The sequence below is a fragment of the Nonomuraea sp. NPDC049758 genome, assembly GCF_040674635.1.
Taxonomy (GTDB): domain Bacteria; phylum Actinomycetota; class Actinomycetes; order Streptosporangiales; family Streptosporangiaceae; genus Nonomuraea.
Window position 1 is genome coordinate 331,518 of sequence record NZ_JBFAMZ010000009.1, and the last position, 53,949, is coordinate 385,466.

The window sequence follows — 53,949 nt, forward strand, 5'->3', positions numbered from 1 at the left end:
CGAGGCCAGGACGACCGGGGCGTCCGGGTCGAGCCCGATCTCGGCCCCGCCGTCCACGTCGCGGGCGTGCACGAAGCCGCGCACGCCCGCCGCCGCGAAGACCTTCCGCGCGTCCGGCTCAAACACGCGGGACCGCCCGGCCGTTGTGCAGGTGCGTGGCGACCCCGTCCCGCACGACGAACGTGACGGTCTCGTGCCTGCCCTCCTCGGGCTGCTCGGCGATGAAGGTGTCCTCGGCGAGGTGGACGTACCTGGCGGTGGTGCCCTGCTGGCCCATGCTGGCCATGAGCGCGCCGGGGATCAGGGTGACCTCGACGCCGCCGCCCGCCGCCGAGACCTCGTAGGCCAGCTGCGGCCCCTCGTACCGGCCGGTGTACGGCGCGGGGTCCACGGCGCGCGGCTGCTCCGGCGGGGCGGGCAGGTCGGGGGCCGCCAGCCCGCCCTCCCTGAGCAGCGGCAGCAGCAGGTCGTTCATGACGCCGATGAAGTTGCCGCCGTTGATGCTCATCGCGATCGCGTACGAGCCGTCGTCGGCCACCCGCCAGAACGTGCTCTGGCCCGGGGTCCCGCCGTCGTGGCCGTAGGCGCCCCAGGTGAACAGCTCGAAGCCGAGGCCCCAGTTGGCGGCCATCAGGCCGGGCACGCCCGGCACCGCGGTCTGCGGGGTGCGCATCGCGGCGACGCTCTCCGCCGACAGCACCCGGGTGCCGTCCTCGGCCAGGCCGTCCGCGGCGAACATGCGGCCGAACCGCACCAGCTCGCGCGGGGCCAGGCACAGGGTGGCCCCGGCGGGCGCGTTGGAGCGGGGCATCTGCCACTGGGCGTAGACGTCGTTGCCCGGCCCGATGTGCCCGGCCGCCGCGCGGAACAGCACGGCCTCCTCGGCCAGCAGCGCCGCGTGGGTGGCGCCGAGCGGCTTCAGCAGGTGCTCCCGCATGGCCTGCTCCCAGGTCGTGCCGCGCAGCCTGGCCACGATGGCGCCGAGCACGCAGTAGCCGGCGTTGCAGTACGAGAACAGCTCGCCCGGCTCGTGCACCTTGCCCGCGCCGTGCAGGTAGGCCACGAACTTGTCGAGGCTGTCGTCGCCGCGCCCGGTGTCCTCGAACAGGTCGCCGTCGAAGCCGCCGGTGTGCGTCAGCAACTGCCGGACGCTGATCACGGCGTCGTAGGACAGGGCGAACTCGGGCAGGTACGCCCCGATCTCCTCGTCCAGGTCGAGCAGGCCCTCCTCGACCAGCTGCATGATCAGCGCGGCCGTCCACACCTTGGTGGTGGAGCCGACCTGGAAGATGCTGTCGGGGGTGGTCTCCACGCCGGTGTCCCGGTTGATCACGCCCGTGGCGGCCTCGTGCAGCCGGCCGCCGGTCCACACCGCGATGGCGGCGCCGGGCACGTCGTGGGCCCTGGCCGCTTCGTCGAGGCGCTTCTGCAGATCCATGTGGTCTCCTCAGGCGATCTTGGGGGTGGCGCGGACGCCGAGGTGGAAGTAGGGAGAGCCGTCGTCGAGCTGGTAGAACACGCCCGAGACCCAGTCGGGGTCGCCCTCGCGGCGGCCGACGAAGGTGACGTCGTCGACGGCGACGAGGTCGAGGTCGAACGGCTCCTGCAGGGCGGCGAGCGCGCCCGTCGACTCGACGCGCAACCTGAGCGCGCCGTCGTGCACGCTCGCGGTCATGCGCGCGCCGACCCGCTCGTAGACGCCGGCGTACCGCTCGACGTCCACCTGCACGGGGGTCTCCGGCGGGCCGAGCACCGGCGGCACGGCCAGGCCGTCGAGCTCGGCGAACAGCTCGGTGGCCACGGCGTGGGTGAGGGCGCCGCTGTGGCCGCCGTTGGTGGTCACGCACACGACGGTGCCGGTGTCGGGCACGACCCAGAGCATGGCGTGCTGGCCGATGGTGTTGCCGCCGTGCGAGATGACGCGGTGGCCGGACCACTCGTCGAGGATCCAGCCGATGCCCCACTGCCTGCCCAGGGTGTGCGGGTTGGGGATGTCGACCTGCGGCTCCCACATCGCCCGCGGGTCGTCCAGCAGGCCGCCCCCCAGGTGGGCGCGGCCGAAGGCGACCACGTCACGCGGACGGGCGCAGATGAGGCCGGCCGGGCCGCACGAGCGCATGAGGCCCCACACCGGGGCCGCCTTGCCGTCCTCGACGTGGCCGTGCGCGGCGCGGAAGCGCAGCACGTCCTCCGGCAGCGTCCAGGTGTGGGTCAGGCCGAGCGGCTCGCAGATGTTCTCGCGCAGCACCTCGTCCCAGGTCTTGCCCTCCAGCACCTCCAGGATGCGCCCGGCGATGACGAAGCCGGAGTTGCAGTAGGACTGGGTGGCGCCGAGCGGGTGGTTCTGCGCCAGGTCGGCGCAGGCCTCGACGTACTTCTGGATGCAGTCGTCGCCGCGGCCGGTGTCGAGGAACAGGTCGCCGTCGATGCCGCTGGTGTGCGACAGCAGGTGCCGGACCGTGACGGTCTTGGTCACCTCGGCGTCGGCGACCCGGAAGCCGGGCAGCAGCTCGGCGACCGGGGTGTCCAGGGTCAGCCGGCCGCGCTCGACCTGCTGCATGAGCAGGGTCGCCGTCCAGACCTTGGAGACCGAGCCGATCTGGAACAGGGAGTCGGGGGTCGCCTCCACGCCGGTGTCGACGTTGAGCACGCCCGCGGCGAACTCGTGCAGTTCCCCGTTGTGCAGGTAGGCGAGCGCCGCGCCCGGGACCTCGTACTTCTCGATCAGTTCGGCGAGACGCTGACCCATTGATCCAGCCACGCGAGGATCCTTTCGTTGTAGTCGAAGCGGTGTGAAGGGCGTCCGTTGAGGATGAACAGGTGTGAACCACCGGGATACCGGACCAGACGGACCGGTACCCGGCGCTCGCGCAGCGCCTCGAACCACTGCTCGGCCTGGCCGATCGGGCAGCGGTCGTCCGACCCGCCGTGCAGGATCAGCGTCGGGGTGACGACGTCGCCGGCGTAGGTGAGCGGCGACTGCTCGACGAACTCGTCCCTGACCTCGTGCTTGGCCAGGAAGTAGCCGAGGTCGGCGGTGCCGAGCATGCTGCGCAGGTCGACCACGACCCCGCCGGGGACGGCCGCGGCGAAGCGCCCGGTCCTGCCGGTGAGCCAGCAGGTCATGTAGCCGCCGTAGCTGTAACCCGTGACCGCCAGCCGGGCGGGGTCTGCGACGCCCTCCTCGACCAGGACGTCGAGCGGGGTGAGGAAGTCGTCCTCGTCCGACAGGCCCCAGGCGCCGGCGGTGGCGGTGTAGAACGCCTCGCCGTACCCGTCGCTGGCCCGCGGGTTCACCAGCAGCACGGTCCAGCCCTGGGCGACGAGTGCCTGGTGGTAGAGGTGCACGCCGTCGAAGACGGGCGCCCAGGCGTTGTGCGGGCCGCCGTGGATGTCCAGCAGCAGCGGGCCCGGCTCGGTCAGTGTCTCGTCGCGCAGCACGAACGCCTCGACCGGCGTGCCGTCGGGGGCGGTGAAGGTGCGGCTGCGCGCCTGGAACAGCTCGACGCCCTCGGGGGCGTGGTCGGTGAGGGCCTCGCCGTCGAGGTAGACGTCACCGGAGCTGCGCGGCGTGGAGGCGACGTAGGCCACCCGTCCGGCGGCGACGCTGACGCCGGCCACGTTCCGGTCGGCGTCCACGATGCGCTCGGCGACGCCGCCGGGCGTCAGCCGGTACAGGTGGGTGAATCCGCGGTCGCGGACGCAGAACAGCAGGTCGTCGCCGTTCATCGTGGGCGTCGCCCCCGGGTAGCCGGGCGCGCCGATCATCACGTTGCGGTCGAGGCCGATCTCGATCTCGGCGAAGTCATCCCCTTCCAGGGCGAACAGGCGGGTGTGGCCCTCGGGCACTCCGCGGTAGCCGGCCACGACCCAGCGGCCGCCCAGCCACCAGACGCCCGCGCAGATCACGCCGTCGCCGCCCGCGCGTTCGAGCGCGCCGTCCTGCTTGGGCTCGACCAGGTAGAGGCCGCCGCAGATGTCCAGGTCGCGGTCGGGGTCCAGGCCGGCGGTGAAGGCCAGCAGGCCGCCGTCCGGGGCCCAGGCGGGCGCGCCGGCGTGGAAGTCGCCCGAGGTCACCTGCGCCGAGGCGCCGTCCTCGACGTCGACGACGAACACGTGCGTGGTCAGGCCGCACAGCAGCCCGGCGCCGTCGGCCTTGTACTCCAGCGTGTCGATGACGATCGGCGCGTTCGGGTCCACCTCGCCGGACGGCCCGGCGTAGGCGATGCGGGTGCCGTCGGGCGACCAGACGGGCACGCCGGCGCCCAGCGGCGCCGAGGTGAGGACGCGCGGCTCGCCGCCGTCCATGGGCAGCAGGTGGATCTGCGGCGGCCCGCCGGCCGGGCGCAGGAAGGCGAGGGTGCGGCCGTCGGGCGACCAGCGGGGGGCCGCGCCGGTCGCCAGCCTGCGGGGGGCGGCGCCCGGGGTGGCCAGCCAGATCTCGGTCACGTTGGCGTCGGACTCACGGTCCGCGGTCGTCAGGGTGTAGGCGACGGCGGAGCCGTCCGGACGCAGCTGTGGATCACCGGGTACGGCCAGGCCGTACAGGTCGTCGAGGGAGAGGCGGCGCATGACCGAACGCTAGGCCAGGCCGCCGCCGTCCTCTTCATCGTGGACGACGAATAGCGTCTGAGACCTTGTGCCCGGGGCCAAAGCGCCCGGGCCGCCGGATCGTGCGGGCCTTCTACCGGGTCGCGGCGCTCTCCCGCTCGGCCCGCTGCCTGACCAGCTCCTCGACCGCGCTCGGCAGCGTCGTCTCGAAGTCGATCAGCTTCACCCACGTCGGGGTGACGACGATCCGGACCATGCCGTCGTAGAGCGAGCGGACCTCGGCCTCCCACTCGACCCGCTGCTCGGCCGTCATCTCGTACGAGCCGTTCATCTGGAGGAACTCCTCCGGGATGCCGTCCACGACGTCCAGTTCTGCGCGGCCGCGGATCAGCAGGATCTTGGGCGGGTGCACCTCGGTGTCGATCGTCAGGGCGACCGTCGGGTTCGCGCGCAGGGCCGCCAGCTTGGGGGCGTTCTTCGTGGTGCACATGACGATCTCGGAACCGTTCCAGGTGAACGAGATCGGGATGTTGCGCGGCGTGCCGTCCTTGGCCACGTACGCCAGCCGGGTCAGGTCGCGGGCCAGCAGCTCCCGGCTGATCGGCCGGTCCAGGATCTCGGTGATCTCGTTCGTTCGCATGGTCGTCCCTTCAGGGTCGTCTTCGTGTTCCGCCCTGGGACGGAGCCGCCGGAGGGTTCTCGACATCCGCCGGCGAACATTTTTCCGGCCACCGGTGACCTACCCCTGACGCCCCGGACGGAGCACCCGGCGCACGGCGTCACGCAACCACCGGTGGGCCCCGTCGGCGGTGTGGCGCGGGTGCCAGGCCATGCCGATGGTCAGCGGCGGCAGCGCCAGCGGGATCTCCAGCAGGCGCAGGCCGAGCGCGCGCGCCGCGCCGCCGAGCGGCGAAGGCGGCTCCCCCGGCGGCTCGGCCGGCACCAGGCAGACGGCGTCACCGGCCGCGGCCAGCGCCATCGCCGCCAGATGTCCGGGCAGGACGGCGCTGACCCGCCGGCTGAGCCCCTGCTCGGCCAGGGCCGCGTCCAGCGGGCCGGTGAAACGTCCCCGCCGGCTGACCGCCACGTGCTCGGCGGCGGCCAGGTCGGCGGGGGTCAGGGGCCGCCCGGCGAGCGGGTGCCCGTCCCGCACCCCGGCCGCCATCCGCAGCGTGACCAGCTCCTCGACCCGGGTCTCCGGGTCGACGTGGTCGATCGCCCCGACCTCCAGGTCGACCCGGCCCTCACGCAGCGCGGGGCCCGCCTCCCACTCCTCGGCCAGCACCCGCAGCGAGACGCCCGGCGCCCCGCGCCGGGCCAGGTCGAGCAGGCCCGGCGCCAGCGCCGCGCCGACCAGGTCCGACGCCTGGACGGTGAAGGTGCGCCGCATCGCGGCCGGATCGACCCCGCCGCTCGGGGTGAGCAGCGCCGTCAGGCTGCGCACCACCGCGGCGGCCTCGTCCCGCAGCGCCTCGGCGCGGGGCGTGGGCACCATCGCCTGCCCCGCCCGCACCAGCAGCGGGTCCTGCAGCACCCGGCGCAGCCGGGCCAGGGTGCGGCTCATCGCCGCGGGCGACGTGCCCAGCCGGGCGGCGGCACGGGTGACGCTCTGCTCGGTCAGCAGGGCGTCGAGGGCGACGGCGAGGTTGGCGTCGAGGTTCGCGGCTGTGCTGGTCAACGGTGTCATTCCAGTTCCGGCAAGGATCGCATGCTGAAGTTCCCATTGTGGCAATACAGGGCGGATCTCCACGATGAAAGCGCTGTACCGATCCGACACGAACCGCGAGGTTTTTCATGATTGTCATCACCGCCCCCACCGGGAACATCGGCCGGCGGCTGCTGTCCCTGCTGGTCGAAACCGCGCCCGCCCGTGGAGAGGAGCTGCGCGTCGTGGTCCGCGACCCCGCCCGGCTCCCCGAGGCCGTCCGCGGGCGGGTCGAGGTGGTCGCCGGCTCGCACGGCGACGCCGCGACCGTCGAGCGCGCCTTCGCCGGGGCCGACGCCGTCTTCTGGCTGGTGCCGCCGGACGCCTCGGTCACGCCCGAGGAGGGGTTCAGCGGCTTCACCCGACCGGCCGCGCGGGCGTTCGCCGCCTGCGGCGTCGGCCATGTCGTCGGCGTCTCGGCGCTCGGCCGCGGCACCCCGCAGGCCGCCCGGGCCGGGCTGGTCACCGCCTCCCTGGCCATGGACGACCTGATCGCCGCCTCCGGCGTCGCCTACCGCGCCCTGGCCTGCCCGTCCTTCTACGAGAACCTGCTGGAGGAGGCCGGCTCGATCCGCGCGGACGGCGCCTTCACCGACACCGCCGCCGCCGACCGCCCGGCCCCGATGGTGGCCGTCGCCGACATCGCCGCGACGGCGGCCGGGCTGCTGCTGGACCGCTCCTGGACCGGCGTCGGCAGCGTTCCGGTGCTCGGCCCCCAGGACCTGTCGCCCGACGACCTGGCCCGCATCATGACCGAGGAGCTGGGGCGCCCGGTCCGCTACCGGCGTCAGCCGCTCGGCGAACTGCGGTCCGCCCTGCTCGGCCACGGCCTCGACGAGACGTTCGTCGAGGCCGTGGTCGCCATGAAGCGGGCCAAGGACGAGGGCCTGGACGCGGGCGTCCACCGCGCGCCGCAGGCTACGCCGGCCACCGGGTTCGCTCAGTGGTGCGCGCACACGCTCAGGCCCGCCGTCCTCGGCACGCCGGAGGCAGCCGATGCCCACTGACCGGACCGAACCCGCCGGGCGGCCTCCCTCGTCACCTGACCCCGGTCAGGCGGGGCCGCCGAACCAGCGGGACAGGTGGCCGTCCAGGTCCCGCTGGTCGTCGCCGGCCCAGGCGACGTGGCCGTCCGGACGCAGCAGGACGCACGGGACGTCGAGGGCCGCGGTGGGATCCGCGAGGTGGTCGACCCGGTCCGACCAGCCGCCGGGGGTCAGGCGTTCGGTGCGGTCCAGCAGCAGGCCGCGGCCGCGGCGCAGCAGGTCGTAGAGGCGGCCCTGTTTCACGTCGATGTCGCGCAGGCGGCGGCCGACCAGGTCGGGGCCCTCGCCGAAGTCGTAGCGGACGCCGATCGCGGTGATCTTCTCGATCAGGTGGCGGTTCACCTCGTCGAAGTCCATCAACTCGGTGAGCAGCCTGCGCACGGCCCGCGGGCCCGGTTCGGCGGACAGCAGCTCCGCCTGGGCGCGGGTGTTGTCCAGCACGTCGGCCGCGACCGGTCGGCGTTCGGCCTCGTAGGTGTCCAGGAGCGGGTCCGGCGCCCAGCCGCGGAGCTGCGCGGCCAGCTTCCAGCCCAGGTTGACGGCGTCCTGAACGCCCAGGTTCAGGCCCTGTCCGCCGATGGGCGGGTGGATGTGCGCCGCGTCGCCGGCCAGCAGCACCCGCCCGGCCCGGTACCGCTCGGCCAGGCGGGTGGCGTCCCCGAAACGGGACAACCAGCGCGGGGAGTGCACGCCGAAGTCGGTTCCGGCGACGGCGCGCAGCTGCCGCCGGAAGTCGTCGATGGTGGGCGGTTCCGCACGGTCGCCGGCCTCGGCCGCGGGCACGACGACGCTGTAGATCCCCTGGCCGAAGGGCCGGAGCCAGAACGGCTGGGGCTTCTCGCGCATCCCGGCCACCGTGGCGGCGATCTCCTCCTGCGGTACGCCCGCCTCCATCTCGCCCATCAGCGTCCCGTTCCGCGAGGGTTCGCCCGGGAAGCCGACACCGAGCAGTTTGCGCACCGTGCTGCGCCCGCCGTCGCAGCCGACGAGGTAGCGGGCGCGCACCCGTTCCCCGCCGGCCAGCTCGACGGTCACGCCCTCGTCGTCCTGGTCGAGACCGGTCACCTCGTGACCGCGCCGGACGTGCGCGCCCAGGTCGAGCGCGTGCTCTTCGAGCAGCCGCTCGATGACCGGCTGCGGGATGCCCACCATGTAGGCGTGCGCGGAATCCAGGCTCTTGGGCGCGGGCTTGTCGATGGCGGCGAAGAAACCGGCGGCCGGACGCCGTCGTCCGTGCTGGAGCACGCGCTCCAGCAGGCCGCGCATCGCCATCAGTTCGAGGCTGCGAATGTGCAGACCGACGATGCGGACGAACGACTTGGGCTCGGTCTCCTTCTCCAGGACGAGGACCCGTACGTCGTGCAGCCGCAGTTCGGCGGCGAGCATCGCGCCGGTCGGCCCGCACCCGGCGATGACCACGTCGTAGGCGAGGGGCGCTGCGGTGGGCTGCGGAGAATGCATGGTTGTTGCCTTTCGGGAGTGCCTGCTGGCGCGGCGCTCCCGGCGACACCTGCCTCAGTCGCCGACCGTGACCCCCAAGGGGAGCACCCATGTCGTTGCTGTGTCCACGGGTACCACCTCCTCGATCTCTCGCACGGCCACCGGCAAACTAGCAGCGGCCGCCGCGGCCCGCCAACAGGTTTTCACGCAGGCTCCTCGCGGCAGGCGGCCGGTTCCCGGGACGGCGCCCGGTAGCGGGTGGCGAGCGCGGTCGCGCGGGTGTGCAGGGAGTCGCGCAACCACTGCGGGGACAGGGCCTCGGCGTCCGTGCCGAGCTGCCACAACGCCCAGACGGCGTGCCTGTCGTCCTGGAACGTCACCTCCAGCCGCAGCAGGCCGTCGGCGTCGGCCTCCTCGGCGAGGACGGCCAGCGCGGTGCCCAGCAGCTCCTCCCGCCGCCTCGGGGCCATCCGCACCAGCACGGTGACCTGGTCGCCGCCGCTGCGGAACCGGGTGCTGCGCTCCTGCCAGGCCCGGTCCAGGTCGACCCGGTCGGGCCGCTGCGCGGGTTCGGGAAGCGCCCTGGCGGCCTGGACGCGCGACAGCCGGTAGGTGCGGTCGGCCCCGGACCTCGTGGCCAGCAGGTAGCCCCGGTCGCGGATGGTGACCAGGCCGATCGGGTCGACCGTCCGCCACTCAGGCGCCCCGCCGAAGGGCGCGTAGTGGATCTCCAGCTTGCGTCCGGCGAAGACCGCGCGCAGGACCTCGGCCGCCACGTCGTCGGGCACCTCCTCGGCGGCCAGCCGGCGCGACAGCAGGTCGGTCTCCGGGTCGATGAGCAGCCGCTCGGCCGCGCCGGCCGCGGTGTCCCGGTAGCTGTCGGGGAGCGCGTCGACCACCTTGAGCATCGCCGAGGCGAGCGCCGAGCCGAGGCCGAACGCCTGCGCGCCGCGCCGCGACCCGGCGACCAGCAGGGCGAGCGCCTCGTCGGGGTTGAGGCCGGTGAGCTCGGTCCGGAAGCCGGGCAGCAACGCGAACCCGCCGTGCCGGCCGCGTTCGGCATAGACCGGGACGCCCGCCGCGGACAGCGCCTCGATGTCGCGCAGCACCGTGCGGGTGGAAACCTCCAGCTCGCGGGCGAGGGTGGTCGCCGACAGCCGTCCGTGCTGCCGCAGCAGCAGCACCAGGGAGACCAGCCGGTCGGCACGCATGCGAAAACCCTATCGAGATACACGACACAGGATGTCGTGATTCGTTGGGAGGCTGATCACCATGACGTCGAAGAACGTGACATCGAACGGAGCTGACATGACACTGGAACGTACGGCGATCAACCCGGTCACCTGGTCGGTCGAGATGGGGTTCAACCAGGGCGAGCTGGTCTCCGGGCAGACCCGCACCCTGTACTGCTCGGGGCAGACCGCGATGGGCGACGACGGCACGCCCCGGCATGACGGTGACCTGGCGGCGCAGCTGGCGTTGAGCCTCGACAACCTGGAGGCCGTCCTCGGGAAGGCCGGCATGTCGTTGACGGACCTCGTCCGGCTCAACGTCTACACCACGGACGTGGATCTGCTCTTCCAGCACTACGGCGTGCTGGCGGCGCGGCTGGGGGCCGCCGGGGCGGCGCCGGCCACCACGATGCTCGGCGTGACGCGGCTGGCGATCCCCACCTTGATGGTCGAGCTGGAGGGCACCGCGGTCGCCTGACGCGCCCGCGCCGCGCTCCTCCGCCTCCCAGGCATGCTCGTGCGAACTGACCAACAGAACCAATTTGGTCAGTTCGTTCGCTAGCATGCTCATGGAAGCTCATGAAAGGAGTGCGCCATGACGAATGCGGGCAGGACGACCGGCCGGGCGCTGGTGGTCGGGCTGGGGATCGCCGGCATCGCCACCGCGTTGCGGCTGCGCCAGATCGGCTGGGAGCCGGTGGTGGTGGAACGGGCGCCCGCCCGCCGCTCCGGCGGTTACTTCATCATGCTGTTCGGCGCCGGCATCGCCTCGGCCGGGCGGCTGGGCGTGCTGGAGGCCATCGGCGACCGCAGCGGCCCCCATGTCGCCAGCTACGAGGTGGACCGGGCGGGGCGCCGGCGTCCCGGGATGAACCCGTCCCTCCTCCCCGGCGGGCCCCGGCCGCTGCTGCGCGGCGACGTGGAGCGCGGCCTGTTCGCGGCGCTGCCGGACGACGTGGAGATCCGCTACTCCACCGTCCCCGCCCGCATCACCCAGGACGACGCGGCGGCGGAGGTGACGCTGCGCGACACCGCGTCCGGCGCCACCGTGACCGAGCGCTTCGACCTGGTGATCGGCACGGACGGCCTGCGCTCGACGGTTCGCCGGCTCGTCTTCGGCCCCGACGAGGAGTACCTGCACCCGATGGGTTACATGGTCGGCGCCACCGTGCTCGACGGCCCGGTCGACGGCTTCGGCCTGCACGAGGGGCTGGTCCTGGCCGAGCCGGGCCGCTCGGTGTGGGCCTTCCCGTTCGCCGACCACGCCCCGAGCGTGCTGTTCTCCTACCGCACCGCCGACGCCGACGCCGAGTTCCGCCGCCCGCCGGTCGCCTCCATCCGCGCCGCCTTCGGCCCCGAACCCACCGGCCCCCTGCTGGAGGGGCTGCTGACCCGCTACGAGCAGGCCCCCGACGCGCTGTTCGACTCGGTGCAGCAGGTCAGGATGCCGCGCTGGCGCCGTGGCCGGGTCGTCCTGGTCGGCGACGCCGCCTGGTGCGTCACCCTGTACGCGGGCATGGGCGCCTCCAGCGGCATGGCCGGCGGCGAGCTGCTGGGCACCATGGTGCAACGCCACCCCGGCGACCTGCCCGGGGCGTTGCGGGCCTGGGAGGCGCGGATGCGGCCGTTCGTCCACCTGCAGCAGGAGAGCGCGCTGCCCGGACGGCGCATCTTCACCCCGCACGACCGTAAGGAGCAGTTGCTGAGAGCTGGGATGATGCGCCTGATGCGGATGCCGGGCGTCGGCAGGGCCATGGGCAGGAGAATGCTCAACAACAAGGACATGCGGGCCAAGAACCTCGACGTCGCCGCCCTCTGACGCAGAACCGAACATCCTGCCCCACGACCCGGAGGACAGCGCAGTGAGCCGCCTGATCGAACACCACTCGCACAAGGCCGCCCGCATTCTGGACAGCGCGCGCGAGCTGGTGGCCGACCACGGCGTGCGGAAGGTCACCGTCAGCGAGATCGCCGCGGCGGCCGGGGTCGGCAAGGGCACCGTCTACCTGTACTGGCCCACCAAGGAGGACCTCGTCCTCGGCCTGTTCGCCCGGGAACTGCTGGCCTTCCTGGAGGCGGTCATCGCCCGCATCACCGCCGACCCCGCCGCCGTGCTGCCGCGCCACCTGGCTCCGCTGCTGATCCGCACCGGGTTGAGCTCCCCGCTGGCCCGCCGCCTCGCCACCAAGGACGCCGACCTGGTGCGGCTGCTCACCGAGCAGACGGGCGACCGCGACCTGTTCGACCGCACCCGGCCCAGCGCGATGTGCCAGGCGGTCATGCCGGTCCTGCGCCGGCACGGGCTGCTCCGCCCGGACCGCCCGCTGGCCGACCAGTCCTACGCCATGCACGCCCTGCTCACCGGCTTCGGCACCGCCATGTCCGTCCCGGACTCCGCACCGCCCAGCGCCGGCGACCCCGCGGACGTCCTCGCCGACGCCGTGGCCCTGCTCCTCGAACCGGCGGTCGTCCCCGCAGGCGAGGCCGTCACCGCGGCCGCCGACGACACCGCCGCCGCCTTCCGCGAGACGAGGAACGCCGTCCTGGACATCATCGACCGCACCCAGACCGCCGACAACGCCCCCGGCCGGCGGTAGCGGGGGCGTTGGGTCGTGGCGGCAACGCCGACTCCTGGATGAGCACCGGGCCACTGCGCCGTGGTGTCCCAGGGCGCGGGACGGTCAGCCGGGAGCGGGCTGGGTGCGGCGGGCGTAGGCGCGGGCGGCGCGGGCGCGGTCGCCGCACCGCGTGGAGCACCAGTGGCGGCGGCCGTGCCGCAGCAGGAAACGGTTGCAGGGCGGAGATCCGCAGCCGGTGAGGCGTTCGGCGTCGGGGCCGGTGAGCAGGTCGGCCGTGTTGGCGGCCAGGGTGGCGAGGGCGCGGTCGAGGATCTCGTTGGTGGGGCACGGCGTCGCGCGGTAGGGGCCGTTCTTCTCGTCCCAGTACAGCAGGGCGGCGGTGGGGGCCTTGCTCAGCGCGTCGTTGACGGCGGACAGAGCGGTGGGCAGGACGGGCAGCCCCGCGACCCGCGCGCTGAACAACGCCCTGACGTGCTCGCGCAGCGAGCGCAGCTGCGTCGCGCACATCTCCTGCACCCCGGCGTCGGCCGGCGCGAGGCCGCGTTCGGTGAGCCAGCGATTCGTCGCCGCCGGGGTGCCGAGGAGGTCGATGAACTGCCCTCCGGGCAGCGCGATGGCGCTGTTGACGAAGTCGAGGGCGAGGTGGTCCTCCGCCCCCGGCGCGGGCGGCAGCACGGACTCGGCGGTCGGCGTCTCGCTCATATGTCTCATGGTACGGCTTGCGCTCGTCCGTGAGACACCGTTACCGTCATCACGGATAAACCACTTCCCATCCGTGAGGAATTCGCATGGCTACTTTCGGCGCGCCCATCGAGCAGATCCCCGTCCGCGTCCTGGGCGGTCCCACCGCCCTGTTCGAGTACGGCGGCCTGCGCTTCCTGACCGACCCGACCTTCGACGCCCCCGGCGACTACCACGTGCCGGGCGGCCGGCTGACCAAGACGGCTCCCCCGTCCGCCGCGCCCGCCGACCTCGGCCGCATCGACGTGGTCCTGCTCTCCCACGACGAGCACCCCGACAACCTGGACCACGCGGGCCGCGCGCTGCTGGCCGACGTCCCGCTCACGCTCACCACACCTGGGGGCGGGCAGCGCCTGGGCGGCACGGCCAGGGGTCTGGCGGACTGGGAGTCGATCGAGCTGGACCGCCGCGACGGCGGCCCGATCACCGTCACCGGCGTGCCCGCCGTGCACGGCCCCGGCCCCCGCGAGGAGGTCGAACCGATCACCGGCCAGGTCGTCGGGTTCGTCCTGACCGGGGAGGGCCTGCCCACTGTCTACGTCAGCGGCGACAACGCCTCGCTGGACGCGGTCCGGCAGATCGCCGACCGGTTCGGCCCGGTGGACACCGCCGTGCTCTTCGCCGGTGGGCCCCGGTTCTCCGTCCTGTTCGACGGGCGGCTGATCGTGCTCGACAGCGCGCAGGCCGTGGAGGCGGCCGGGATCCTCGGCGCCCGCCGCGTGGTGCCCGTGCACTACGACAGCTGGGCCCACTTCACCGAGGGTCGCGACGACCTGGTGGCCGCCTTCACCGCCGGCGGCCTGCTCGACCGCCTGGACCTGGGCGACCGAGCCTGACCCCGTCTGCGGGCCCGGGCCACGCCGTCTATGCAACCCCCTCTTCGAAAGAGCTCTCTCGTGACGACCAACGTGCCCGTCCGGGCAGACGACGTCCCGCGCGTCGAGGCGCAGCGCCGCTCCCTGATCGTCCTGGTCATCGCCCAGGTCCTCAGCGGCGTCGGGCTCGCGGCCGGCGTGACCGTCGGCGCCCTGCTCGCCCAGGACATGCTCGGCTCCACCGGCCTGGCCGGGCTGCCCAGCGCCGTGGGCACCGCCGGCTCCGCCCTGGCGGCCGTCGCCGTCGGGCGCCTGTCCCAGGCCCGCGGCCGCCGCCCCGGCCTCGCCCTGGGGTATCTCGCCGGCGCCGTCGGCAGCGGCGGCGTCATCGTCGCCGCCGTGGCCGGCCACCCCGGCCTGCTGTTCCTCTCCCTCTTCCTGTACGGCGCCGGCACCGCCACGAACCTCCAGGCCCGCTACGCCGGAGCCGACCTGGCCGCGCCCGCAGGCCGGGCGGGCGCGGTGTCCACCGTGCTGGTCGCCACCACCCTGGGCGGCGTGGCAGGGCCCAACCTCGCCGCGCCCACCGGCAGCCTCGCGGCCGCCCTCGGCATCCCGTACCTGGCCGGGCCGTTCCTGCTCGCCGGTGCCGCCTACGGGCTGGCCGCCCTGGTCCTGGCCGTCTGGCTGCGCCCCGACCCGCTCCTGCTGGCCCGCGCACTCGAAGCCGGGCCCGCGGCCGCGCCGGACGACGCCGCCGGCCGGCCGCGTCCGGACGCCGCGCGGCGCCGCCCCGGCGTGCCGGCCGGTGCGCTGGTCATGGTGCTCACCCAGGTCGTCATGGTCGCGATCATGACCATGACGCCGGTCCACATGCACGACAGCGGCTCCGGCGCCGCCGCGTCCGGGCTGGTCATCGCGATCCACATCGGCGCGATGTACCTGCCCTCGCCGCTGACCGGCCGGCTCGTGGACCGCCACGGCCCGCTCGCGGTCGCCGCCGCCTCGGGGCTGGTGCTGCTGGCCGCCGGAACGCTCGCCGCCGTCGCCCCCGACGACTCCGTCGCCGCGTACGCGGTGGCTCTCGCGCTGCTGGGGCTGGGCTGGAACCTCGGCCTCGTCACCGGCACCGCGATCATCACCGACGCCGTCCCGCTGGCCACCCGGGCCAGGACGCACGGCTGGGTCGACGTCTCCATCGCGATCGCCGGCGCCGCCGGCGGCATGGCCTCGGGCCTCGTCGTCGCCGTCGCCGGTTACCCGCTCCTGGCCGTCGGCGGCGGCGTTCTGGCGCTGGCCATCGTGCCGGTGGCCGTCAAGGCCGCGCGCGACCGGTGATCGTTCAGGGACGTTCACCGGCGGCGGGGGCGCCCGCCCACCGCGCCAGGGCGTCGGTGAGGCCGGAGACGTCGGTGACGGAACCGGCCCAGCAGACGTACCCGTCGGGCCGTACCAGGACGGCGTCCGCCCCGAGCTCCGCCTGCGCGTGCACCCGTCCGATCCTGGCCGACCACGGCCCGGCGGCCCGCGCGAACGCCGCCTCGTCGGCGGTCGTCAGCAGCAGGCCGCGTCCGTCGCGCAGCAGCCGCGCCACCCGGCCGGGCCCGGACGGCGTCACCAGGTCGAGGTCGGGGACGCGGCTTCCCAGCAGGTGGTGGCGTCGGCCGGGCAGGTCGTAGCGGACGTCCAGCCCTGAGATCATGCCGGCGACGATCCGGTTGGCCTCGGGCACCCGCACGAGCTCCTCGACGATCTCCCGCAGGGCCAGGTTCTCCTCCTCGGGCACGATCAGCACCGCCTGCGCCCGGGTGTTGGCCAGCACGCGCGCGGCCACCGGATGCCGTTCGGCGTGGTAGCTGTCGAGCAGCCCCTCGTGCGCCCACCCGCCGATCTCGGCCGCCAGCTTCCACCCCAGGTTGAACGCGTCCTGCAACCCGAGGTTGAGCCCCTGCCCGCCCATGGGCGAGTGGATGTGCGCGGCGTCCCCGGCGAGCAGGACCCGGCCGTGCCGGTACCGTTCGACCTGCCGCGAGGCGTCGGTGAACCGGGACGCCCACCGGACGCCCGTCAGCCGGACCCCCGGGCCGAACTCGTTGCGCAGCGCCCGCTGCACCTCCTCCTCGGTGATCGGGGTGTCGCGGGACAGCGCCTGCTGCTCGGCCCCGTAGAACAGGAACCGGTGCACGCCATCGCCGATGGGGGCGATGTAGCCCTTGCCGGTCTTGTCGGGCGTCATGACGGGCAGCGTCCAGGTCTTCGGCACGGCGCCGTCCGGGTCGGAGATCGTGATGTCGGCGACCACCGAGAGCAGCCTGCCGTCCAGGCCGGGAAAGCCGACGCCCAGCAGCTCGCGGACGGTGCTGCGGCCGCCGTCGCAGCCCACCAGGTACCGCGCGGTGACCCGCGACCCGCCGCCCGCGGGCCCGAGCAGGGTCGCCTCGACCCCGTCGGCGTCCTGCGACAACGCGGTCACCTCGTGCCCGCGCAGGACCTGGACGCCCAGCTCGCCGAGCCGCTCCTCCAGCAGCGCCTCGACGCGCCCTTGGGGGATGCCGATCGAGTACGGATGCCGGGTGTCCCAGGCGGTGTAGTCCAGTCGGAGCCCGGCGAAATGCCCGCCGGGCACCCGCTGGATCGCCCGGTCCATGAGGGGTTCGAGGAGACCGCGTAACTCCAGCGCCTCCGCGGAGCGGGGCTGGATGCCGAGCGCCTTGGACTGCCCGCTGCGCCGGGGAAGCCGTTCGACGACCACGGTCGCCACCCCTGCCAGGCCCAGCTCGGCGGCGAGCATGAGCCCGGTCGGCCCGGCTCCGACGACGATCACATCGACGTTCATCACGGATGCTCCGTTCGACAGGGATCGGCGATGAGGCCGCCGACCGCTGCGCCGACGCTAACGGCGAGGGTGCCGGTTCCCGCAACGATAGTCACCGCGCCGACGACCGCCTCGCCGTGGAGAGCGCCGCCGGGCTCTGGCACGCCCGCATCGTCGTCAGCGCCACGGGCACCTGGTGGCGGCCGTACGTGCCGTACTATCCCGGCATCCGCGACTTCCGCGGCGAGCAGGTGCACACCGCCGGCTACCGCGGCCCCGAGCCCTTCCGCGGCCGCCGGGTGCTGGTCGTCGGCGGCGGCAACTCCGCCGCGCAGATCCTCGCCGACCTCTCGCGGGTCACCGAGGTCGCCTGGGCGGCGTCGCGCCCGCCCCGGCTGATGCCCGACGAGCTGGACGGCCGCGCCGTGTTCGCCCTCACCGCCCGCCGCTACCGGGCCGTCCTGGCCGGGCGGGACCCCGGGGACATCCCCGACCTGGGTGACATCATCGCCGTCCCGCCCGTGCGCGAGGCCCGTGACCGGGGTGTGCTCAAGGCCGAGCCCATGTTCACCCGGATCACCCCCGACGGGGTGACGTGGTCCGACGGCAGCGCGGCGGCCTTCGACGCCATCGTGTGGGGCACCGGCTTCCGTCCCGCTCTCCACCACCTGGCTCCGCTGCGGCTGCGCGGCCCCGGCGGCGTGATCGCCACCGAGGGCACCCGCGTCCTGGCCGAGCCCCGCCTGCACCTGCACGGCTACGGCGACTGGACCGGCCCCGCCTCCGACACCCTCATCGGCGCCGGCCACAACGCCCGCCACCTCGCCGCCGAGATCGTCACCCAGCTGCGCTCCGGGCCGCCGCGCCGGCGCCCCGCGTAGTCTCATCGGCCGAGCGGGCAGCCGATCTAGGTGCGGTTCAGGCCGGCTTCCAGGTGTGCCAGTGCGGTGTCGATCTCAGCCGGGCCGTCCAGGCCGGGGTCGTGGGCCCACTGCATCCAGACCATGGCCACGATCCCGAAGACCGCGCCGACCGCGTCGCGTACGCGCGGGTCGTCAGGAGCACAGCCGGCCTTGTCCGCCACGAGCCGGCGGACCTCTGCGATCAAGCCGGGACTCCTGCGCACGTTGGCGGCCAGCAGCTCAGGCACGGTGACCGCGAACACCTCCCGCGCGCGCCCGGCGGCGATCTCCTCCGGCGACAGGGACGCGAAGGCGGCGCGGAAGGCCCCCCGTAGCAGGGGGACGGGGGCGCTCGGCGGCTGAGCGGCCAACGCCTCGGTGAGAGGCGGGAAGCGGTCGAGGACGACCAGATGCTCCTTGGTCGGGAAGTAGCGGAAGAAGGTGGCCGGAGAGACTTCGGCGGCCTCGGCGATCATTTCGGTGGTGGTGGCGTGGTAGCCCCGCTCACGAAAGAGCCTGAACGCCTCGCGCAGGATCGTCTCCCGTGTCCTGGCCTTCTTGCGTTCGCGCAGCCCGCCCTCTCCCATGCGGGACACTCTACCGAAGCGATAATGAGAGTGGTCTATCAAACGAGGGTGTACTCTCAAAAATCCCCTGAAGTCCGATCGGGGCGAACACGCCCCAGGACCGCACGCATGGAGGCTCTTCACCATGGGCGACGACATCACCACCCCAACGGCGCCACCGGGCTGGTCGAATGCGTGATGTGCGGCGCCGACGAGGCGCTCCCCGCGCTGATGCGGCGTTATGCCACCTACTTCGGGCAGGCGTGCGGCGGCCGTCCGCACGTCTTCGACCGGGCGGACGTCACCGTCGTCACTGCCTCGACGCTCGGCGACCTGCTGCCTGGTGAGCAGCCCGCGGCCCTGCCCGCGTTCGTCGCCTGCACGGTGTCGGTGCGTGACATCACCGCCACGCGACAGCACCTGCGCGACAACGACGTGCCAGTAAGCGTGACCGGCCGCCAGGAGATCTTCGTGCCCGCCGGGGCCGCGTCGGGCACCGCGATCATCTTCCGCCAGGAAGAGTGAGTCCCAGTGTCCGGACGGATGCTAGGCTGCCGTTCGTTCGGTACTGGATCTGTGTGGAAGGGAGGTGAGGTTCGATGACCGCGGTGAAGACCGCTGCCCCGTGCAGCGCCCGGACCAACCTCACGTCCCGGGCCCCGGTCTGACCCACTTCCTCTCCCTGCCATGAATCAGGCGGGGTGACGTCCACGTCTCGTCGGGGCCCCTTCTCCGCAAGGGTCTCACGTTGTCACACACGTACACCGATCCATCCGGCCTGTCCCGGTACGGATGGACCGGCGCACTCGACCGAACCTTCACCGAACACTACGAAGCGGGCCTCGTCCCGGCCCGGATCTCCCGGGTCGACCGCGGCCTGTGCACGGCGGTCACCGCCGAGGGCCCGACGCGGGCCACGTTCGCCGCGCCGCACCCGCCCGACCCGCTGCTGACGCCGTGCACCGGCGACTGGGCCGCGCTGCGCCCCGGCGCCGAGCCGCACCTGGTGGCGCTGCTGCCGCGGCACAGCGCGATCGTGCGTTCGTCGGCGTCCAGGTCCTCGCATGGACAGGTGCTGGCCGCCAACGTCGACACGGTGCTCATCGCCCTGTCCCTGGCCACGCCGCTGGACGCGGCCAAGCTGGAACGGCTGCTCGCCCTGGCCTGGGAGAGCGGGGCGCAGCCGGTGATCGTCCTGACCAAGGCGGACCTGGCCCACGACGCCGGGGCCGTCCACGACGAGGTCGAGGCGCTGGCGCCCGGCGTGGACGTCCTCGTCACCAGCGTCGCCACCGGTCGTGACATCGACGTGCTGGCCGCGCTGGTGCGCGGCACCACCGTGCTGCTCGGCCCCTCGGGCGCGGGCAAGTCCAGCCTCGGCAACGCGCTGCTCGGCGCGGAACTGCTGGCCACCGGCACGGTGCGGGCGCAGGACGGCAAGGGCCGCCACACCACGGTCCGCCGCGAGCTGCTCCCCCTGCCGGGCGGCGGGGTCCTCATCGACACGCCCGGCCTGCGCGGGATCAGCCTGCACGACGCCGCCGACGGCCTGGAGCAGGTCTTCGCCGAGATCGAAGAGCTGGCCGCGCTCTGCCGATTCACCGACTGCGCCCACGACACCGAGCCGGGATGCGCGGTCCAGGCCGCCATCCAGTCGGGTGAGCTGTCCGGACGCCGCCTGCGCAGCTACCGGAAGCTGCAACGGGAGAACGCCTGGGCGGCCTCGCGGACCGACGCCCGGCTGCGCGACGAGCGCGTCAACCACAAGAAGGCCATCACCGGTCACCTGCGTGCCACCTACAGGTTCCGGGACCGGCAGTCATGACCGGCCGCACCCGCCGCCCGTCCGTTCCGTCCGCCACGAACACCGGCCAGGTCCCGCATCCGCAGAAGGACAAGGAGACGAACCCGATCATGACCTCTTCCTGGATCACCCGTCCCGAGAACGCCGCCGACGCCGCCGCCGTCCGCGAGATCAACCTCTCGGCCTTCCCCGGCCCGCACGAGGCCGACCTCGTCGAGGCGCTGCGGGCCGACCCGCAGGCATGGCTGCCCGGCCTGGCCTGGCTGGCCGAGGCTCCCGGCGGCGAGCTCGCTGGATACGCGCTGCTCACCCGCTGCCACGTCGGCGACTCCCCCGCCGTCGCCTTGGGCCCGTGCGCCGTCCGGCCCGGACGCCAGCGACAGGGGGCGGGTTCCGCCGCCATCCGCGCCGCCCTGGACGCGGCCCGTGAGCAGGGCGAGAACCTGGTGGTCGTGCTCGGTCACGCCGAGTACTACCCGCGGTTCGGCTTCACCCCGGCCTCCGGGTTCGGCATCCGGCCGCCGTTCGAGGTCGAGGACAAGTACATGATGGCGCTCGCCCTCGACCCCGAGCGGCCGGTCCCGAACGGCGTCATCCGCTACGCGGCGGCGTTCGGCGTCTGATCACCCGCTTCTCGCCCGCGGCGTACGGCCCTCAGCACGGCTGGGGGCCGTACGGCCGAGCAGGCCGGAAATTCCCTCCGGCCCGGACGTCGAGACCGGCGCCGCCGCTCCGACTCCGCTGTGACCGGCTCCCAGCAGGGGAGCCGCCGACGGCAGGGAGTCGACATGGGGACGCTGGAGAACAAGAACGCCCTGGTGACCGGCGGATCGCGGGGAATCGGGCGGGCGATCGTGGTGCGGCTGGCCCGCGAGGGCGCGGCGGTGCTGTTCACCTACCACCGCGACCGGGCGGCGGCCGAGGCGGTGGTGGCCGAGGTGACGGCCTTCGGCGGGCGGGCGATCGCCGTACGGGCGGACCAGGGGCGCCTGGAAGACCTCAAGCACCTCTTCGGCGAGCTCGACCGGCGCCTGGGCGGTCTGGACGTGGTGGTCAACAACGCGGCGATCAATCCGATGGGAGACATCCGCGACGCCGTCGAGAGCGACTTCGACGAGGTGATGGCGGTCAACACCAAGGGCCCGTTCTTCGTCATGCAGGCCGCCGCGGAAAGGCTCGGTGACGGCGGACGGATCGTCAACATCTCCTCCAGCGGCGCGGCGGCGGGCCTGGCCCTGTACTTCGCCAGCAAGGCGGCGCTGGAGTCGATCACCGCGGTCGCGGCCCGAGAGTTCGGCCCCAGGGGCATCACGGTCAACAGCGTCTCCCCCGGCGCCACCGACACGGACATGATGCGCGCCGCCGCCGGTGAGCACCTGGAGCAGGCCATCGAGCACACCGTGGCCCTGACACCGCTGCAACGGCTGGGACGTCCGGAGGACATCGCCAACGTCGTCGCCTTCCTGGCCGGGCCCGACGCCCAATGGATCACCGGCCAGAACCTGCGCGTCTCCGGCGGCCTGGTGATCTGACCGGCGGCGGCGAGCCGTCCCGCCGGGGCGTCGCGTCAGGCAGTGGGTTCCAGGGACTCGTCGTACGGTTCCAGAGGCCGGGCGCCGAGCACGCACCCGGCCGGCACGTACGGCAGGCACGCCTGCACGCCGGCGACCTCCTCCTCGCCGATCGACCAGTCCATGGCGGCCGGGCCCGTGTCCATGAGGATCGCCTCCATGAAGTCGTTCCAGCGTCCGTACGAGCTGAGCAGGACCAGGTCGTCCGGCACGTCCAGGTCCAGGACGACGTAACGGGCGTACTCCTCCTCGGTCTGCGGGCAGAGCAGGGACTCGGCGGTCACGGCCACCATGGCGTCGCGGGTGTCCGGGCCGGGCCACGCCCACACCGGCGGACGCCCCCGGCAGTCGAGGCCCCGCCTGGCCATCTCCCCCACCATCGCCTCGTACACCGGCCGGTACGACGGGATCGACAGGCGGGCCCAGTCGCCGGCCAGTTCGCCGCCGGTCTCCAGGTTGACCAGGACCGCCCGGTGCTGCACCGTCCACAAACGCATCCGACGATTGTGGCAGGACCGGCCGCCGCGACCGGGTGTATCGCGGGCGTATCGAAAAACGCATACGTCACGGCAACAGCCGTCTCCCTTGACTGGGGGGCATGGAAAGGGAGAAGGCTTCGGCCGATGACGGGAGATGGGACCGGCGTTCGCTGTTCAGGGGGGCCGCCGTGCTGGCCGGCGCCGCCGCGACGGCGCCGCTGCTGGACGGGGCGGCCACGGCGCTGGCCGAGGGCGGCGACGCCGACGCGCTGTTCAAGGCCGGGAAGTTCGAGCAGGCCGGCCGCGCGTACGAGGAGATCCTGAAGAAGGACCCCGGGAACCTGCACGCGGCCCGCCGGCGCGGCCATGTCGCGCTGCTGTCCAACCGGTTCCCCGAAGCCGAGAAATATCTCAAGACGGCCGTCCGCCTGGCGCCCGCCGACAAGGAGGCCAACGAGCTCCTGGGCGACTGCTACATCCGGCAGGACAAGTTCGCCCTCTCCGTTCCGTGCTGGAAGGCGGCCGGCGCGGAGGACTACGCCAAGTGGTTCGCGGCGATCAGCGGGGAGGCGTACCAGATCAAGGGCGACGTCGGCCGGGTGCGGTTCCTGCAGATGGACCCGCGGCCGCTGGTGGAGGCCTCGGTCAACGGCGGACCGGCGAAGCGCTTCACGTTCTACACCGGCGCCCCGAACCTGAGCCTGACCGCGTCGGCGGCCAAGGAGGCCGGGCTGAAGGCCGTCGTCAGCCAGCAGACCGACTTCGAGGGCACGCCCATCTGGGTGCACTACGGGGTGCTGGACTCCTTCAGGCTGGGCGGCATCGAACTGCGCAACGTCCCCGTGGGCTGGTCGTCGACGGAGTCGGGCGCGGACGTCGGCACCGACGGCGACGGCCTGATCGGCACGTGGGTCTTCTACCACCTGCTGACCACGTTCGACTACGCGGGCCGGCACCTCATCCTGCGCCGCCGCACCCCCGAGACGGCCGCGAAGGCACGCGCCGCCGCGGCGCGGGCGGGCGCCGAGCCGCTGCCGATGTGGCTGGCCCGTGACCACGACGTGCACAGCGTGGGCAGCATCGCGGGGTCCGGCCCGCGGGTGGTGGGCGTGAACCTCGGCGGGGTCGGCGAGATCGCCGCGGGCATGCCGGGAGAGGTGGCCGGACGTCTGGGGGTCCGGATCGACCACGAGCGCCCGATCGAGACGTTCGCCCACAGCCACCCGACCGTCACCCACCCCTGCTACCCGGAGGAGATCCGCCTCGGCGACGCCGTCGCGCAGCGGGTCTACTGCGAGGCGGACCCGAACATGCCGGTCAACGTGCCCTGGCCCTACGGGTCGGGCTTCGACGGGATCGGCCACTTCGCCCACTGCTTCTTCAAGCCCTACAACCTCACCCTCGACTTCACCGACATGAAGCTCTACATCGCCCGCGGCAAGGCCGCCTGATCACCCTGGCAGCAGCCGGTCGCGGCGGCGGGTCAGGGAGGCGGTCTCGGCGGTGTTGCCGGCCAGGTCGATGGCCCGGTCGTAGGCGGCGCGCGCCTCCTGGCCGCGGCCCAGCCGGCGCAGCAGGTCGGCGCGGGTGGCGTGGTAGGCGTGGTACCCGGCCAACCTGTCCCCGAGACGGTCGACGGCCGCCAGCGCCACCTCGGGCCCGTCCAGCTCGGCGACCGCGACGGCCCGGTTGATCGCGACGATCGGCGAGGGGTCCAGGCGGACGAGCTGGTCGTACAGGGCGAGGACCTGCGACCAGTCGGTGTCGCGCATGTCCCGGGCGGAGGTGTGCACGGCGTTGATCGCCGCGAGGATCTGGTAGCGGCCCGGCGCCACCCCGGCGGCGGCCGCGGCCAGGCGCTCGCGCACCAGCCGGTGCCCCTCGGCGATCAGCGCCGCGTCCCAGACCCCGCGGTCCTGCTCGTCGAGCGCGACCAGCTCGCCGCCGGCCGAGAGCCGGGCGGGGCGGCGGGCCTCGATGAGCAGCATCAGCGCCAGCAGCCCGGCCACCTCGCCGTCGCCCGGCATGAGAGCACGGATCAGGCGGGTGAGCCGGATCGCCTCGGCGGTCAGCTCGTGCCGTACGGGATCGGTGCCGGGGCCGGTCGCCAGGTAGCCCTCGTTGAACACCAGGAACAGCACGGCGAGCACGCCGGAGACGCGCGCCGGGAGATCTTCGGCGGACGGCACCCGGTAGGGAATGCGCGCCGCCTTGATCTTGGCCTTCGCCCGGGTGATCCGCTGCCCCACGGCGCTTTCCTGGGCCAGGAAGGCGCGGGCGATCTCGGGCATGGTCAGGCCGGCGACCAGGCGCAGCGTCAGCGCCACGCGGGCCTCCATCGCCAGCGCGGGATGGCAGCAGGTGAAGATCAGCCGGAGCCGGTCGTCGTCGATGGCGCCGGCAGGCTCGGGTGGGTCGTCGTGGGACATCTGAGCCTTCCTGTGCTTGTCGTCGCGCTTGCTCTCGCGCCGGATCCGGTCGATGGCCTTGCGGTTGGCGGTGGTGGTCAGCCAGGCGCCCGGGTTGGGCGGCACGCCGTCGGCCGGCCACCGCTCGACGGCGGTCGCGAACGCCTCGGCCGCCGCCTCCTCGGCGATGTCGAGGTCACCGAAGCGCCTGGTCAGGGCGGCGACCACCCGGGCCCACTCCTCGTGGTGGGCCCGGGCGACCGCCTCTCGGACGTCGGTCACAGGAACGGTCGCACCTCGACCTTGCGGTTGCAGTGCTTCGACCCGTCGGTGACCATCGCCTCCGCGCCCCGGTTGTCGATGACGGTGGCCGTGGCGGGCGCGGCGAGGCCGCCGGCGAAGACCCAGTGGCCCTGGGACCGGAGGCGCTCGTTGAACACGTCGATCGCCGCGTGCTCCTCCGGGGTGGCCGAATTGGTCCTGTCGTCGATCACTGAGATCAGGTATCGCATGTGAAGATCGTCTCCTGTGGGGTCAAGGCGGCGGATCTCTTGTACGTACTTTTACCTGGAACGCCGAGGGCGGGACGCCCGATCATCTGGTGTGCTCCTCAGCAACCGTGCCGTCTTCGCCAGCTCCGACCTCGACGAGGTCCGCGGCGAGGTCGCCAAGGTGTTCTGCCCGCACCGGCTGGACCTGGCCGGGGACGCGGACCTGCTGTCGGCCCGGTTCAACTCCGTGCAGCTCGGCTCGGTCCGCGTCAGTTACCTCGACTACGGGGCCGACGTGCACATCGAGCCGGGCGACCTCGACACGTTCTTCCTGGTCATGATCCCGCTCGCCGGACGCAGCCTGATCCGCGCCGGCGACGAGGAGGTCGTCTCCTCCCCGTCCCTGGCCTCGCTGCCCTCGCCGACCCGCCACCTCGACATGCGCTGGGCCGCCGGCTGCCCGCAGTTGCTGGTCAAGTTCGAGCGCACGGCGATCGAACGCGCGCTGGAGCAGATGCTCGGCGAGCCGCTCGACGGCCCGGTCGTCTTCGACCTCGCCATGGATCTGACGACGGGCTGGACCCGCTCCTGGCGCGACATGGCCGACCTGCTGGTCAGGGAGGCCGAGCGGGACGACGGGCTGGCCGGCCACCCGCTGGCCGTCGCCCATCTGGAGAACGCCCTGATCACCCTGCTGCTGACCATGCAGCCCTCCAACTACCTGGACCGGCTGACCGCTCCCAGGCCGCCCGCGCTGCCGAAGGTGGTGCGCCGAGCGATGGAGTTCATCGAAGGGCACGCCCACCTGCCGCTGAGCACCACGGACATCGCCGGCGCCGTCGCGGTCAGCAGCCGCTCCCTGCAGGAGGGTTTCCGCGCGCATCTCGGGCTGTCCCCGATGGCCCACCTCAGGCAGGTGCGGCTGACGCGCGTGCACGACGAGCTCAGGACGGCCGACCCGGCCAGGGCCACGGTGACCGCGGTGGCCGCCCGATGGGGATTCCTGCACCAGGGACGATTCGCCGCCCAGTACCGCGAGAGGTACGGGCAGCCGCCGTCGGAGACGTTGCGCAGAGGTCCCGCGTCAGGCGGATGAGATCCGCGCTCAGCGGATGGCACGGGCGCACGCGCCGCCCGTACCGTTCTTGTCAGGCGCCGATCAGATCCTCCACACCACACCAGAAGGACACCACCATGCGCGACATCCTCATCGTCGGCGCCGGCCAGGCCGGTCTCCACCTGGCCATCGGCCTGCTCCAGCACGGTTACGACGTGACCGTGGTCTCCAACCGCACCCCCGAGTCCATCCGCGACGGCCGGGTGATGTCCGGCCAGGCCATGTTCGGCACCGCGCAGGCCCACGAGCGCGAGCTCGGCCTCGACTGGTGGGCCGACGTCTGCCCGCCCATCGAGGGCATCGCGCTCACGGTCCCGAGCCCGGAGGGCGGCAAGGCCCTCGACTGGGCGGCGCGGCTGGACGTCCCCGCCCGCTCGGTCGACCAGCGGCTGAAGATGCCGGCCTGGCTGGGCGAGTTCGAGCGGCTCGGCGGCAAGCTCGTCCTGCACGACGCCACCCCCGACGACCTGGAGAGCTACGCGGCCCGGTACGACCTGGTCCTGGTCGCCGCGGGCAAGGGCCAGATCGCCTCGCTCTTCGAACGCGACCCCGCCCGCTCCCCCTACGCCACCCCGCAGCGCGCGCTGGCCGTCACCTACGTCAACGGCCTCACCCCCCGTCCCGGTCACTCGGCGGTCTGCTTCAACCTGCTGCCCGGCGTGGGCGAGTACTTCGTCTTCCCCGCGCTCACGCACACCGGCCCCTGCGACATCATGGTGTTCGAGGGCGTCCCGGACGGCCCCATGGACTGCTGGGGCGACGTCCGCGGCCCCGCCGAGCACCTGGCCCGCAGCCGCCGGATCCTGGAGACCTTCTTCCCGTGGGAGGCCGAGCGCTGCGCCGGCGTCGAGCTCACCGACGCCGGCGCGGTGCTGACCGGCCGCTTCGCCCCCACCGTCCGGCGTCCGGTGGCCGTGCTGCCCTCCGGCGCGCCGGTGCTCGGCGTCGCCGACGTCGTGGTGCTCAACGACCCGATCACCGGGCAGGGCAGCAACAACGCCGCCAAGTGCGCCGCCACCTACCTGCGGGCCATCGTGGAACGCGGCGACCGGCCGTTCGACGCCGACTGGATGCGGCAGACCTTCGACCTGTTCTGGACGCAGGCCCAGCACGTCACGAACTGGACCAACGCCCTGCTCGCGCCGGCCGAGCCGCACCACCTGGCGCTGCTGGGCGCCGCCGGTCAGCGCCCGGAGATCGCCTCCCGCTTCGTCAACGGCTTCGACGACCCGGCCGACTACGCCGAGTGGTTCATGGACGCCGGCCGTGCCGAGACCTATCTGGGCAGGGTGACGGCATGAGATCGCTCCGTGACGCCTTCGGGCAGTTCGCGACCGGGGTGGCGGTGATCACGACGGTGACCGCCGACGGGGAGCGGGCCGGTGTGACCGTCAACTCCCTCACGTCGGTCTCGCTCGATCCGGCGCTGCTGCTGTGGTGCCTGTCGAACCGGGCGCCCAGCGCACCGCTCTTCCTGCGGGCCGGGCGGTTCGCCGTCAACGTCCTGGCCGCCGACCAGGGCCACCTGTCCAGCCGCTTCGCCACCCCCGCGGCCGACAAGTTCGCCGGGGTGGAGCTGCTCGGCACGCCGCTGCCCATCCTCGCCGGGACGCTGGCCAGCTTCGTCTGCCGCACCGAGCGCGTCCACGACGGCGGCGACCACCACATCCTCGTCGGAGCGGTGGAACGCTTCCAGCGGGCCGGGGGCGAGCCGCTCGTCTTCCACTCCGGCCGGTACCGGGAGTTCTGGCCCGAGATGAGCGCCGGCGAGGGCCGCGTGGCCAGCCACGCGTGACGGCCACCGGGGGGTTGTCAGTCCTGCGCGGACGCCGCGGCCACGGCCGGCTGGCCGGACCGGTCCTCCGCCCGGAGGACCGGCACGCCCGGCAGGCCGCCCGCTAAGGGCGCGAGCCGTGCCAGGAGTTCCACAACCCCTGATAGACCCCGCCGGCCTCGACCAGCTCGTCGTGCGCGCCGACCTCCACGACGCGGCCGCCCTCCATCACCACCACCCGATCCGCGTCCCGCGCCGTGTGCAGCCGGTGCGCGATGGCGATCACCGTGCGTCCGTCCAGCACCGCCGCCAGCGACCGTTCGGCGCGCCGGGCCGTACGTGGGTCGAGCATGGCGGTCGCCTCGTCGAGGACGACGGTGTGCGGGTCGGCCAGGATGACCCGGGCCAGGGCGAGCTGCTGCACCCGGTCGGGGCCGGGTTCGCCGCCGGAGGAATGCGGGCCGAGCTCGTCGTCCAGCGAGGCCACCCAGTCGGCGCCGACCGCCGCGAGGGCCTTCTCCATCCGGTTGTCGTCGGCCGTGGGGTCGGCCCTGCAGGACCTCGCGCAGCGTGCCGGTGAACAGCGCGGCGTCGTGGTCGGCGATCAACGACGTGCCGTCGAATCCGCCGAGGCTCTCCAGCAGCGCCGCACTCTCCTCGGGACGGGCGCTGACCAGCCCCACGAAGCTTCCCGGCGTGATCTCCAGTTCGGTGGAGCGGGGCCGGTCGCCGGGCCGCAGCGCGAGGAAGCGGGTGACCTGCCGGGCCGAGACCAGGCCGTGGCTGATCTGGAAGCTGCCCTCGATGAAGAAGGACACCGGGACCACGAGCATGGCGATGTATCCGTACACGCCGACCAGCTCCCCCACCGTGATCGTGCCTTCCGCGGCCAGCCTGGCGCCCAGCCAGGTCACCGCGGCCAGGAACAGCGCCGGCAGCCCGACGCCCAGCGCGCCGATCCAGCTCGTCAGCGACGCCACCCGGTACCCCTGCTCGCGCAGGCGCGCCGAGTCGGCGAGGTGACGCTCGGCGTAGGCGCCCTTGCCGCCGAACGCGTTGAGCACCCGCAGCCCCTCGATCAGGTCCACCAGCCGGGCGGTCAGCCTGCCCTGGCTCTCGCGGTAGCCGTTCTGCACCTTCATCAACCGCCCGAGCAGCGGCCCCAGCACGATCCCCAGCACCGGCACGCCGAGCAGCACCACCACGGCCAGCACCACGGAGACCTGCAGCAGCAGCGCCGCCACCACCCCATAGCTGATCACCGCGCCGACCCCCGGGCCGGTCACCGTCAGCGCGGCGGCGATCGTGATGACGTCGCCGATGCCGATCGTCACGACCTCGCCTGCCGAGGTGCGCCTGTTCAGGTCCGCGCCGAGCGTGTTGATCTGCTCCACCAGGGCGCGCACCGTGCGGAAGTTGGCGTCCATCCGGATCTTGGTCATCGTGCGGTGCCGCATCATCGCCAGCCAGGCGTTGACGAGGCCGGCGCCGAGCAGCGCCAGCACCCAGCCGGGCGCCAGGTCGTCGTCGATCGCCCTCGACAGCAGGTACGGCGGAAGCGTGAGGCCCACCGTCCACAGGGTGCCCAGCGTCGCGCCCAAGGCGACCCGGCCCTTCTGCGCCCACGCCAACCAGCACAAATACCGAGCAGCCGCCTTCATGGCGATCACGCTAGACCATGGCCGTACCGGCCTGCCGGCGGGGTTCCTCCGCGGCGGCGCGGTCGTTTCGGGGCCGAGGACGCCTTGGTTCAGCCCTGCGCGACGTCGAAGGGCGGCAGGTCGGCCAGGTCCGAAATGGCTGCGGGCGGGAAGTCCGGCCACGAGTCCGGCGGATCCTGGTTCAGGTTGCGCAGATGCCTGTCGATGAAACGCTGGTGTCGCGCAGCACCCTGGCCGTGGTGGCGGCGTCGATGACGCCGTCCCGCAGCGCGTCGGCGAGCTCGTCGAGGTCCAGGACCTCGTAGCGGGGTCCGGCCGGGGGCACGACGATGTCCACGTAGAGGTCGCGGACCGTCAGCCGGTTCGGGCTCGCCTCCTCCACCTCGACCAGGTCGATGTACCACCCGCCTTCGAGTGCGTCCACGAAGGTGACCGGCCTCCGGATCTGCACCCCTTCGTCGGCGATCACGAAGCAGCGATCGGTCGTGGGACGGCCGGGAACCCGCCAAGGGGGAAGGATCTCGACGTCGTAGGCCACGATGTTGTCGCCGGTTCGGACGCCGGAGCACCATTGCCCGGTGCGGTGGTGGACACGTACCTCTTCAAGAGTCACGAATCGCAGTATGACCGCGCCGGGACGGCAGGGCTGCTCCGACTGCCGTGCGTGGTCACCGGTCCGGAGCGCAGGCGTTCACGTCAGCAGTTCTTGGCCGGCGGCGCGCAGAACAGGACCTCGGGATATCGCTTGGAGGGCTTGTTCAGCAGGGGTTGCGGCCGGCCGCGCAGGTGCAGGTCGAAGAAGGCGGCGACGTACCTGCGGGTGAGGTCCAGCGAGCGGGTTCCCTTCAGCCCGCTGCCGAGGTCGACGCCGAGCTGCTGGAGCAACATGTCGTAGTCGGTGAACGACGGGTGCAGCGCCCCCTTCACCACCAGCCAGCGTTTCCACCCGGTCAGGCGTTCCCAGTCGCGTTGCCAGGTGCCGTCGTTCGAGGGGGCGCCCATCAGCATGAACGGCCGCGCCAGTCCGCCGTCGGCGATCGGGAGGAACAGGCTGCCGTCCATGTTGATCCCCGCGCGTACCCGGGCGTCCTGCAGCATGGTCTCCGGGACGGCGGCGCCGCCGATGGACTGGCCCGCCATCGCGATCCGGGCCGGATCGATCAGGGCGCCGCCCTTCCACGCGGGCTGCGGGCCGGTCAACCGGTCGAGCACGAAGCGCGTGTCGATCGCCCGGCTTCTGATCACCCTCTGGCCGAAGTCGTCGTCGTTGACGTTCGCGCAGGCGGCGCAGGTGGCGATCCGCCCGTCAGGGAAGGTGGTGGCGAAGTTCTCGTAGGTGTGGTCGATGCCGGCGACCACGTACCCCCGGCTCGCCAGGTCCTCGGCCAGGCCCGTGAGCGAACTGCGCGGCCAGGTGAAGCCGGGCGACAGCACCACGAGCGGCAGGCTGCGCCGGCGTCCCGAGGGCTCGGCGTCTTCGAGGGCGTTCGTACGGGTGCGGCTCAGCCCGTCCGGCGGGACGTCCTCCAGTTCCTTGATCCCCGATCCCTTCAGGAGCAGCTCCGACTCCTTGGGGGTGACGTACGGCGCTCGCCGCCCGGCCTGCGCACCCGTCGGGTACCACAGGGAGACCATGAGCTCCCTCGTCCTGGCCGCGGGGACCCACGGGTCGGGGCGGGCGGCGTCGGTCAGGTGCAGGGACGTCGTGCCGACGCGGTGCGGGCCGGCCGGCTTCGGGAGATACGGCGTACCGGGTGCCGCGGCGGCGGCGGGTGTCCCGGCGAGGGAGGCCGTGAGGGCGAGCAGCCCGGCCACGGCGGCCACGAGGACGGGCCTTCTGGGGTTGTCGTGTGCCATGCAGTTGATCTTGCGGTTCCGGGTCGATGCCGACATCGGCCACGAGTCCACAACCCCCTCGGCCGAACGGCTGATCTTGCCCCCGTCCATGGATGCGGACGTTCCGGCGTCCGACCCAGGACGGCTGCACGCCACGGCCCAGCCGGTGCCATTCGAGCAGGGCGACCTCGCGCAGTTCCCGGCCGACGAACGACTCCAGCCGATCGACAGCTCATCTCAGCCGCCGACCGGCAAGCGCGGCCAAGCGCGGCCCGTGGTGCTCGCGGACGGCTCGCGAGCGGTTGTCGAGGTGGTGCGGTCACCGTTGGCCGACGTGATCTTGCGGGGCGGCCGGGGCGCGGGCGGCGTCGAGGCGTTCGAACGGGCCGGGGCCGTCGTGCGGCTTCGGCGGGGCGTCGAGGTGGCGGACGCGCAGCTCGTCCATGAGCTCCTCGACGAACGCCGGGCCCTCGTCCCGCATGGCCTGCTGCCGGTTCCGGAGGTCGTCGCTGCCCGGACGCCAGTCGAGGCCCCAGTTCCCGAGGGCGTAAATGATCGGAAGGGTCCGGATGCCGGCTTCGGTGAGGCTGTAGCGGGCGCGCTGACCTCGCGCTGCGGTGCCGCGGGCGAGGATCCCCGCCTCGACGAGCCGCACGAGGCGGTCGGCGAGGATGTTCGAGGCGATGCCCTCGATCGACCCGGTGAGCAGCGCCCGGAAATGGCGGCGGTCGTGGAAGATGACGTCGCGCAGCACGAGCAACGTCCAGCGATCTCCGAGCACCTCGACGGCGGCGTTGATCGGGCATCCGGACCGTGGTTCCACGATTCCTCTCCTCCTTGACAGGGTTTTCGCTCCTCCTATAGTAGTTGCAAACTGCAAGCACTTTTTCCGAGGAGGAGCTGATGGGTCGCTTCGTCTACTCGATGCAGGTGTCCCTCGACCTGCGGATCGAGCAGGTTCCGGGGGACGCCGGCGCCGGCGAATGGCTGCGTGTCGACGAGGAACTGCACCGCGCGGCCAACGCGCAGATGCGGGCGCTCGCGCTCATGGTCCACGGCCGGGTCTACTACGAGGTCATGGAGGAGTACTGGCCACGGGCGGGCGAGGACACGTCGTTGCCGGACTACATGCGTGAGTACGGCGAGATGTGGACCGCCAAGCCCAAGGTGCTCGTCTCCCGCACGCGCCGCAGCGCCGCTCACAACACCCGGATCATCGGCGGCGACGACGCGATCGAGCAGCTCGCCGCCCTGCGCGCCGAGACCGACGGCAGCATCAGCGTGGGCGGCGCGACGCTCGCGACGCAGCTGCTCCGGGCCGGGCTGCTGGACGAGTTGCTGCTCTTCACCCACCCCGCGATCCTCGGCTTCGGCAGGCCGCTGTTCGACGACTACGACCTGCCGATCGACCTCGACCTGCTGGAGCAGCGAACGTTCGAGCAGGGCGTCACCATGCATCGCTACGCCGTCCGGGACGCGAAGGAGGCGAGCTCGTGCTGAAGCAGGTCGCGGAGGGCGTGTGGGTCCACGAGAGCGAGTTCGTGCAGAGCAACGCCGTAGCGGTGCGGGGCCGGGCCGGGGTGCTGCTCATCGACCCCGGGGTGACCGGCGCCGAGCTCGACTGCCTCGCGCACGACCTCGCCGAATCAGGCCAGCCCGTGGTGGCGGGGTTTTCCACCCATCCGGACTGGGATCACCTGCTCTGGCACGCCCGGCTCGGCGACGCGCCCCGTTACGGCACGGCGCGCTGCGCGGCCACCGTCAGGGAGCAGCTGCCGGACGAAGCCGCGAAGGCCCGCGTCGCCGACCACCTGCTGGAGACGGAGATCGCCGGCCAGGTACCCATGGACCTGCTCGGCCTCATCACCGGCCTGCCCGCCGGAACCACGCAGATCCCCTGGGACGGCCCCGAGATCCGGATCATCGAGCATCAGGCACACGCCCCCGGCCATGCGGCGCTGTTGATCGAGGACCGCGGGGTTCTCGTCGCCGGCGACATGCTGTCCGACGTCCTGGTCCCGATGCTCGACCTGGACGGCACCGCCGACCCGATCGAGGACTACCTCACCGCGCTCCGGCTGCTGGAGGACGTGGCGGGCGGCGTTGACGTCGTCGTCCCCGGCCATGGTTCCGTCGGCGGGTCCGACCAGGTGAAGGCGCGGATCGCGCAGGATCGGGCGTACGTGCTCGGGTTGCGGAACGGCCACGTCTCCGCCGATCCGCGGATCGGCCCGGCGGCCGAACCGGGCTGGGAGTGGGTGAGCAGCGTGCACGAAGGGCAGCTCCAGAGCCTCGCCGGAAGAAGCGAGGGCGACGGGACGTCCCGCTAGCGAGTGCCCACAGGCCGCCGGAGCCCCGGGGCCACGGGCGAGCGGGGATCTGTGCGGGCGGGCGCCGGTCAGCAGCAGGCGGGGGCCGGTCGGCCGCGTGCGGCGGACGTCTCCTCGTCCTGGGCGATGCGGCCGCGCATCATGACCTCCATGACCTTCATGAAGCGCTGCGTCCTGGCCCGGCCGATGACGAACGGGTTGGCCGCGCCCGTCGTTCCGGCGCGCAACTGCTCGATGCGAGTCAGGCCGTCGTCTACGCCGCCGTGGTTGGTCAGCTCGACCACCACCCCCGCCCGCCGCATCGTGGCGGCGAAGGCGAGCACGGAGGCCAGGGTGGTGCGCTTGTCGGCGGTCGCGGCGGGCGGGTTGGTGCCGCCCCAGAACATCGCGGTGTGCCGCCGTCCCCTCCAGTGCACGGGGAAGATCGACGAGACGGTGCCGGGCGTGTGCCCGGGCGTGTGGTGGAAGGCGATGGTGGTGCCGCCGACGGTGAGCTTCTGGCCGTCGGCGATCTCCAGGTCGCGTTCGGGCGCGTTCGCGGGACGTCCGGCGGCGATGAGGTCCCAGTCGCTCCGGCTCATCATGACGCGGGCGCCGTAGCGGTCGGCGAGGAACTGGGCGCCGCCGAAGTGATCGGCGTGGCCGTGGGCGACCACCACGTACTTGATCTGGGCGGGGTCCGCGCCCACGGCGCGCAGCCCCGGGACGATGATCTTCTCGGCGTCGTCCGGGGAACCCATCGCGTCGATGAGAACGATGCCCCCTGAGGTGAACAGCGCCGTGGCCTGCACGAAGGTGGTGCCCACCACCGCCACGTCGTCGAAGATGCGCAACGGGCCGAGGGGCTTCGGCTCCGGCATCGTGAGGTCGGGCGCGAGCGCCTTGACCAGGGCCCGCAGGACCGGGTCGTCCCCGGCCAGCGCGGCCGCGCGGTCGTAGTAGTGCTGAGCACGCCTGGGGGCGGTGGCGGCTTCGGCCGGGCGGCCGGCCAGCGGGAGGAGGGCCGCGGCGGCCAGCAACGCACGGCGGGATGGGACGGACTGCCCGAAGGACATGGTCGAACACCTGCTCTTTCACGGGCACAGATCCTGATCCGATCGGCCCAGAGGGACGTCGATGCCGGTCCAGCAGATCAGAACAGATCTTGTGGCGTCCAATACCGGTATGGGACGCCGGGCGATTGCGGAGTGAATATCGCTGCTGTTCCGGCAGGCGGACGATCGCCGTCGCCATCGGAAACTCCGGCGCATCCCCGTTCGCCGACTGCGGGCTCGGCCGCAGCCTCCTGAAGGACCTCGACAAACCGTTTCAGCCACGACCCCCTTCGGCCGCCGGCGGGATGTTGTGGTTGAAGCGGAACATGTTGCCGGGGTCGTGGGCCGTCTTGACGGCGACCAGCCGCTCGTACGCCTCCGATGTGAACGCCTGCCGCACGTCCTCCGGATCGGTGTGGGCGACGCCCGCCATGAAGTTGAGCGTGCGCATCCCGCTGTTCCATGGGGCGAGGGTCTGGACGACCCGGTCGTGCCCGGCGTGGACGGCCTCGTCCTCGCCGATGCCGAGGACACCGGCGGAGTACAGCTGGAACTGGGCGGCGGTGCGCGCGACCGCGTTCGGCAGGCGCGGCGGCCGGGTGGTGGACGACGGAGCGGTCGAAGCCCTCCGCCTCATCGGTGTACCCCGGGTCGCCGGGGAGGAGGACCGCACCCTTGACGCTGTCGGCGAGTCCCATCACCGCCCCGGCGGTCAGAGCGGGGCCACCCGTCGGCTGGGTCTGCTCGATCACCGGCATGTCCTCACGTGTCGTCGTTCAGGTGGCGCGGTCCAGGTCAGCCCGTGGTGAACTCGAAGGTCGGGTTCCGCCGGGCCCCCACCCGCTCCAGCGCCTCGGCCAGCAGGTGGACCTGGTCCAGGGAACTGCTGACCGGGTAGAGCACCAGGTCGTCGACGCCCGCGTCCGACAGCGCGATCAGCTCCTTGAGCAGGCGTTCGTCGGAGTCGAGCGAGTCGGCGCGGACCGACTCGTAGTACGGCGACTCCTTGGACCCGTAGTAGTGGGCCACGTAATCGTCGGTGAGCCGGACGGCCTCGGGACCGCAGCAGAAGTAGCGGCCGGTGAGGATGTGCGGCCTGCCGGGCCGCTCAGCCGTGGCCCATGCCTCGGTGACGCCTTGGACGCCGTTCACCAGCAGGTCCAGGCCCAGTGTCGGCGCCACCCAGCCGTCGCCGAAGCGGGCGGCGCGGGCATAGCCCGCGGGGATCAGGCCACCGATGAGCAGCTTGGGACGGCCCTCGCCGGGCAGCGGCGTCGGGCCGGAGATGCTGGTGACCTCACCGTCCCAAACGCGGCGCATTTCGGTCAGGGTGTCGTCGAAGAGCTTGCCGTGGCCCTTGTCGGGAGCGCCGCTGAGGGCGAAGTCGTCCGGCCAGCCCCCGATGCCCAGGCCCGCCGTGAGCCGGCCCTGCGAGATCAGGTCGACGGTGGCGAGCTGCTTGGCGAACAGGATCGGGTTGCCCCGCCATCCGACGTTCAGCACGCTGGTGAACAGCTGGACGCGCTCGGTCACCGCCGCGGCGATGCCGAGGGCGACCAGCGGGTCCAGGATGTCGTAGACCAGGCGGTCGATGGATCCCAGGGAGTGGAAGCCGAGGTGCTCGCTGTCCTCCGCCCACTGCTTGACCTCCCGCGCAGGACGTCCTGGAACGGCGATCGGCAGACCGATTCCAATGTTCACGAGCACTCCGTCTCAACCAGATCTCACTTGGGCACAACGATCCGGACGGTCCATTTCCGGCCGTCCTCATACGCCCGCCGAGGCGCACAGCCGTGACGATATTCAGCGAGGTCGGCATCGGGCTTGTACGGATCGGACATGCTCCGGGGATCTCCCGTCCGATCTTCCTCGCCGGGGCCTGCCACCCATCCGAACCGGCCGGCCCGGACGCCTCCGCATCGCGCTCTAGGCGGACGTCGTGAGACGCTGCGCCTGCGCACGGCCCACCGAGGCGGCCCGCTCCAGATAGTCGGCGATCAGGGCGAGCGCGTCGTCGTCGTAATGGTCGAGCATCTCGACGAACGCCCTGCCGGGAACGTCCCAAGCTGCACCGATCCGCGCGCGGGCCTCCGGGGTCAGGGCGACCAGGGCGCGCCTGCGGTCGGCCGGGTCGGCGTGCCGTACGACGAGACCCGCCTTGTCCAGGCGGTCGACCAGGCGGGTGGCCGAGCCGGGGGTGAGTCCGGCCAGGCGGGCGATCTCGCCGGTGCTGACCGGCCCCTGCTCCAGATCGAGCAGGGCCACGCATTGCAGGTCGGTGGGGTGGAGGCCGAGCCGGTCGGCCATGGCCTGGTTGAACAGGGTGTAGGCCGCGTAGTGGCGCTGGCTCTCGTCGCTGATGCGCTTGAGCATCTCGGCTCGATTTGACACGTGCGGCTCCGTACTCCTCATAATGTTCGTCACGCAATACTTGCGCGACGCAACCTCTGTGTCGCGCTTTCATTCTATCGACAGGCGTCGCGCTCACGTCGCGAAGAGTCTGCGAAGGGATCTGCACCGACATGACCATTCTTGTCACCGGCGCTCGCGGCGCCGTCGCGACCGCCCTCATCGGGCTCCTGCGCGAGCAGGGCTTTTCTGTACGGCCGGCCTCCAAGGCCCCCGCCGACCCGTCCGTCGTCAGGTGCGACCTGGGCGATCCGTCCACTTTTGACCGTGCGCTCGCAGGCGTGACCTCGGTGTTCCTGTACGCCGAGCCGTCGCACGCGCAGGAGTTCGCCGCGGCGGCCGAGGCGGCCGGGGTCGAGCATGTCGTGCTGCTGTCCTCGGCCGCCGTGCTCATGCCCGATCCCGACAGCAACCCCTTGGCCGCCACGCATCTCGTCCCGGAACGCGCCCTGGCCGCCTCGCCCGTGCCGAGCACCGTTCTGCGACCCGGCACCTTCTGCGGCAACGCGATGGCGTGGTCATGGGCCATCAAGTCGGGGACGCCGATCAACCTGCCCTACCCGCACGCACACGTCGACGCCATCCACGAGGCGGACATCGCGGCGGTGGCGGCCGCCGTTCTGGCCGACCCCGCCCTCGGCGGCAGAGCGTACACACTGACCGGACCCCAGTCGCTCACGTTCACCGACCAGATCGAGATCCTCTCCCACGTCACCGGGCGGGACATCGCGATCACGCCTGTCACCAGGCAGGAGTGGACGGCCGAAATGGCACAGTACATGGACGCGGCCTTCGCGGACGCCCTGCTGGACTACTGGCAGAGCTGCGACGGCCGTCCGATCGAGCTCACCCCGGCGGTGGAGGAACTGACCCGCTCGCCCGCGCGGACGTTCGCCTCCTGGGCCGAGGAGAACCGGGCGGCGTTCCTCGGCCGGCACGCCTGATCGCCGCGGCGCGGCCGCTTGCGACTCCGGTCGCAGACACGCTGCGGAGGTCAGACCGGGGTCGCATGCGGCTCTCGGCCTCGGGCCCGATGTCCGGCCGCGGTCATTGCGACACCGTGATCACATGAACGTGACCGTGTTCGGCCTGTCCCTCGTGGAGCTTCTGGCCCTGACAGCCGCCGTCGTGCTGGTGCTGGCCCGCTGGCTGCCGTCCGGAGCGCGCCGGCCGTCGATCCTGGCCGGTGCGGCGGCCCTCGTGGTGTCCGCGAGCGTGCTGGCCGTGCTCGGGATCCGCTGGCAGCTCCTCCCCGTCCTCGCAGGCGGGGGCATCGCGCTGGCGTTCGCCGCGCCGTCAGTGCTGGGGTGGCGTGCCGAGCGGCGGGCTCGATGGTGGCTGGCGCTGCCGGGGTCGGCGGCCTGCCTGGCGCTGGTCGTCGTGGGCGCGACGGCGGCGTGGGCGCTGCCCCTGCCCGTGTTCCCCGAGCCGTCGGGCGCCCACACCGTCGGCACCACCGTCGTGCAGTGGACCGACGCTGATCGGGCGGAAGCCGCCACGTCCAGGACCGATGACAAGCGGGTGGTCGTCGTCCAGCTCTGGTATCCCGCGCAGGAGGTCCCCCCGGCCGCCGAGCGCGCGCGGTACCTCGGCCGCACGGCACGCGAAGCACAGGTCGTCGCCCGTGGCGAGGCCGGCTACCTGGGCCTTCCCGCCTTCGTTCTGGACGAGCCGGCACGCGCCCGCACGCGTTCGGTGCCCGATGCGCCGGTGGCCGGCGGGGGCCGGTTCCCCTTGGTGCTGTTCTCGCCCGGGCTCGGAGGTGTGCGCACCCAGAACACCGCCTGGGCCGAGGAACTGGCCGGCCGCGGGTACGTCGTGGCCGCACTCGACCACCCGTACGACTCGGCCGTCGTCACCCTCGCCGACGGCCGCGCGGTTCGCACGCAGGTCGCGGCCACCGGCGACCAGGCGGAGGACAACAGACGCGCGGCGGGATGGACGGCGGTCAGGGCCGCAGACCTCAGCTTCGTCCTCACCCAGCTCGGCCGCCTGGACCGTGGAGAGATCCCGGGCCTCCTGAGCGGACGCCTCGACGTCCGCCGCGCCGCGGCGACCGGTCACTCCCTCGGGGGCGCCGCCGCCCTGCAGGCCGCCCGCCAGGACCCCCGCTTCGCGGCCGTCATCGACCTGGACGGCTTCCCCTGCGACCCCGCCGAACAACCGTTCCACCAGCCCGTGCTCGCGCTCACCCACGACGTCGAACCGGGCGAGACGCCGGACTACATCCCGCGCCTCACGCGGGTGCTCCAGCTCAGCACGGCGACCGGCTACCGGCTCACCGTCCCCGGCACGGCGCACCTCACCTTCACCGACGCGCCGCTCTTCATGCCGCCTCTGCCCGCGCTCATCGGCTCTCTCGGCCGGACCGCCGGGCCGCGCATCACCGCGGCCGCCACCGTCGCCTTCCTGGACGCCACACTCCGCGGCACCTCCGGCGACCTCGCCGCGACCCTGTCCAGGTACGGCCACCTGACCGTCCTGTGACGCCCGTTCGAACGGCCGCGACTCTCCCCTGAAGGACGCGCCCGAAAGCCTGCCCTCGCCGACAATTGACCCGAGATCAACGAATGTATGAAGGATGCCGTCTTCTCCCGGAAACTCTGACTTGGTGCACTGGTCGTCGCGTTCAGCGGCGTGACAGGAACGGCAGCAGGCGGCTGATCTCGTCGTCCACTGCCTGCTGTTCGTCCCGGGAGAAGCTGCCGAACGGTGCCAGTCGTACGTCACCTGCGGTGAAGGACCAGGTGCCGCGGACGTAGCCGTCAACGAGCACGGTGGGCAGCACCCTCGCCTGGCCGGGGGTGACGTGCTTGCGGTCGGCGTCGGCGATGATGCGGCTGCGGTCGGCGTGGCCCAGGAGGGCGTTGTCGTAGGCGGGCAGCAGCCGCACCGGCGCGGGGGTGTCGGGGTCAGGGAGCGGGACGTCGGGCAGGTCGAGCAGACGCCGGCCGTCGGGGCCGGTGTAGTGGCGCAGGTCCGGGCCCATGTCCGAGACGATCTCGTCCAGCCGGGTCAGCCCGCACCACGCCTGGACGTCCGCCACTGTGGCGGGCCCGAAGGCGGCCAGGTAGCGGCGAACCAGGTCGCGGAGCGCGGCGGGCTGCGGTGCCTCGACCGGCGCGGCGCTGACGATGATCGACGAGCGGGTCCCCCACCCGCCCCAGGACGCGGTGGCCGGATCGTGGACGAGCGGGGTGCGCAGCTCGACCTCACCCGCCAGGACTCGGCTGTCGAGGCCCGGGTGGAGGGACGCGAGGTGCCCGGCGAGCTCCTTCCTGGGCAGCGGCCCGGTCCGCAGCAGGGCGCGTCCCTCGGCCACCAGCGTTTCGGGGTCGAGTCCGGCGTTGTTGCGCCGGAAGTGCGCCGAGTCGGCGGTGCGGTTCAGGACGGGCTGCAGCACCGGCCGCAGCCGACGGAAGTCGTCGGCCGCGGAGAGGTGCATCGTGCTGCGCAGGAAACCGGACCGCACGACCCGTCCCTGGGCGAGCAGGGCGGTGAGGTCGGCGTGGGTGAAGTCGCGGATGCGGGCCCACAGGCCGACGTAGGGCCAGTTCGGCTCCTGCGCCTGCATGGCGACCAGGCGGCCGATCATCTCCAGAGCCGTCAGGTCGGCCCGCTCCAGCAGGAACTGCCGTTGGAGCAGGGCCCGGTTGAGCGCCCGGCGGGACAGGACGGTCATACCAGCCGCACCGAGACGTTGCCGCGGTACTCGCCGCGCAGCAGGGCCAGGAACGCGCCGGGCACGCCGTCGATGCCGGTCTCGACGACGGTCCGCGGGTAGACGAACCGGCCCTGGCCGAGCGCTGTGCGGAAGTGGCGGTGCCAGGCGGCGATCTGGTCGGGGGTGTGGTGGCAGGAGAACGGCAGCAGCTCGACGTCCCTGGCCAGGGCGGCGTCGCGGTCGGGCGCGGGGAAGCGGTCGGCGGCGGCGCCGAGCTGGGTGGACAACGATCCGCACAGGGCGAACCTGGCGCCCGGCGCGGCGACTTCGAGCGCGGCGTCGTACAACGCGCCGCCGACGGTGTCGAAGAAGACGGTGATGCCCTCCGGGGCCAGCTCCTTGAGCGCGGCGACCGGGTCGTGGTGGTAGTCGAAGGCGGCGTCGAAGCCGAGTTCGTCCACGAGGTAGTCGGCCTTGGCCTGGCTGCCCGCGCTGCCGATCACCTTCCTGGCGCCCAGGTTGCGGGCGATCTGCCCGGCCAGCGAGCCGACACCGCCGGCCGCGCCGGAGACGAAGACGACGTCGCCCTCGCCGACCTTGGCCACGTCCGCGACGCCGTGGTAGGCGGTCGGGCCCTGGGCCAGGTGGTAGCTCGGGTCGGGATAGGCGTCCGGGTCGAGCTTGACGTAGGAGGCCGCCGGTCCAGCCGAGTGCGTGCTCCAGCCGCTCATCGACTGGACCAGGTCGCCCTCCCGCAGGTCAGGGCTCGCCGAACGCAGCACGCTGCCGATCGCCATGACGCCCACCCGCCGCCCGGGCTGCCAGGCCGGGATCGGAAGGTGGCAGTCGGCGCGCATGAGTTCGAGATAGGTGGCGGCCAGCCCCAGATAGTCGGTACGGACCACGACCTCCCCCTCGATCTCGGCGGGCGCGACGGTGAAGTGCTCGGGGGCCGGGACGGCGGCGATCTGGGCGGTCAACTGAACCTCTTGAGTGATCATGCTGATCACCCTAGGGAGGCTTCCGGCCAGTTTCTGACCGGAAGTATCCCGATAATGGCGATATGGCCAACACCAGTTCCCGCACCCTCACCCTGCTGTCGTTGCTGCAGACGCACCGCCACTGGCCGGGCGCGGATCTGGCCGAGCGGCTCGGCGTGTCGGAACGCACACTTCGCCGCGATGTCGATCGCCTGCGCGAGCTGGGCTATCCCGTGCACGCCTCCCGAGGCACCGACGGCGGCTACCAGCTGGCGCCCGGGGCCGTGCTGCCGCCGTTGCTGCTCGACGACGAAGAAGGGGTCGCGCTGGCAGTCGGCATGGGAGACGCGGCGCAGAGCGGCATCGCGGGGCTGGAGGAGGCGGCGGTGCGCGCGTTGACCAAGGTGGTGCAGGTCCTGCCGCCTCGCCTGCGGGCTCGGGTGAACGCGCTGCGCGCGATGACCGTCTCGGCGGCCTCGTCCGGCCCGGTGATCCCGGCGGAGGTGCTGACGATGATCGCCCAGTCGTGCCGGGACCAGGAACGGCTGCGCTTCGACTACGTCGCACGCGCCGGCGCGCGCACCGAACGCGAAGTGGAACCCCATCGTCTCGTGGCGCTCGGGGGCCGCTGGTATCTGGTGGCCTACGACCTGACCAGGCACGACTGGCGCAGCTTCCGCCTCGACCGGCTGGCCCGGCCGCGCAACACCGGCGCCTCCTTCCTGCCACGGCCGCTGCCCGGCGGGGACGCCGCCGCGTTCGTCCGCACCGCGGCCCAGGTCCCCACCGCCAAGACCGTGGTCGCGCTGGTTCACGCATCGGCGGAACAGGTACGCCGGACGGCCGGTCAATGGGGTGAGATCGAACCGGTCGCCCCCGATCGATGCCGGCTCACGATGACCTCCACCAGCCTGGACTGGCCCACGCAGGCCCTGGGCAACATCGGCGCCGAGTTCGAGGTGCTGGAATCGCCGGAGTTCGTCGATCACCTCAGGAACTGGGGCACCCGGTTTCTCCACGCCGTCGACAGATCGTCCCGTGACAGCTCCGCATGTGGGTCGCCGGGTGGGGCGTGACGGCCGCCAGAATGTCGTGCGGATCTCGCTGCGGGGATCTCCCGGCACCAGGGGTCCCAGTAGCAATGACGAAATTTTCAACGAAGTTGCGTGTGACCTGCGGTAACGCAGGAGTCTCCGACCGAGGTCCCGGTTTGATCACGGTGTTGGATCATGACGCCAAGGAAAGTTCGCGGCTCGGGTACCGGCCAGGGACTACGGCCGTTGCTTCGCATCGTCGGCACCCAGCTCGGTGATGCTGGTGTCGTGGTCGCGGAGCATGCGCATGACGGTGGCCGGGGAGGGGTGCCCGCCCCTCTTGGCGCCCTGGGTGATGTCCAGGCGGGAGGCGATCTCGCGGAGGCTGAGGTCTTGGTCGCGCAGATGCAGGGCCATGGACAGCATGGCCTCATCGGTGACGGCGGCGCCGCCGATGGCCTTGCCGTTCTTGCGGGCGGACTAGTGACCTTCCAGGGTGCGGTCGCGGATGTACTCGCGTTCCGTCCCCGACAGGGCCGCGAGCACGGTGAACACCACGCCGGACGGGTCGTGGGTTCCTTGCAGCTCGCCGGTGAGGAACTCCAGGCCGACGTCGCAGGTGCGCAGCTGTTCGGCGAGCTCGGCCAGGGCCAGGCCGCGACCGAGCCGCTTGTGTTCGTGGACGACCAGGGTGACCGCGACGCCGGAGGCGCGCATTTTCTGCGTTCGGTCTCGGCCTTCGAGGAGGCTGGGTGCAGAAATCAGCGGTAGGGAGTTGATCTTCGTGCCGGTTTCGATGACGGCCCTCGTTCGGGTGGGTCGTTGGGCCTACGTTCCTGGGCCATGCCCTGCGGATCTCTCTCTGATGAGCAGATCGCCCTCCATGGCCGCTTCCCCGAGGAGCCCTCGTCTGCGGAGCTGGAGCAGTTCTTCCGGCTGGATCGCAGTGCCTTGGATGCGCTGGCGTCGAAGCGGCGTCCGGCCACGAAGCTCGGTGGGGCCGTGCAGTGGGGCACAGTACGCATGCTGGTGGTGTTCCTGACCGACCCGCTGGCCGTTCCGCCTGAGGCGGTGGGTTCGTCGCCGAGCAGCTCGGCCTGGATCCGGCGCACTCGGCCGGCCGCGTTCGTGCTGTGCGCGCTCATGCGCCTGCACACCGCGCTGCGCCGGCGCGATGTGTTCGCCGGGGGCTCGGAGCGGTGGAGCGATCCGCGAGCCCGGCTGCTGGACGGCCAGGCGTGGGAGCAGGCGCGGCCACGTGGTGTACGGGCCAGGTCTCGCGCCCGCGCTGGACACACCTGCGGCCCCTGTCTTGGTCTCAGTTGTCAGCTACGTGGTCAGCTTCACGAGAAGGGCCTTCGGCCGGCACCGCGGAGAGTGTCGGCAGAGGCGAGGCGATCCGAGTGGCGACGGCTGCCAGGATCGCGCCGGCCACGGCTGCGGCCGCGGCGGCGATGAAGGCGAGGGCGCCGGTGTCATGGGGACCGGTGAGCCGGCCCGCTACGGCGGTGCCCAGGCCGTAGCCGACCCACATGAAGGTGTTGAGCCAGGCGAAGACCTCGGTGCGGTACTCGGCGGGGGCGTGGTCGGCGAGCAGGGCCGGCACGACCGCGTCGCGCGGCCCCGTCACCAACCCGATCAAGGTGACCAGTACGGCGAGCGTCACGAAGCCGGGCGCCCAGCCTCCGCCGAGCAGGACTGCCGCCTCGGCGAGCGAGAGCAGGACGAGCCCGCGCCGGCCGGTGACGGGCCAGGTCCGCGCGCCGTACCCGAGGGTGCCGAGGAGAGCGCCGGCCGACAGCAGGCCCATCAGCACACCGGCGGCGGCCGCTGAGCCGAAGGTGGTGGCCGAGGCGACCGTGGCGATGCGCAGGCAGCCGAAGGTGAAGGTGCCGAAGGCGGCGATGGCCAGCAGCAGGACCGTAGGCCGGTGGGTGAGCGGCCCGGCCAGGCGGAGCCTGCTCTGTGGGCTGGGCGCTGCTCGCCGTACCGCGGAGGAGGTCAGGAGGAGCGCGGTGCCGAGCAGGACGGCGGCGCCGGCGGCGGTGACCACGCCCTGGGCCGGAACGGCCAGGGTCAGGACCGGCACAAGCAGGGGGCCGGCGATGAACGTCAGCTCGTTGACGGCGTTGTCCACCGCGTAGGCGGCGGGCAGGGAGGCGGCGGGGACGAGGCGTGGCCAGGCGCCTCTGACGACCGATCCGGCGGGCGGGGTGGTGGCGCCGAGCAGGACCGCGGCGCCGATCATCAGCGCAGGCGAGGCCAGGAGAAGGAGGCCGTAGGCGAGGGCATGGGCGGCCAGGTAGCCGGTCAGTGCCGGGCGGGGGCCGTACCGGTCGGCGATGCGCCCGCCGAATGGCGCGCACAGGGCCAGGGCCAGCGCGTGTCCGGTGAGGACGAGGCCGGCGTCGGCGTACGAGCCGAGCCGGTCGACGGCGGCCAGCAGCAGGGCGAGGCTGAGCACGGGCGTGCCCAGCTTGACGATGAACCCGGTGACGAGCAGGTGTGGGACGCCAGGCTGGGCGAGCAGGCGTCGATAGGGCGTGAGCAAGGCCGGCGACTCCGTTACTATCTAACTGGATTTTGCCTATGACACACAGAAGGGGTGTTACTAGTCAAGTGCAAATAGCCTGTAACGTAACCCGGCAGGCTCCGCTGATCGCCGAGCTGGTCAACCTGGCCACGGCGCGCTGGCGGGGTGGCGCCTCGGTGCAGCCACCGGCAGGCGAGGACTTGGCCCTGACGTTCGCCGCCCAGCTCAGTGATCACGCGGGTGCGGCCCTGCGCGCGGTCCCGGACGCGGGGCGGCGCCTGGCCGAGCTGGGCGCCGAACTGCGACAGGCGCTGCTGGCCGAGCATCCGGCGGACCAGGCCGCCCGCATCAACGCCATGATCCGCAAATACGGCGCGCAACCGTACCTGGCCGAGGACGTCGGCCAACCGTTCCACCTGCACTTCCACGGTTCGGGTGGCACCCCGGTGGAGGCGCTGGGCGGCGAGTTCGCCACGGCGCTCGCCCTCATCGTGGACGGCTACGGCCCCGATCGTTTCGGACCATGCGAGGCGCACCAGTGCGAGGCGGTCTACATCGACCTGACCCGCAACGCCTCGCGTCGCTACTGCAGCGCGGCATGTACGGCTCGCGCCAAGACCGCCGCCTACCGCAGCCGCCGCCAATCCTGATCGAGTCTGGTCGTGCTCGCGCATGAGACGGCACGCCTACGCCGGATGCCGATCGGCGGGCGCGAACTCGGCCAGGTTCGGCTTGATGTCCAGGGGGTTGAGTCGGCACGGCCCCGCGGTGGGCGGAGACGCCCATGCGCGGACCTCGCTCGCGACCTGCTGGTGGGGTTACGGCTGCTCACACCCCAGCTCTCAAGACCGTCAACCGGTCCCCGGTCAGGAAGTGCTTCGCCCTCTGTCAGCCCGGCATGATGTGCGGGAGGATGCCGTGTGCGGCCAGTTGCTCGGGGATGCCGGCCAGGGCCGGTAGCTGGTCGATGTGGTGGATGCCGGTGGGCAGCGTGCCGGCGAGGACTGTGCGGGTGACGTGTGCGGCGACGAGGGCGGTGGCGCGGCTCTGGCCGTTGCCGGTGAGGGCGAGCGCGGCGTGCCGGTCGCTGTTGACCGCGTCGACGCGGACGGCGAAGCCGTCGCCTCCGATGTGCACCCGCGACAGCGCGGCGGTGATGAGACGGCGCAGTGCGGGGCGCCGGTTGACGCGGAAGACGGCGAGCCGGCGCAGGCTCGCCGACAGTGTGGTGGAGAACGCGGAGTCGAGGCACATCCGGGTGGTGACCGCCGGCACGCCGAGGGTCCGTCGCAGGCTGTGCTGGTCGGAGAAGTCCAAGGGGTGGGCGATGCGGCGGCCGTAGCCGGGCATGGCGTATCGCCGCGGGCGGGTCGGGCGGGTCGGGCGGGTCGGGCCACGGTCCAGGCCACCGCGTCCGCGCCGTGTTGTTCGCCGGCACCGAGCAGCACGGTGATGTCGATGCGCCGCCGACACATTCGTGTACGCGCCGGGCGAGCAGGTTCGTCAGTCCTGGCGCGAGGCCGACGCCGAGGACCCCGGTCGCCCCGCTGACGGCGGCCCGGTCGGCTAGGTCTTCCACCTGGCCAGCAGGTGGTCGGAGGCGCCGACATCGACCAGGTGGATGCCGCGGGACAGGCAGGTCTCGGCGACATTGGCGTCGGCCGGCTCGACGCAGACATCAGACCAACCTCCTGTATTTGCTAGAGCATGACACTAGTCATTCGGGTCGCGCGAGCAGAGTGTCGATCAGAGTCCGGGCCGCCCAGTCGGCCCAGACGGGGTTGCTCCAGCCCCGGTGACGGGTGAGCAGGTGGTAGGTCTCCGGCGCCAGGACGGCGAGGGCCGTGTCCGCGGCGCGAAGTGCGTTGAGGTCGGCGCGCAGCGCGTTCTTGGCGGCCAGGGCGCCGGTGAACACGGCCAGGACCGTGTGCCGTTGCGTGATGTTGGTGCGCCACAGTTCGGCGATCTCCGGGTCCGTGGCGGCTGCCGAGCGGACGACCTCCAGCAGCGGCGCCACCCGGGCATGGATGTCGGCGGTGGCTTCGGCGAGCCGGCGCAGCAGCTCCGGCGGGGGCGCGGCGAGAGCTTCGGCGACCCACGGCCGGTCGAGCGTGGCGACCGGGGCGTCGTCGCCGGCCACCTCGACGTCGAGCAGCTCCTTGAGGATCGCGCGTTTGGTCTCGAAGGTGAAGTACAGCGTCTGCACGGCCACGCCGCCTTGGGTCGCGATGGCCTGCATGCTCGTGGCGGTGTAGCCGCGTTCGGTGAACAGCTCGCGGGCGGCGGCGAGCATGCGTGCGCGGGTCTGGGCCGTCTTGGTCGCGCGCACTCCGGACTTGGGTCGTGTCACCGGCGATCTCCTCAGCTTGACTAGAGCACCACTCTAGTGCAATCTTCGCTGGAGTGTCGCTCTAGCGAAAGAGGTGATGTATGGGCAACCGCACCATGACGGGTCACACGGCCGCGCTGGTGTTGATCACTGCGGTGGAGCTGGTGGTCTTCCTGGACACCACGGTCGTGAACATCGCGCTGCCGAGCATCAGCGCCGGCCTGCGACTGGACGAGGCGGGACTGGCGTGGGTCACGAACGCGTACTTGCTGGCCTTCGGCGGGTGCATGCTGGTCGGCGGACGCGCGGCCGATCTGCTCGGCGCGCGGCGGGTCTTCGCATGCGGGCTGGCCCTGTTCACCGCCGCATCGGCGCTGGCCGGATCAGCGGGCAGCCCGTGGATGCTGGTGGCCGCACGCGCGGCGCAGGGCATCGGCGCCGCCGTGACGGTCCCGGCCCAGTTGGCCCTGCTGACGCGGACGTTCACCGAGCCGGCCGCCCATCGCCGGGCGTTCGCGGTCTGGGGAGCGATGGGCGCGGCCGGCGCCGCCATCGGCACGGCGACCGGTGGCCTGCTCACCGACGGGCTGGGCTGGCGGTCGATATTCCTGCTCAACCTGCCCGTGGGCGTGGTGGCGCTGTCGCTGATCAGGAGACTGCTGCCCGCCGACCCGCCGCACCGTGCACGTCCCGCCAAGCGGCTCGACCTGCCCGGCGCCGTCCTCGGTACGACCGGCCTGCTGCTGCTCGGGTACGCCGCCGGCGCGCTCGCCGACCCCGGAACCTGGACATCGGCCGCGATCCTGCTGGCGGTCGCGCTGGTGCTGCTCGCCGGCTTCGTCGCCGCCGAGGCGCGCGCCGAGGCGCCGCTCATGCCGCTCCGGCTGTTCCGGATCCGCCAGGTGACCGGCTCCGCGATCGTCAACGCGCTGGTCGGCGCGGCCCACGTACCGGCGTTCGCGCTGCTCGCCCTCTACCTGCAGAACACCCAGCACTACAGTCCCACGCGGTCCGGCCTGGCGGTCCTGCCGGTCGCGGTGGCCGGGCTGATCGCCTCCCGAACCGTCATCCCGGCCGCCGTCAAGCGCTTCGGCGCCCCTGCGTTGCTGGCGGGCGGACTCGCGTTGCAAGCCCTCGCGCTGGCTTGGTTCGCCACACTGCCCGCCGCCGTGGACTATCTCCCCCATGTGCTGCCTGCCGCGCTGATCCTCGGCGTCGGCCTGCCCGCCTCGTTCGTGGGCGTCACCGCGCCCGCTGTCACCGCCGTGGACCAAGCCGATGCCGGGGTGACCGCCGGCATCGTCAACACCGCCCAACGCATCGGATCCGGCCTCGGAGTAACCGCCATCCTGGTCCTGGCCTCCACGGTTACCGGTACGGCCGGCTACCTGGCCGGACTGCGAACCGGCTTCGCCGCCGCGGCGGCCCTCGCGTTCCTCGGCTGCCTTCTCACCCTCGCCCTGCTGCGCCCGAACCCCTTGGCGACACCGGTCGCCCGCCCGGCGGAAAGGCCACACCGTTGAACACCCGCAGCTCCGCGGTCACCATGACGACCGCCATCGCTGGAGCCGTCCTGTTCCTGCTCGGCACGATCCTGCACCCGGCCCGCGACGGCCATGGCATTGCTGTCGTCGTTGACCGATACGGCATCACCCACGCCATCCAGGCCATCGGCCTGGCCCTGCAAGCGGTCGCCCTGGCGAGGCTGACCCCCGCTCGCCGCCTGTCGGCGCACCACGCCGCGCTGGCCGGCGTCCTCGCCTGGCTCGCGCTGATCGTCTACGACGGCTCCCACAACCCGGTCACCGCCCGATTCGCGCCCGAACTGGTCCACACGTCAGCCGATCTCAGCCCTGGTGGGGCGTTGTTCGTGCTGCCTGGGCTGCTGCTCTTCCCCGCCGGGTACGCCATCCTCGCCACGTCGCTCGCCCGCGGCGGAGCCCGCTGGTGCGCGCTGTTGCTCGGCATCGGCGCGCTCACCTACTGGCTCGGCGGCCTGCTCATCTTCGCGGCCGGCCCGCGTTCGCCGTTCGTCCAGATCCTCGAAGTGATCGGCGCCGGCCTGTACGCGCTCGGCTTCGCCCTGCTCGCCCGAACCAGGCTCACCGCACCAGGCTCCGGGCGAGCGTCGTGACCCCGGCCGTCGTCATCATCGGAGCCGGTCCGGCCGGGTTGGCGGCCGCGGCCGCACTGCGGCGGCGCCGGATCGACCCGGTCATCCTCGAGCAGGGCGACGCGGTGGGCACCTCCTGGCGTCACCGCCACCAAGACCTGAGCCTGAACACCATCCGCTGGCTCTCCAACCTGCCCGGTCTGCCCATCCCCAGACGCGCCGGCCGGTGGGTCGCCCGGGACGACTACATCGACTACCTCGAACGCTTCACCCGGCACACGCGACTCCACGTACGTTGCGGAGTTCAAGCCCGCCGGATCGACCCCGTGGCCGGCGGCTGGCAGATCACGACGAACGACGGCCACCACCACAGCCGGCACGTCATCGTCGCCACCGGCCACGACCGCGTCCCCACCATGCCGGACTGGCCCGGGCGCGCGGGCTTCCAACGGCCGATCCAGCACGTCGCCACCTTGCGCCGCGCCGCCGACCTCGCCGGCGCCCGTGTCCTGCTCGTCGGCGCCGGCAACTCCGGCGTCGAGATCGCCGGCCACCTCGTCGACGCGGGCGTCCAACAGCTGTGGATGTCGGTGCGCACCTCACCGACCATCCTGCCACGGCACCTGTACGGCGTCCCTCTGCACCCGCTCACCCTCGCGCTGCGTCTGTTGCCAGAGCCGATCCGCGACCGCCTCACCCACGCCGTGGCGCACCACGCGTTCGGCGACCTACGCGCCCACGGACTCCCCACCCCGAGGCAAGGCCCGTTCGAGCGCATGCGTACCACCGGGGTCACCATCGCGATCGACCAAGGCTTCGTCGGGCATCTCACCGCCGGCCGGCTGCGCGTCGTCACCGTCGTCGACCACCTCGACGGCCACGATGTCGTGTTACGAGACGGCGCCCGGCTACAACCGGACATGGTGCTGACCGCCACCGGCTACGACCCCGGCCTCGCCGATCTGGTCGGACACCTCGACGTTCTCGACCACGACGGCCGTCCCCACCGTGACGCGGGCAAGCACCGGCCCACCACGGGACTCTGGTTCATCGGATACCAACCGGCGATCGAAGGCAGTCTCCGCCGGCTTCCCATCGAGGCGCGGCGGATCGCCCGCGCGATCGGCAACGGCCCCAAGACACCGATCCGAACCTGACCGAGCCACCGAGACAACTCACGTCATCCCTCAACCACCCAGGAGTTCAGCATGTCCGTCCGCCACGTCGTGCCTGTGCCCAGAAGATCAGCCACCGGTCGAGTCGCCGAGGTGTACGCCCAATCGACCGCCGACTTCGGGCAGGTCGCGTTCATGATGTTGTCTCCGGCGCCCGAACTGCACGCCGCAGCCTGGGCCGTGCTGCGCGAGTCGGAACTCGCAGGACTCGCACCCCGCACCGACAAGGAAGTCGTGGCCGTGGCCGTGTCACAGGCCAACCGGTGCCGGTTCTGCATCGACGCGCACACCATCCTGATCCACGCCCTCGGCGAACACCAACTCGCCGAGGACCTGCTCAACGACCGAGACCCGACCAACCCTCACCACGCCGCGCTGGCGACCTGGGCGAAGGCCACCCGAACCCTCGACCCGGCACATCTGGCGGCCCCCCCGTTCCAGCCCGAGCTCGCCGCCGAATACATCGGCACGGCCCTGTCGACCCACTTCATCAACCGCATGTTCTCCACGCTCACCGACGAGCAACTGCTCCCCGGCAATCTGCAACGAGCACGGTCGGTACGCCGGGTCGGAGCCATGGCCTACACCCGCACCGTCCACCAGGAACTCGCCCGAGGTGACAGCCTGCCGCTACTGGCCGGCATCCCAACGGCGTCACGGCCGGCCTGGGCCGGCGACACCCCGATCGGGGCCGCGTACGCCGCCCTGCGCAGCGCGGCCGCCGACGGCGCCGCGCTCCTGGGCGAGCAAAGCCAGAACCTTCTCCGAGCCACGGTCGCCGAACCCACCGCCACCGGCCCGCTTTCGCATGGCACGTGGCTGACACAACGCTTGACCAGGCTTCCCGAAGCCGACCGACCCGCCGCCAAACTCGCGCTGCTGGCCGCTCTCAGACCACACGACATCACCGAAGCGGACGTCACCGCATGGCGCACCACGACCTCCGCCAACGACACCCATCTGGTACGCCTGCTCGGCTTCGGTGCCATCACCGCAGTGGAGCGGATCGAGGAAGCCATCACCAGCCGAACATCAACTCGATGAGGACGAACGCACTCGCGGAGCGATATCCACCATGACGACACCGTAGAGGACGCCCGTGTCCGTCGCGCTTTCCCCGGCCGGCCCGACTCCGCCCCCGATTCGGCCACCGGCGCGACGACCGGCATGACGACGATGGTCACAGTCGACCAAGAAGTCCCAGGTCGCTACCGCTAATTTCTGCACTCAGCATCCTCGAAGGCCTCTCTGAGGCGTAGCAGCGGGCGTAGGCCCATCCGTCGGCCATGGTGCGGGTAGGGTCGGCCGAACAGCGAGGTGCCAGTCCCGTGCGGGTTGGCCCTTTCCGTTCGGCCTCCCACCGAACCGGGCGGACCCGTTTCCGAGTACCCAGCTCTCCAGCGATCTACTGCGTGAGCGATGACGCAGGGCGCCCGTGGATCTGGTCGTGGCAGTCGCCGCAGACCACGAGGGCCTTGCGTCGGATCTTCGCCATGACCTGGACCCATTCGGGCGAAGGCCGACCGAGCCAGGAGAGATCGGCGAGCCGCCGGACGTGGTGCACTTGGATGCCGTCCGAGCGGTCGCAGAGCTCGCATCCGCCCTTGGTGAGCCGTCGGATCAGCTCCTTGTTCGAGTAGACGGGCCCGGTGTTCAGGCAGTCGGTGAGGACCGCCGTCTTGTGCCGCTTGAGCGGGATGCCGCCGAACCTTGCGACCAGCGGCTTCTTGCCCTCGCGGTGGACTGCTGCCTCAAAGCACGTGCGTTTCCCATGCGCGGCCGACGTAGAGCCAGCCGCCGCCGTCGGGGATGTTCCCGAGCTTCTTCACGTCGACGTGTCCAAGCGATCCGGGGTGTGGGTGCTCGTAGCGTCGGATCGGTTCGCCCATGGCGCGGTCCACGTGTGACAGCCGGTTGAGCCGCGCCGCGGTGAGGATGCGGTGCACGGTCGATGGCGCGATCCCGAGCCGCGCTGCGAGCTGAACGGGCCCTTCCCGCAACCGCATTCGCAAGGTCACGCACCGCTTCGACACAGCCTTGGACGTCTTGTTCGGAGACGACTTCGGCCGGGACGAGCGGTCATGCATGGGCTCGCCTGCCAGGTAGCGGCCGACCCACCGCTTCACGGTCGGCCACGACACCTGGAACCGAGCGGCGACCTCATTGACCGGCCAACCGTCCTCGACGACCAGGCGAGCCACCTTCAGGCGGTGGCGCGGGGTCAGGGCTGCGTTTGGGTGGGGTAGGGCGTCCCTTCGGCAGGTCGAGGGGCCCGCCAAGGGTGGCGGGCCCCTCGGTGCGGTGATACGGGTGCGATCAGTGGTTCCGCGTGCTCAGGCGCGTCGCAAGGGTGGCGATGAAGGTGGCGATCTCGTCGGGGTTCTCTTCGACCATGAAGTGCCCGGATGTGGTCGGCTGGTAGGTAAGGTCCGGCGCCCAGGCCCGCCACAGCGATGCTGCGTCGAAGCCGAGCTGGGAGCCCCAGTCCTGTGAGATGACGCCGACCGGCATCGCGAGCTGCGCGCCATGCTCACGGTTGGCTCGATCCATCTCGAGATCGATGCTCGCGGTGGCCCGGTAGTCGGCCACGATGGAGTCGATCGCGGCGATCGAGCTGTCGATGTAGTAGGCGCGCTCCTCAGGGGTGAAAGTCGTGCCGCTGGGGTCCCATGCGTCCAGGAATGAGCCGAAGAACTCCGGAGCGACTGCGCGGATCATCTTCTCGGGAAGACCGATGGGCTGAGCCATCAGGTACAGGTGCCAGGCGACCTTGGCGTCGACTCCTTGCAGAACGGCCCATGTGTCGAGGGTGGGC

General features: G+C 72.3%; 55 protein-coding genes and 3 pseudogenes (1 of these 58 cut by a window edge). 26 read left to right on the forward strand and 32 right to left on the reverse strand.

The annotated features are described in order from the left end of the window. From AB0J46_RS25510 to AB0J46_RS25535, 6 genes are all read right to left on the reverse strand, one after another. Window positions 1-126, reverse strand: partial view of a serine hydrolase gene (locus AB0J46_RS25510; RefSeq protein ID WP_364336063.1) — the beginning only. The gene continues 729 nt to the left of window position 1, outside the view; 126 of the gene's 855 nt are visible here — the first part of the coding sequence; its start codon is at window positions 124-126; its stop codon lies off the left edge, out of view. Next, the gene (locus AB0J46_RS25515; RefSeq protein ID WP_364336065.1) at window positions 119-1,438 is read right to left on the reverse strand and encodes a serine hydrolase domain-containing protein; all 1,320 of its coding nucleotides are present in this window, start codon (window positions 1,436-1,438) and stop codon (window positions 119-121) included. Before AB0J46_RS25515 ends, AB0J46_RS25510 begins: the two co-directional genes overlap by 8 nt. Window positions 1,439-1,447: 9 nt before the next feature. Then, the gene (locus AB0J46_RS25520; RefSeq protein ID WP_364336067.1) at window positions 1,448-2,761 is read right to left on the reverse strand and encodes a serine hydrolase domain-containing protein; all 1,314 of its coding nucleotides are present in this window, start codon (window positions 2,759-2,761) and stop codon (window positions 1,448-1,450) included. Then, entirely contained in the window at window positions 2,725-4,572 is a 1,848-nt protein-coding gene (locus AB0J46_RS25525; protein ID WP_364336069.1) for a S9 family peptidase, read from the reverse strand. Before AB0J46_RS25525 ends, AB0J46_RS25520 begins: the two co-directional genes overlap by 37 nt. 112 nt (window positions 4,573-4,684) lie before the next feature. Continuing rightward, window positions 4,685-5,191 (reverse strand): pyridoxamine 5'-phosphate oxidase family protein, encoded by a 507-nt coding sequence (locus AB0J46_RS25530; protein ID WP_364336071.1) that lies wholly within the window; start codon window positions 5,189-5,191, stop codon window positions 4,685-4,687. Between the two features lie 99 nt (window positions 5,192-5,290). Then, the gene (locus AB0J46_RS25535) at window positions 5,291-6,229 is read right to left on the reverse strand and encodes a LysR family transcriptional regulator (RefSeq protein WP_364336073.1); all 939 of its coding nucleotides are present in this window, start codon (window positions 6,227-6,229) and stop codon (window positions 5,291-5,293) included. A gap of 116 nt (window positions 6,230-6,345) precedes the next feature. On the opposite strand from AB0J46_RS25535, the gene AB0J46_RS25540 reads away from it, so the two are divergent. Then, the gene (locus AB0J46_RS25540) at window positions 6,346-7,263 is read left to right on the forward strand and encodes an NAD(P)H-binding protein (protein WP_364336075.1); all 918 of its coding nucleotides are present in this window, start codon (window positions 6,346-6,348) and stop codon (window positions 7,261-7,263) included. A 45-nt stretch (window positions 7,264-7,308) separates the two neighbouring features. Here AB0J46_RS25540 and rox read toward each other — a convergent pair whose 3' ends face one another. Both rox and AB0J46_RS25550 read right to left on the reverse strand, forming a co-directional pair. Continuing rightward, window positions 7,309-8,763 (reverse strand): rifampin monooxygenase, encoded by a 1,455-nt coding sequence (gene rox, locus AB0J46_RS25545; protein WP_364336077.1) that lies wholly within the window; start codon window positions 8,761-8,763, stop codon window positions 7,309-7,311. A 182-nt stretch (window positions 8,764-8,945) separates the two neighbouring features. Next, window positions 8,946-9,953, reverse strand: coding sequence for a WYL domain-containing protein (locus tag AB0J46_RS25550; RefSeq protein WP_364336079.1), 1,008 nt, complete (start codon window positions 9,951-9,953; stop codon window positions 8,946-8,948). Window positions 9,954-10,056: 103 nt separating this feature from the next. On the opposite strand from AB0J46_RS25550, the gene AB0J46_RS25555 reads away from it, so the two are divergent. The 3 genes from AB0J46_RS25555 (at window position 10,057) to AB0J46_RS25565 (ending at window position 12,571) form a co-directional block, all read left to right on the forward strand. Then, window positions 10,057-10,452, forward strand: coding sequence for a RidA family protein (locus AB0J46_RS25555; protein WP_364336172.1), 396 nt, complete (start codon window positions 10,057-10,059; stop codon window positions 10,450-10,452). Between the two features lie 117 nt (window positions 10,453-10,569). Further along, window positions 10,570-11,793, forward strand: a complete 1,224-nt coding sequence (locus AB0J46_RS25560; protein WP_364336081.1) for an FAD-dependent monooxygenase — start codon at window positions 10,570-10,572, stop codon at window positions 11,791-11,793. A gap of 43 nt (window positions 11,794-11,836) precedes the next feature. Then, window positions 11,837-12,571 carry a helix-turn-helix domain-containing protein gene (locus AB0J46_RS25565; RefSeq protein WP_364336083.1) on the forward strand — a complete coding sequence of 245 codons (735 nt, stop codon included), beginning with the start codon at window positions 11,837-11,839 and terminating at the stop codon, window positions 12,569-12,571. An 84-nt stretch (window positions 12,572-12,655) separates the two neighbouring features. Here AB0J46_RS25565 and AB0J46_RS25570 read toward each other — a convergent pair whose 3' ends face one another. Further along, entirely contained in the window at window positions 12,656-13,255 is a 600-nt protein-coding gene (locus AB0J46_RS25570; RefSeq protein ID WP_364336085.1) for an ABATE domain-containing protein, read from the reverse strand. 86 nt (window positions 13,256-13,341) lie between these two features. On the opposite strand from AB0J46_RS25570, the gene AB0J46_RS25575 reads away from it, so the two are divergent. Together AB0J46_RS25575 and AB0J46_RS25580 are read left to right on the forward strand one after the other, a co-directional pair. Beyond that, a complete protein-coding gene (locus AB0J46_RS25575; RefSeq protein ID WP_364336087.1) occupies window positions 13,342-14,130 on the forward strand; it encodes an MBL fold metallo-hydrolase in 789 nt (262 codons plus the stop codon). Between the two features lie 60 nt (window positions 14,131-14,190). Then, a complete protein-coding gene (locus tag AB0J46_RS25580; RefSeq protein WP_364336089.1) occupies window positions 14,191-15,447 on the forward strand; it encodes an MFS transporter in 1,257 nt (418 codons plus the stop codon). Between the two features lie 4 nt (window positions 15,448-15,451). On the opposite strand, the gene AB0J46_RS25585 is transcribed toward AB0J46_RS25580, so the two are convergent. Further along, a complete protein-coding gene (locus AB0J46_RS25585) occupies window positions 15,452-16,945 on the reverse strand; it encodes an FAD-dependent monooxygenase (RefSeq protein WP_364336091.1) in 1,494 nt (497 codons plus the stop codon). Window positions 16,946-16,950: 5 nt separating this feature from the next. On the opposite strand from AB0J46_RS25585, the gene AB0J46_RS25590 reads away from it, so the two are divergent. Continuing rightward, entirely contained in the window at window positions 16,951-17,805 is an 855-nt protein-coding gene (locus AB0J46_RS25590) for an NAD(P)-binding domain-containing protein (protein ID WP_364336093.1), read from the forward strand. A gap of 26 nt (window positions 17,806-17,831) precedes the next feature. Here the strand turns inward: AB0J46_RS25590 and AB0J46_RS25595 are convergent, their stop codons facing one another. Then, entirely contained in the window at window positions 17,832-18,413 is a 582-nt protein-coding gene (locus tag AB0J46_RS25595) for a TetR family transcriptional regulator (protein WP_364336095.1), read from the reverse strand. Between the two features lie 108 nt (window positions 18,414-18,521). Here AB0J46_RS25595 and AB0J46_RS25600 point away from each other — a divergent pair, with 108 nt between their 5' ends. The 4 genes from AB0J46_RS25600 to AB0J46_RS25615 all read left to right on the forward strand — a co-directional run bounded on the left by AB0J46_RS25600 (window position 18,522) and on the right by AB0J46_RS25615 (window position 21,728). Continuing rightward, the gene (locus AB0J46_RS25600) at window positions 18,522-18,917 is read left to right on the forward strand and encodes a hypothetical protein (RefSeq protein ID WP_364336096.1); all 396 of its coding nucleotides are present in this window, start codon (window positions 18,522-18,524) and stop codon (window positions 18,915-18,917) included. 223 nt (window positions 18,918-19,140) lie between these two features. Continuing rightward, window positions 19,141-20,217, forward strand: coding sequence for a ribosome small subunit-dependent GTPase A (rsgA, locus tag AB0J46_RS25605; protein WP_364336098.1), 1,077 nt, complete (start codon window positions 19,141-19,143; stop codon window positions 20,215-20,217). Between the two features lie 89 nt (window positions 20,218-20,306). After that, on the forward strand, window positions 20,307-20,819 hold the full coding sequence (locus AB0J46_RS25610) for an N-acetyltransferase (protein WP_364336174.1): 513 nt from the start codon (window positions 20,307-20,309) through the stop codon (window positions 20,817-20,819). A gap of 165 nt (window positions 20,820-20,984) precedes the next feature. After that, the gene (locus AB0J46_RS25615; protein WP_364336100.1) at window positions 20,985-21,728 is read left to right on the forward strand and encodes a glucose 1-dehydrogenase; all 744 of its coding nucleotides are present in this window, start codon (window positions 20,985-20,987) and stop codon (window positions 21,726-21,728) included. 35 nt (window positions 21,729-21,763) lie between these two features. Here AB0J46_RS25615 and AB0J46_RS25620 read toward each other — a convergent pair whose 3' ends face one another. Further along, entirely contained in the window at window positions 21,764-22,264 is a 501-nt protein-coding gene (locus AB0J46_RS25620; RefSeq protein ID WP_364336102.1) for a hypothetical protein, read from the reverse strand. A 101-nt stretch (window positions 22,265-22,365) separates the two neighbouring features. Here AB0J46_RS25620 and AB0J46_RS25625 point away from each other — a divergent pair, with 101 nt between their 5' ends. Then, complete coding sequence (locus AB0J46_RS25625; RefSeq protein ID WP_364336104.1) at window positions 22,366-23,697, forward strand: tetratricopeptide repeat protein; 1,332 nt, start codon at window positions 22,366-22,368, stop codon at window positions 23,695-23,697. On the opposite strand, the gene AB0J46_RS25630 is transcribed toward AB0J46_RS25625, so the two are convergent. Continuing rightward, entirely contained in the window at window positions 23,698-24,936 is a 1,239-nt protein-coding gene (locus tag AB0J46_RS25630; protein WP_364336106.1) for a DUF6596 domain-containing protein, read from the reverse strand. Beyond that, on the reverse strand, window positions 24,933-25,166 hold the full coding sequence (locus AB0J46_RS25635) for a hypothetical protein (protein WP_364336108.1): 234 nt from the start codon (window positions 25,164-25,166) through the stop codon (window positions 24,933-24,935). Before AB0J46_RS25635 ends, AB0J46_RS25630 begins: the two co-directional genes overlap by 4 nt. Before the next feature lie 91 nt (window positions 25,167-25,257). On the opposite strand from AB0J46_RS25635, the gene AB0J46_RS25640 reads away from it, so the two are divergent. The 3 genes from AB0J46_RS25640 to AB0J46_RS25650 all read left to right on the forward strand — a co-directional run bounded on the left by AB0J46_RS25640 (window position 25,258) and on the right by AB0J46_RS25650 (window position 28,057). Beyond that, on the forward strand, window positions 25,258-26,241 hold the full coding sequence (locus tag AB0J46_RS25640; protein ID WP_364336110.1) for an AraC family transcriptional regulator: 984 nt from the start codon (window positions 25,258-25,260) through the stop codon (window positions 26,239-26,241). Window positions 26,242-26,339: 98 nt separating this feature from the next. Beyond that, complete coding sequence (locus tag AB0J46_RS25645; protein WP_364336112.1) at window positions 26,340-27,563, forward strand: styrene monooxygenase/indole monooxygenase family protein; 1,224 nt, start codon at window positions 26,340-26,342, stop codon at window positions 27,561-27,563. Continuing rightward, window positions 27,560-28,057: a flavin reductase family protein gene (locus AB0J46_RS25650; RefSeq protein ID WP_364336114.1), complete on the forward strand. Its 498-nt coding sequence runs from the start codon at window positions 27,560-27,562 to the stop codon at window positions 28,055-28,057. The genes AB0J46_RS25645 and AB0J46_RS25650 overlap by 4 nt, the downstream gene beginning before the upstream one ends. A gap of 17 nt (window positions 28,058-28,074) precedes the next feature. Here AB0J46_RS25650 and AB0J46_RS25655 read toward each other — a convergent pair whose 3' ends face one another. The 4 genes from AB0J46_RS25655 to AB0J46_RS25670 all read right to left on the reverse strand — a co-directional run bounded on the left by AB0J46_RS25655 (window position 28,075) and on the right by AB0J46_RS25670 (window position 32,356). Beyond that, window positions 28,075-29,697, reverse strand: a complete 1,623-nt coding sequence (locus AB0J46_RS25655; RefSeq protein ID WP_364336116.1) for an ABC transporter ATP-binding protein — start codon at window positions 29,695-29,697, stop codon at window positions 28,075-28,077. Window positions 29,698-29,878: 181 nt separating this feature from the next. Beyond that, window positions 29,879-30,310 (reverse strand): DUF402 domain-containing protein, encoded by a 432-nt coding sequence (locus AB0J46_RS25660; protein ID WP_364336118.1) that lies wholly within the window; start codon window positions 30,308-30,310, stop codon window positions 29,879-29,881. A gap of 83 nt (window positions 30,311-30,393) precedes the next feature. Then, entirely contained in the window at window positions 30,394-31,554 is a 1,161-nt protein-coding gene (locus tag AB0J46_RS25665) for an alpha/beta hydrolase (RefSeq protein ID WP_364336120.1), read from the reverse strand. Between the two features lie 298 nt (window positions 31,555-31,852). Continuing rightward, the gene (locus tag AB0J46_RS25670) at window positions 31,853-32,356 is read right to left on the reverse strand and encodes a helix-turn-helix domain-containing protein (protein ID WP_364336122.1); all 504 of its coding nucleotides are present in this window, start codon (window positions 32,354-32,356) and stop codon (window positions 31,853-31,855) included. A gap of 80 nt (window positions 32,357-32,436) precedes the next feature. Between AB0J46_RS25670 and AB0J46_RS25675 the strand changes: the two genes are divergently transcribed. Both AB0J46_RS25675 and AB0J46_RS25680 read left to right on the forward strand, forming a co-directional pair. After that, the gene (locus AB0J46_RS25675) at window positions 32,437-33,033 is read left to right on the forward strand and encodes a dihydrofolate reductase family protein (RefSeq protein WP_364336123.1); all 597 of its coding nucleotides are present in this window, start codon (window positions 32,437-32,439) and stop codon (window positions 33,031-33,033) included. Continuing rightward, window positions 33,027-33,863 carry an MBL fold metallo-hydrolase gene (locus AB0J46_RS25680; protein ID WP_364336124.1) on the forward strand — a complete coding sequence of 279 codons (837 nt, stop codon included), beginning with the start codon at window positions 33,027-33,029 and terminating at the stop codon, window positions 33,861-33,863. Before AB0J46_RS25675 ends, AB0J46_RS25680 begins: the two co-directional genes overlap by 7 nt. A 68-nt stretch (window positions 33,864-33,931) precedes the next feature. Here the strand turns inward: AB0J46_RS25680 and AB0J46_RS25685 are convergent, their stop codons facing one another. The 4 genes from AB0J46_RS25685 to AB0J46_RS25700 all read right to left on the reverse strand — a co-directional run bounded on the left by AB0J46_RS25685 (window position 33,932) and on the right by AB0J46_RS25700 (window position 37,288). Next, window positions 33,932-34,918: an MBL fold metallo-hydrolase gene (locus tag AB0J46_RS25685; protein WP_364336126.1), complete on the reverse strand. Its 987-nt coding sequence runs from the start codon at window positions 34,916-34,918 to the stop codon at window positions 33,932-33,934. 253 nt (window positions 34,919-35,171) lie between these two features. Further along, window positions 35,172-35,534 carry a BBE domain-containing protein gene (locus AB0J46_RS25690; RefSeq protein ID WP_364336128.1) on the reverse strand — a complete coding sequence of 121 codons (363 nt, stop codon included), beginning with the start codon at window positions 35,532-35,534 and terminating at the stop codon, window positions 35,172-35,174. Window positions 35,535-35,692: 158 nt separating this feature from the next. Beyond that, on the reverse strand, window positions 35,693-36,598 hold the full coding sequence (locus AB0J46_RS25695) for an LLM class flavin-dependent oxidoreductase (protein WP_364336130.1): 906 nt from the start codon (window positions 36,596-36,598) through the stop codon (window positions 35,693-35,695). Between the two features lie 225 nt (window positions 36,599-36,823). Then, window positions 36,824-37,288: a MarR family transcriptional regulator gene (locus tag AB0J46_RS25700; RefSeq protein WP_364336132.1), complete on the reverse strand. Its 465-nt coding sequence runs from the start codon at window positions 37,286-37,288 to the stop codon at window positions 36,824-36,826. A 131-nt stretch (window positions 37,289-37,419) separates the two neighbouring features. On the opposite strand from AB0J46_RS25700, the gene AB0J46_RS25705 reads away from it, so the two are divergent. Next, the gene (locus AB0J46_RS25705) at window positions 37,420-38,250 is read left to right on the forward strand and encodes an NAD(P)H-binding protein (protein ID WP_364336134.1); all 831 of its coding nucleotides are present in this window, start codon (window positions 37,420-37,422) and stop codon (window positions 38,248-38,250) included. 124 nt (window positions 38,251-38,374) lie between these two features. Continuing rightward, window positions 38,375-39,793, forward strand: coding sequence for a hypothetical protein (locus AB0J46_RS25710; RefSeq protein WP_364336135.1), 1,419 nt, complete (start codon window positions 38,375-38,377; stop codon window positions 39,791-39,793). A 142-nt stretch (window positions 39,794-39,935) separates the two neighbouring features. Here the strand turns inward: AB0J46_RS25710 and AB0J46_RS25715 are convergent, their stop codons facing one another. Both AB0J46_RS25715 and AB0J46_RS25720 read right to left on the reverse strand, forming a co-directional pair. Beyond that, window positions 39,936-40,988 (reverse strand): winged helix DNA-binding domain-containing protein, encoded by a 1,053-nt coding sequence (locus tag AB0J46_RS25715; protein WP_364336137.1) that lies wholly within the window; start codon window positions 40,986-40,988, stop codon window positions 39,936-39,938. Beyond that, window positions 40,985-41,971, reverse strand: coding sequence for an NADP-dependent oxidoreductase (locus AB0J46_RS25720; protein ID WP_364336139.1), 987 nt, complete (start codon window positions 41,969-41,971; stop codon window positions 40,985-40,987). Before AB0J46_RS25720 ends, AB0J46_RS25715 begins: the two co-directional genes overlap by 4 nt. Before the next feature lie 62 nt (window positions 41,972-42,033). Here AB0J46_RS25720 and AB0J46_RS25725 point away from each other — a divergent pair, with 62 nt between their 5' ends. Continuing rightward, window positions 42,034-43,026, forward strand: coding sequence for a YafY family protein (locus AB0J46_RS25725; RefSeq protein ID WP_364336141.1), 993 nt, complete (start codon window positions 42,034-42,036; stop codon window positions 43,024-43,026). 195 nt (window positions 43,027-43,221) lie between these two features. Here the strand turns inward: AB0J46_RS25725 and AB0J46_RS25730 are convergent, their stop codons facing one another. After that, window positions 43,222-43,410: a hypothetical protein gene (locus AB0J46_RS25730; protein WP_364336143.1), complete on the reverse strand. Its 189-nt coding sequence runs from the start codon at window positions 43,408-43,410 to the stop codon at window positions 43,222-43,224. 54 nt (window positions 43,411-43,464) lie between these two features. Beyond that, window positions 43,465-43,782 (reverse strand): recombinase family protein, encoded by a 318-nt coding sequence (locus AB0J46_RS25735; RefSeq protein ID WP_364336176.1) that lies wholly within the window; start codon window positions 43,780-43,782, stop codon window positions 43,465-43,467. Window positions 43,783-43,827: 45 nt separating this feature from the next. Between AB0J46_RS25735 and AB0J46_RS25740 the strand changes: the two are divergent. Further along, window positions 43,828-44,046, forward strand: a pseudogene (locus tag AB0J46_RS25740) (DUF4158 domain-containing protein); the annotation flags it as partial. 256 nt (window positions 44,047-44,302) lie between these two features. On the opposite strand, the gene AB0J46_RS25745 reads toward AB0J46_RS25740, so the two are convergent. Beyond that, a complete protein-coding gene (locus AB0J46_RS25745; RefSeq protein ID WP_364336145.1) occupies window positions 44,303-45,535 on the reverse strand; it encodes an MFS transporter in 1,233 nt (410 codons plus the stop codon). Between the two features lie 68 nt (window positions 45,536-45,603). On the opposite strand from AB0J46_RS25745, the gene AB0J46_RS25750 reads away from it, so the two are divergent. After that, window positions 45,604-46,167 (forward strand): CGNR zinc finger domain-containing protein, encoded by a 564-nt coding sequence (locus AB0J46_RS25750; RefSeq protein WP_364336147.1) that lies wholly within the window; start codon window positions 45,604-45,606, stop codon window positions 46,165-46,167. 238 nt (window positions 46,168-46,405) lie between these two features. On the opposite strand, the gene AB0J46_RS25755 is transcribed toward AB0J46_RS25750, so the two are convergent. Continuing rightward, window positions 46,406-46,867: a hypothetical protein gene (locus AB0J46_RS25755; RefSeq protein ID WP_364336149.1), complete on the reverse strand. Its 462-nt coding sequence runs from the start codon at window positions 46,865-46,867 to the stop codon at window positions 46,406-46,408. Window positions 46,868-47,234: 367 nt separating this feature from the next. Further along, complete coding sequence (locus tag AB0J46_RS25760) at window positions 47,235-47,867, reverse strand: helix-turn-helix domain-containing protein (RefSeq protein ID WP_364336151.1); 633 nt, start codon at window positions 47,865-47,867, stop codon at window positions 47,235-47,237. A gap of 80 nt (window positions 47,868-47,947) precedes the next feature. Between AB0J46_RS25760 and AB0J46_RS25765 the strand changes: the two genes are divergently transcribed. From AB0J46_RS25765 to AB0J46_RS25780, 4 genes are read left to right on the forward strand one after another with little or no spacing between them, the layout of a single operon-like run. Beyond that, window positions 47,948-49,369, forward strand: a complete 1,422-nt coding sequence (locus AB0J46_RS25765) for an MFS transporter (RefSeq protein WP_364336153.1) — start codon at window positions 47,948-47,950, stop codon at window positions 49,367-49,369. Continuing rightward, complete coding sequence (locus tag AB0J46_RS25770; protein WP_364336155.1) at window positions 49,366-49,980, forward strand: hypothetical protein; 615 nt, start codon at window positions 49,366-49,368, stop codon at window positions 49,978-49,980. The genes AB0J46_RS25765 and AB0J46_RS25770 overlap by 4 nt, the downstream gene beginning before the upstream one ends. Further along, window positions 49,977-51,116 carry an NAD(P)/FAD-dependent oxidoreductase gene (locus tag AB0J46_RS25775; protein ID WP_364336157.1) on the forward strand — a complete coding sequence of 380 codons (1,140 nt, stop codon included), beginning with the start codon at window positions 49,977-49,979 and terminating at the stop codon, window positions 51,114-51,116. The genes AB0J46_RS25770 and AB0J46_RS25775 overlap by 4 nt, the downstream gene beginning before the upstream one ends. Window positions 51,117-51,167: 51 nt before the next feature. Then, window positions 51,168-52,178 (forward strand): carboxymuconolactone decarboxylase family protein, encoded by a 1,011-nt coding sequence (locus AB0J46_RS25780; RefSeq protein ID WP_364336159.1) that lies wholly within the window; start codon window positions 51,168-51,170, stop codon window positions 52,176-52,178. Between the two features lie 361 nt (window positions 52,179-52,539). Here AB0J46_RS25780 and AB0J46_RS25785 read toward each other — a convergent pair whose 3' ends face one another. The 3 genes and pseudogenes from AB0J46_RS25785 to AB0J46_RS25795 all read right to left on the reverse strand — a co-directional run. Next, window positions 52,540-52,854: a hypothetical protein gene (locus AB0J46_RS25785; protein WP_364336178.1), complete on the reverse strand. Its 315-nt coding sequence runs from the start codon at window positions 52,852-52,854 to the stop codon at window positions 52,540-52,542. Between the two features lie 58 nt (window positions 52,855-52,912). Next, window positions 52,913-53,413: pseudogene (locus AB0J46_RS25790) on the reverse strand (helix-turn-helix domain-containing protein); the annotation flags it as partial. Between the two features lie 37 nt (window positions 53,414-53,450). Then, window positions 53,451-53,949 (reverse strand): annotated as a pseudogene (locus AB0J46_RS25795) (alpha/beta hydrolase); the annotation flags it as partial.

Excerpts from the sequence above, each read along its gene's own strand:
- AB0J46_RS25590 (WP_364336093.1), top strand. The coding sequence starts at position 16,951 with ATGCTCCGTTCGACAGGGATCGGCGATGAGGCCGCCGACCGCTGCGCC.
- AB0J46_RS25610 (WP_364336174.1), top strand. The coding sequence starts at position 20,307 with ATGACCTCTTCCTGGATCACCCGTCCCGAGAACGCCGCCGACGCCGCC.
- AB0J46_RS25620 (WP_364336102.1), bottom strand. The coding sequence starts at position 22,264 with ATGCGTTTGTGGACGGTGCAGCACCGGGCGGTCCTGGTCAACCTGGAG.
- AB0J46_RS25650 (WP_364336114.1), top strand. The coding sequence starts at position 27,560 with ATGAGATCGCTCCGTGACGCCTTCGGGCAGTTCGCGACCGGGGTGGCG.
- AB0J46_RS25560 (WP_364336081.1), top strand. The coding sequence starts at position 10,570 with ATGACGAATGCGGGCAGGACGACCGGCCGGGCGCTGGTGGTCGGGCTG.
- AB0J46_RS25570 (WP_364336085.1), bottom strand. The coding sequence starts at position 13,255 with ATGAGCGAGACGCCGACCGCCGAGTCCGTGCTGCCGCCCGCGCCGGGG.
- AB0J46_RS25615 (WP_364336100.1), top strand. The coding sequence starts at position 20,985 with ATGGGGACGCTGGAGAACAAGAACGCCCTGGTGACCGGCGGATCGCGG.
- AB0J46_RS25780 (WP_364336159.1), top strand. The coding sequence starts at position 51,168 with ATGTCCGTCCGCCACGTCGTGCCTGTGCCCAGAAGATCAGCCACCGGT.
- AB0J46_RS25635 (WP_364336108.1), bottom strand. The coding sequence starts at position 25,166 with ATGCGATACCTGATCTCAGTGATCGACGACAGGACCAATTCGGCCACC.
- AB0J46_RS25705 (WP_364336134.1), top strand. The coding sequence starts at position 37,420 with ATGACCATTCTTGTCACCGGCGCTCGCGGCGCCGTCGCGACCGCCCTC.
- AB0J46_RS25645 (WP_364336112.1), top strand. The coding sequence starts at position 26,340 with ATGCGCGACATCCTCATCGTCGGCGCCGGCCAGGCCGGTCTCCACCTG.
- AB0J46_RS25755 (WP_364336149.1), bottom strand. The coding sequence starts at position 46,867 with ATGCCCGGCTACGGCCGCCGCATCGCCCACCCCTTGGACTTCTCCGAC.
- AB0J46_RS25540 (WP_364336075.1), top strand. The coding sequence starts at position 6,346 with ATGATTGTCATCACCGCCCCCACCGGGAACATCGGCCGGCGGCTGCTG.
- AB0J46_RS25730 (WP_364336143.1), bottom strand. The coding sequence starts at position 43,410 with ATGCTGTCCATGGCCCTGCATCTGCGCGACCAAGACCTCAGCCTCCGC.
- AB0J46_RS25765 (WP_364336153.1), top strand. The coding sequence starts at position 47,948 with ATGGGCAACCGCACCATGACGGGTCACACGGCCGCGCTGGTGTTGATC.
- AB0J46_RS25585 (WP_364336091.1), bottom strand. The coding sequence starts at position 16,945 with ATGAACGTCGATGTGATCGTCGTCGGAGCCGGGCCGACCGGGCTCATG.
- AB0J46_RS25720 (WP_364336139.1), bottom strand. The coding sequence starts at position 41,971 with ATGATCACTCAAGAGGTTCAGTTGACCGCCCAGATCGCCGCCGTCCCG.
- AB0J46_RS25515 (WP_364336065.1), bottom strand. The coding sequence starts at position 1,438 with ATGGATCTGCAGAAGCGCCTCGACGAAGCGGCCAGGGCCCACGACGTG.
- rox (WP_364336077.1), bottom strand. The coding sequence starts at position 8,763 with ATGCATTCTCCGCAGCCCACCGCAGCGCCCCTCGCCTACGACGTGGTC.
- AB0J46_RS25575 (WP_364336087.1), top strand. The coding sequence starts at position 13,342 with ATGGCTACTTTCGGCGCGCCCATCGAGCAGATCCCCGTCCGCGTCCTG.
- AB0J46_RS25725 (WP_364336141.1), top strand. The coding sequence starts at position 42,034 with ATGGCCAACACCAGTTCCCGCACCCTCACCCTGCTGTCGTTGCTGCAG.
- AB0J46_RS25685 (WP_364336126.1), bottom strand. The coding sequence starts at position 34,918 with ATGTCCTTCGGGCAGTCCGTCCCATCCCGCCGTGCGTTGCTGGCCGCC.
- AB0J46_RS25530 (WP_364336071.1), bottom strand. The coding sequence starts at position 5,191 with ATGCGAACGAACGAGATCACCGAGATCCTGGACCGGCCGATCAGCCGG.
- AB0J46_RS25600 (WP_364336096.1), top strand. The coding sequence starts at position 18,522 with ATGGAGGCTCTTCACCATGGGCGACGACATCACCACCCCAACGGCGCC.
- AB0J46_RS25625 (WP_364336104.1), top strand. The coding sequence starts at position 22,366 with ATGGAAAGGGAGAAGGCTTCGGCCGATGACGGGAGATGGGACCGGCGT.
- AB0J46_RS25675 (WP_364336123.1), top strand. The coding sequence starts at position 32,437 with ATGGGTCGCTTCGTCTACTCGATGCAGGTGTCCCTCGACCTGCGGATC.
- AB0J46_RS25525 (WP_364336069.1), bottom strand. The coding sequence starts at position 4,572 with ATGCGCCGCCTCTCCCTCGACGACCTGTACGGCCTGGCCGTACCCGGT.
- AB0J46_RS25655 (WP_364336116.1), bottom strand. The coding sequence starts at position 29,697 with ATGAAGGCGGCTGCTCGGTATTTGTGCTGGTTGGCGTGGGCGCAGAAG.
- AB0J46_RS25690 (WP_364336128.1), bottom strand. The coding sequence starts at position 35,534 with ATGAGGCGGAGGGCTTCGACCGCTCCGTCGTCCACCACCCGGCCGCCG.
- AB0J46_RS25710 (WP_364336135.1), top strand. The coding sequence starts at position 38,375 with ATGAACGTGACCGTGTTCGGCCTGTCCCTCGTGGAGCTTCTGGCCCTG.
- AB0J46_RS25550 (WP_364336079.1), bottom strand. The coding sequence starts at position 9,953 with ATGCGTGCCGACCGGCTGGTCTCCCTGGTGCTGCTGCTGCGGCAGCAC.
- AB0J46_RS25595 (WP_364336095.1), bottom strand. The coding sequence starts at position 18,413 with ATGGGAGAGGGCGGGCTGCGCGAACGCAAGAAGGCCAGGACACGGGAG.
- AB0J46_RS25665 (WP_364336120.1), bottom strand. The coding sequence starts at position 31,554 with ATGGCACACGACAACCCCAGAAGGCCCGTCCTCGTGGCCGCCGTGGCC.
- AB0J46_RS25715 (WP_364336137.1), bottom strand. The coding sequence starts at position 40,988 with ATGACCGTCCTGTCCCGCCGGGCGCTCAACCGGGCCCTGCTCCAACGG.